Annotated in this window: 45 protein-coding genes (1 of these 45 running past the window's edge); 22 read left to right on the top strand and 23 right to left on the bottom strand. The window is 67.2% G+C overall.

The annotated features are described in order from the left end of the window. Positions 1-206: 206 nt before the first annotated feature. The 3 genes from AC13GF_RS15055 to AC13GF_RS15045 form a co-directional block, all read right to left on the bottom strand. Positions 207-989, bottom strand: coding sequence for a helix-turn-helix transcriptional regulator (locus tag AC13GF_RS15055; RefSeq protein WP_024958346.1), 783 nt, complete (start codon positions 987-989; stop codon positions 207-209). 153 nt (positions 990-1,142) lie between these two features. After that, positions 1,143-2,268, bottom strand: a protein-coding gene (gene prfB, locus AC13GF_RS15050; protein ID WP_097048047.1) for a peptide chain release factor 2 whose coding sequence is annotated in 2 segments (ribosomal slippage) — positions 1,143-2,192 and positions 2,194-2,268 — 1,125 coding nt in all. Because the reading frame shifts where the segments join, the coding sequence is not laid out codon by codon here. Positions 2,269-2,338: 70 nt separating this feature from the next. After that, positions 2,339-3,199: a LytTR family DNA-binding domain-containing protein gene (locus tag AC13GF_RS15045; RefSeq protein WP_483005146.1), complete on the bottom strand. Its 861-nt coding sequence runs from the start codon at positions 3,197-3,199 to the stop codon at positions 2,339-2,341. 176 nt (positions 3,200-3,375) lie between these two features. Between AC13GF_RS15045 and AC13GF_RS15040 the strand changes: the two genes are divergently transcribed. Further along, the gene (locus AC13GF_RS15040) at positions 3,376-4,581 is read left to right on the top strand and encodes an acyltransferase family protein (protein ID WP_483005145.1); all 1,206 of its coding nucleotides are present in this window, start codon (positions 3,376-3,378) and stop codon (positions 4,579-4,581) included. A gap of 70 nt (positions 4,582-4,651) precedes the next feature. Here AC13GF_RS15040 and AC13GF_RS15035 read toward each other — a convergent pair whose 3' ends face one another. After that, positions 4,652-7,561, bottom strand: a complete 2,910-nt coding sequence (locus AC13GF_RS15035) for a VIT domain-containing protein (RefSeq protein ID WP_483005144.1) — start codon at positions 7,559-7,561, stop codon at positions 4,652-4,654. A 129-nt stretch (positions 7,562-7,690) separates the two neighbouring features. Between AC13GF_RS15035 and AC13GF_RS15030 the strand changes: the two genes are divergently transcribed. Further along, positions 7,691-8,740, top strand: a complete 1,050-nt coding sequence (locus tag AC13GF_RS15030) for a DUF1176 domain-containing protein (RefSeq protein WP_483005143.1) — start codon at positions 7,691-7,693, stop codon at positions 8,738-8,740. 85 nt (positions 8,741-8,825) lie between these two features. Here AC13GF_RS15030 and recJ read toward each other — a convergent pair whose 3' ends face one another. Further along, complete coding sequence (gene recJ, locus AC13GF_RS15025) at positions 8,826-10,583, bottom strand: single-stranded-DNA-specific exonuclease RecJ (protein ID WP_483005142.1); 1,758 nt, start codon at positions 10,581-10,583, stop codon at positions 8,826-8,828. 122 nt (positions 10,584-10,705) lie between these two features. Between recJ and AC13GF_RS15020 the strand changes: the two genes are divergently transcribed. Both AC13GF_RS15020 and AC13GF_RS15015 read left to right on the top strand, forming a co-directional pair. Continuing rightward, a complete protein-coding gene (locus tag AC13GF_RS15020) occupies positions 10,706-11,749 on the top strand; it encodes a DUF1176 domain-containing protein (RefSeq protein ID WP_483005141.1) in 1,044 nt (347 codons plus the stop codon). Positions 11,750-11,800: 51 nt separating this feature from the next. Continuing rightward, positions 11,801-12,808, top strand: coding sequence for a DUF1176 domain-containing protein (locus tag AC13GF_RS15015; protein WP_483005140.1), 1,008 nt, complete (start codon positions 11,801-11,803; stop codon positions 12,806-12,808). Positions 12,809-12,845: 37 nt separating this feature from the next. Here the strand turns inward: AC13GF_RS15015 and AC13GF_RS15010 are convergent, their stop codons facing one another. The 5 genes from AC13GF_RS15010 to dapB form a co-directional block, all read right to left on the bottom strand. Further along, positions 12,846-13,763, bottom strand: coding sequence for a phosphoglycerate mutase (locus tag AC13GF_RS15010; RefSeq protein WP_483005139.1), 918 nt, complete (start codon positions 13,761-13,763; stop codon positions 12,846-12,848). Positions 13,764-13,767: 4 nt separating this feature from the next. Next, positions 13,768-14,232 carry a transcription elongation factor GreA gene (greA, locus tag AC13GF_RS15005; protein ID WP_026347191.1) on the bottom strand — a complete coding sequence of 155 codons (465 nt, stop codon included), beginning with the start codon at positions 14,230-14,232 and terminating at the stop codon, positions 13,768-13,770. An 8-nt stretch (positions 14,233-14,240) separates the two neighbouring features. Then, positions 14,241-17,483 (bottom strand): carbamoyl-phosphate synthase large subunit, encoded by a 3,243-nt coding sequence (gene carB, locus AC13GF_RS15000; RefSeq protein WP_483005138.1) that lies wholly within the window; start codon positions 17,481-17,483, stop codon positions 14,241-14,243. Positions 17,484-17,632: 149 nt separating this feature from the next. Beyond that, positions 17,633-18,760 (bottom strand): glutamine-hydrolyzing carbamoyl-phosphate synthase small subunit, encoded by a 1,128-nt coding sequence (gene carA, locus AC13GF_RS14995; protein WP_005413213.1) that lies wholly within the window; start codon positions 18,758-18,760, stop codon positions 17,633-17,635. Between the two features lie 309 nt (positions 18,761-19,069). After that, positions 19,070-19,789, bottom strand: a complete 720-nt coding sequence (gene dapB / locus AC13GF_RS14990) for a 4-hydroxy-tetrahydrodipicolinate reductase (RefSeq protein WP_483005137.1) — start codon at positions 19,787-19,789, stop codon at positions 19,070-19,072. Positions 19,790-19,879: 90 nt separating this feature from the next. Here dapB and AC13GF_RS14985 point away from each other — a divergent pair, with 90 nt between their 5' ends. The 4 genes from AC13GF_RS14985 to AC13GF_RS14970 all read left to right on the top strand — a co-directional run bounded on the left by AC13GF_RS14985 (position 19,880) and on the right by AC13GF_RS14970 (position 22,321). After that, entirely contained in the window at positions 19,880-20,641 is a 762-nt protein-coding gene (locus tag AC13GF_RS14985; RefSeq protein WP_483005136.1) for a 3-oxoacyl-ACP reductase, read from the top strand. 4 nt (positions 20,642-20,645) lie between these two features. Then, a complete protein-coding gene (locus AC13GF_RS14980; protein WP_483005135.1) occupies positions 20,646-21,041 on the top strand; it encodes a MerR family transcriptional regulator in 396 nt (131 codons plus the stop codon). Positions 21,042-21,096: 55 nt separating this feature from the next. After that, positions 21,097-21,678: an NAD(P)H-dependent oxidoreductase gene (locus tag AC13GF_RS14975; protein WP_483005134.1), complete on the top strand. Its 582-nt coding sequence runs from the start codon at positions 21,097-21,099 to the stop codon at positions 21,676-21,678. Between the two features lie 181 nt (positions 21,679-21,859). Then, positions 21,860-22,321: a DUF4304 domain-containing protein gene (locus AC13GF_RS14970; protein ID WP_483005133.1), complete on the top strand. Its 462-nt coding sequence runs from the start codon at positions 21,860-21,862 to the stop codon at positions 22,319-22,321. A gap of 107 nt (positions 22,322-22,428) precedes the next feature. On the opposite strand, the gene AC13GF_RS14965 is transcribed toward AC13GF_RS14970, so the two are convergent. The 3 genes from AC13GF_RS14965 to AC13GF_RS14955 are packed head-to-tail and all read right to left on the bottom strand — an operon-like array spanning position 22,429 to position 24,790. After that, complete coding sequence (locus tag AC13GF_RS14965) at positions 22,429-22,674, bottom strand: DUF6587 family protein (RefSeq protein WP_483005132.1); 246 nt, start codon at positions 22,672-22,674, stop codon at positions 22,429-22,431. Next, on the bottom strand, positions 22,674-24,539 hold the full coding sequence (gene feoB / locus AC13GF_RS14960) for a ferrous iron transport protein B (RefSeq protein ID WP_483005131.1): 1,866 nt from the start codon (positions 24,537-24,539) through the stop codon (positions 22,674-22,676). Before feoB ends, AC13GF_RS14965 begins: the two co-directional genes overlap by 1 nt. Continuing rightward, positions 24,536-24,790, bottom strand: a complete 255-nt coding sequence (locus tag AC13GF_RS14955) for a FeoA family protein (RefSeq protein WP_005409473.1) — start codon at positions 24,788-24,790, stop codon at positions 24,536-24,538. Before AC13GF_RS14955 ends, feoB begins: the two co-directional genes overlap by 4 nt. Before the next feature lie 119 nt (positions 24,791-24,909). On the opposite strand from AC13GF_RS14955, the gene AC13GF_RS14950 reads away from it, so the two are divergent. From AC13GF_RS14950 to AC13GF_RS14925, 6 genes are all read left to right on the top strand, one after another. Continuing rightward, positions 24,910-25,698: an enoyl-CoA hydratase/isomerase family protein gene (locus AC13GF_RS14950; protein ID WP_483005130.1), complete on the top strand. Its 789-nt coding sequence runs from the start codon at positions 24,910-24,912 to the stop codon at positions 25,696-25,698. A gap of 2 nt (positions 25,699-25,700) precedes the next feature. Further along, on the top strand, positions 25,701-26,102 hold the full coding sequence (locus AC13GF_RS14945) for a VOC family protein (RefSeq protein ID WP_483005129.1): 402 nt from the start codon (positions 25,701-25,703) through the stop codon (positions 26,100-26,102). Beyond that, on the top strand, positions 26,099-26,995 hold the full coding sequence (locus tag AC13GF_RS14940; RefSeq protein ID WP_483005128.1) for a hydroxymethylglutaryl-CoA lyase: 897 nt from the start codon (positions 26,099-26,101) through the stop codon (positions 26,993-26,995). The genes AC13GF_RS14945 and AC13GF_RS14940 overlap by 4 nt, the downstream gene beginning before the upstream one ends. Positions 26,996-27,095: 100 nt before the next feature. After that, positions 27,096-27,866 (top strand): SDR family oxidoreductase, encoded by a 771-nt coding sequence (locus AC13GF_RS14935; RefSeq protein WP_043399005.1) that lies wholly within the window; start codon positions 27,096-27,098, stop codon positions 27,864-27,866. 50 nt (positions 27,867-27,916) lie between these two features. Then, the gene (yeiP, locus tag AC13GF_RS14930; RefSeq protein WP_006363947.1) at positions 27,917-28,483 is read left to right on the top strand and encodes an elongation factor P-like protein YeiP; all 567 of its coding nucleotides are present in this window, start codon (positions 27,917-27,919) and stop codon (positions 28,481-28,483) included. Further along, a complete protein-coding gene (locus tag AC13GF_RS14925) occupies positions 28,473-29,018 on the top strand; it encodes a hypothetical protein (protein ID WP_483005127.1) in 546 nt (181 codons plus the stop codon). Before yeiP ends, AC13GF_RS14925 begins: the two co-directional genes overlap by 11 nt. Positions 29,019-29,065: 47 nt before the next feature. Here the strand turns inward: AC13GF_RS14925 and AC13GF_RS14920 are convergent, their stop codons facing one another. From AC13GF_RS14920 to AC13GF_RS14905, 4 genes are all read right to left on the bottom strand, one after another. Further along, positions 29,066-29,758 carry a COG3650 family protein gene (locus tag AC13GF_RS14920; protein ID WP_483005126.1) on the bottom strand — a complete coding sequence of 231 codons (693 nt, stop codon included), beginning with the start codon at positions 29,756-29,758 and terminating at the stop codon, positions 29,066-29,068. Between the two features lie 83 nt (positions 29,759-29,841). Beyond that, positions 29,842-30,234, bottom strand: coding sequence for a nuclear transport factor 2 family protein (locus AC13GF_RS14915; protein ID WP_483005125.1), 393 nt, complete (start codon positions 30,232-30,234; stop codon positions 29,842-29,844). Further along, on the bottom strand, positions 30,215-33,364 hold the full coding sequence (locus AC13GF_RS14910; protein ID WP_483005124.1) for a multidrug efflux RND transporter permease subunit: 3,150 nt from the start codon (positions 33,362-33,364) through the stop codon (positions 30,215-30,217). Before AC13GF_RS14910 ends, AC13GF_RS14915 begins: the two co-directional genes overlap by 20 nt. 36 nt (positions 33,365-33,400) lie before the next feature. Further along, on the bottom strand, positions 33,401-34,549 hold the full coding sequence (locus AC13GF_RS14905) for an efflux RND transporter periplasmic adaptor subunit (RefSeq protein ID WP_126929132.1): 1,149 nt from the start codon (positions 34,547-34,549) through the stop codon (positions 33,401-33,403). Positions 34,550-34,678: 129 nt separating this feature from the next. On the opposite strand from AC13GF_RS14905, the gene AC13GF_RS14900 reads away from it, so the two are divergent. Then, positions 34,679-35,395, top strand: a complete 717-nt coding sequence (locus tag AC13GF_RS14900; RefSeq protein ID WP_180836344.1) for a response regulator — start codon at positions 34,679-34,681, stop codon at positions 35,393-35,395. Next, on the top strand, positions 35,395-36,471 hold the full coding sequence (locus AC13GF_RS14895) for an ATP-binding protein (protein WP_126929131.1): 1,077 nt from the start codon (positions 35,395-35,397) through the stop codon (positions 36,469-36,471). The genes AC13GF_RS14900 and AC13GF_RS14895 overlap by 1 nt, the downstream gene beginning before the upstream one ends. Here AC13GF_RS14895 and AC13GF_RS14890 read toward each other — a convergent pair. The 3 genes from AC13GF_RS14890 to AC13GF_RS14880 all read right to left on the bottom strand — a co-directional run bounded on the left by AC13GF_RS14890 (position 36,449) and on the right by AC13GF_RS14880 (position 40,036). Then, entirely contained in the window at positions 36,449-38,245 is a 1,797-nt protein-coding gene (locus AC13GF_RS14890; protein ID WP_483005123.1) for an Lnb N-terminal periplasmic domain-containing protein, read from the bottom strand. The genes AC13GF_RS14895 and AC13GF_RS14890 overlap by 23 nt on opposite strands. 40 nt (positions 38,246-38,285) lie before the next feature. Continuing rightward, entirely contained in the window at positions 38,286-38,585 is a 300-nt protein-coding gene (locus tag AC13GF_RS14885) for a DUF2388 domain-containing protein (protein ID WP_049447145.1), read from the bottom strand. A gap of 62 nt (positions 38,586-38,647) precedes the next feature. Then, positions 38,648-40,036: an FAD-binding oxidoreductase gene (locus tag AC13GF_RS14880; RefSeq protein WP_483005122.1), complete on the bottom strand. Its 1,389-nt coding sequence runs from the start codon at positions 40,034-40,036 to the stop codon at positions 38,648-38,650. A 169-nt stretch (positions 40,037-40,205) separates the two neighbouring features. On the opposite strand from AC13GF_RS14880, the gene serA reads away from it, so the two are divergent. Next, positions 40,206-41,447, top strand: coding sequence for a phosphoglycerate dehydrogenase (serA, locus tag AC13GF_RS14875; RefSeq protein ID WP_217015730.1), 1,242 nt, complete (start codon positions 40,206-40,208; stop codon positions 41,445-41,447). Positions 41,448-41,518: 71 nt separating this feature from the next. Here serA and AC13GF_RS14870 read toward each other — a convergent pair whose 3' ends face one another. Further along, on the bottom strand, positions 41,519-42,133 hold the full coding sequence (locus AC13GF_RS14870) for an NUDIX hydrolase (RefSeq protein ID WP_483005121.1): 615 nt from the start codon (positions 42,131-42,133) through the stop codon (positions 41,519-41,521). Positions 42,134-42,266: 133 nt separating this feature from the next. On the opposite strand from AC13GF_RS14870, the gene AC13GF_RS14865 reads away from it, so the two are divergent. Both AC13GF_RS14865 and AC13GF_RS14860 read left to right on the top strand, forming a co-directional pair. Continuing rightward, positions 42,267-43,742, top strand: coding sequence for an amino acid permease (locus AC13GF_RS14865; RefSeq protein WP_126929125.1), 1,476 nt, complete (start codon positions 42,267-42,269; stop codon positions 43,740-43,742). 82 nt (positions 43,743-43,824) lie between these two features. Next, the gene (locus tag AC13GF_RS14860) at positions 43,825-45,252 is read left to right on the top strand and encodes an amino acid permease (protein ID WP_032128776.1); all 1,428 of its coding nucleotides are present in this window, start codon (positions 43,825-43,827) and stop codon (positions 45,250-45,252) included. Positions 45,253-45,312: 60 nt separating this feature from the next. Here AC13GF_RS14860 and AC13GF_RS14855 read toward each other — a convergent pair whose 3' ends face one another. Beyond that, positions 45,313-45,687 carry a hypothetical protein gene (locus tag AC13GF_RS14855; protein ID WP_483005120.1) on the bottom strand — a complete coding sequence of 125 codons (375 nt, stop codon included), beginning with the start codon at positions 45,685-45,687 and terminating at the stop codon, positions 45,313-45,315. Positions 45,688-45,939: 252 nt separating this feature from the next. On the opposite strand from AC13GF_RS14855, the gene AC13GF_RS14850 reads away from it, so the two are divergent. From AC13GF_RS14850 to mtnC, 3 genes are all read left to right on the top strand, one after another. Continuing rightward, positions 45,940-46,581: a methylthioribulose 1-phosphate dehydratase gene (locus AC13GF_RS14850; RefSeq protein ID WP_483005119.1), complete on the top strand. Its 642-nt coding sequence runs from the start codon at positions 45,940-45,942 to the stop codon at positions 46,579-46,581. A gap of 92 nt (positions 46,582-46,673) precedes the next feature. Further along, positions 46,674-47,231, top strand: a complete 558-nt coding sequence (locus AC13GF_RS14845; protein WP_483005118.1) for a 1,2-dihydroxy-3-keto-5-methylthiopentene dioxygenase — start codon at positions 46,674-46,676, stop codon at positions 47,229-47,231. Between the two features lie 3 nt (positions 47,232-47,234). Beyond that, on the top strand, positions 47,235-47,930 hold the full coding sequence (gene mtnC / locus AC13GF_RS14840; protein ID WP_483005117.1) for an acireductone synthase: 696 nt from the start codon (positions 47,235-47,237) through the stop codon (positions 47,928-47,930). Positions 47,931-48,016: 86 nt separating this feature from the next. Here the strand turns inward: mtnC and AC13GF_RS14835 are convergent, their stop codons facing one another. Further along, positions 48,017-50,498, bottom strand: the 3' portion of a protein-coding gene (locus AC13GF_RS14835; RefSeq protein ID WP_483005116.1) for a beta-mannosidase. It continues 137 nt past the right edge of the window; 2,482 of the gene's 2,619 nt are visible here — the last part of the coding sequence; its start codon lies beyond the right edge, outside the window; its stop codon occupies positions 48,017-48,019.

The following is a 50,498-nucleotide window of genomic DNA, read 5'->3' as shown; positions in this document are numbered from 1 at the left end:
CAACGGCCTTGTGCCACCTGCGCTCCGTGAAGTGCAGGTGGCCTGAACTCCCTTTGGGAGTGTCCAAAAATACTTGACCACCACAGGTTTACGGCGTGTCCTGCCAACCCACACCACCCCGCCATCCCACAGAATGCCCGCTGTTGCTGTTGCAGTTGCAGTTGCTTCGGCCTCTGCGGGTGCAGGGCGCAGCCCTGCCGACCAACCTACCTACGCGGCAGGTAGGTCACCAGGGAAAGGTCATGCCGGCTCTCCGGCACCAGCGCCACGTACTGCAGGTCCAACAACCCGCGCGTGGGGTGGTTCAGCTTCTTCGCCCCTTCATCGAACCGGCGCACATCGTGCTCAGGCCACCACTGGCGGAACTCCTCGCTGTGCGCGGCAATGTCCTCTACCAGCGCCAGGAACGGTGCCTTGTCCGGCGCCTGCGCCATTGCCGCACGGAAGCCTGCCAGCAGGCCGCGGGTCATTTCCTCCCAGTTGAGGATAAGCGTGCGGTACGGCGGGTACAGGAACATCAGCCGCAGCGTATTGCGCTCATGCGGCGCCAACTGGCTGTAGTCCACGAACAGCTCGGCGATGGCCGGGTTCCAGGCCAGGATGTCGAAGCGGGTGTTGCGTACGTAGGCCGGGATCGGCTGCATCGCTTCCACCAGCTGGCGCAGGCCGTCGGTCACGCTCTCGTCCGGCGACTCCAACGGCACGCCATAACCAGACAGCGCGAATGCATAGGCGCGTTCGTCGTCGCTCATGCGCAGCACCTGCGCCAGGCGCTCCAGCACTTCGGGCGAGGCACGCACTTCACGGCCCTGCTCGATCCAGGTGTACCAGCTGACGCTCACCCCGATCGCCAGCGCCACTTCCTCGCGCTTCAGGCCCGGGGTTCGCCGGCGCCCGGCCGGCAGGCCGAGCGTGGCGGGGTCGACACGGGCGCGGCAGGCCTTGAGGAAGCCGCCGAGTTCCTTGCGTTCACTTTCGCTGCGCATCATCGGCCCGTCCTACCCTTTGTAGCGTCGAGCCATGCTCGACGCATCTGCTACTGCGCCAACAGCAGCCGAGCATGGGCTCGGCTCTACCGGAAGCGTGATCAGCCCCCCTCGGCGTTGCGCACGAGGGTGACGATATCCGCGCAGGCGCGTCGATCAGGCATCAACGCGCTTGGAGCCCACGGCCAGGCCGGCCTTCAGGCTGGCTTCGACAAATTCGTCGAGGTCGCCGTCCAGCACCTTCTGCGTATCCGAACGCTCGATGCCGGTGCGCAGGTCCTTGATACGGCTCTGGTCGAGCACGTAATTGCGGATCTGGCTGCCCCAGCCGATGTCGGACTTGGTGGCCTCCACGGCGTCCTTCTCGGCGTTGCGCTTCTGGATCTCCAGCTCGTACAGCTTGGCGGCCAGCATCTTCATCGCGTTATCGCGGTTCTGGTGCTGGCTGCGGCCGGTCTGGCAGGCCACGACGATGTTGGTCGGGATGTGGGTGATTCGCACCGCCGACTCGGTCTTGTTGACGTGCTGGCCACCGGCACCGGACGAACGGTACACGTCGGTACGCAGGTCGGCCGGGTTGATGGTGATGTCGATGTTGTCATCGATTTCCGGCGACACGAACACCGAGGTGAAGCTGGTGTGGCGGCGGTTGTCCGAGTCGAACGGCGACTTGCGCACCAGGCGGTGCACGCCCGTCTCGGTCTTCAGCCAGCCGTAGGCATAGTCGCCTTCCACGCGCAGCGTAGCCGACTTGATGCCGGCGACGTCGCCACCGGAGACTTCCATCAGCTCGGTCTTCCAGCCACGCGATTCACACCAGCGCAGGTACATGCGCAGCAGGATCTCGGCCCAGTCCTGGGCTTCGGTGCCACCGGCACCGGCCTGGATGTCGACGAATGCGGCCGCATTGTCCATCTCGCCGGAGAACATGCGCTGGAATTCCAGCTTCTCGACGTGCGACTGGTGCTTGTCCAGGTCGGCGACCACGGCCAGCGCGGTGTCCTCGTCCTGCTCGGACTCGGCCAGCTCAAGCAGTTCGGTGGCATCAGCCAGGCCGTCCAGCACCGAGGCGATACCGCCCACGGTCTTTTCCAGGCTGGAGCGCTCACGACCCAGGTTCTGGGCGTATTCGGCGTTGTTCCAGACGTCGGGGCTTTCCAGCTCCCGCGTTACTTCTTCAAGACGCTCTTTCTTGGCGTCGTAGTCAAAGATACCCCCGAAGCGACAGCACGCGATCGGTCAGATCGGTGATGCGCTGGCGGACAGGATTCAGTTCGATCATGTCGGCGGTTATGCATTCAAAAGATGACTGGTAATGATACCGCAGGCCGGGGATGCCCGGAATGAGGGGCTCACCCTGCCCCCAGCGCCTGCCGCAGCACTGGCAGCTGGCGCCGGCTGCAGGGCACCTTCGCCCCGTCGGCCATGTGCAGCAGGGCCTCGCCGCCGTCCAGCGGCTCGATCGAGCGCAACTGGCCACGGTGGATCAGCCAGCTGCGGTGCGGGCGCAGGAACATCGCCGGATCCAGCCGCTGCTCCAGCACCGCCATGGTGATCCGCAGCGGGTAGTCGTGGCCGCGCACCCGCAGGTTCACGTAGTTCCCCGCCGCCTGGGCGTACTCCACGTCGGCGGTGGCGACCAGGAACTCCTTGCCCAGCTTGCGCACCAGGAAGTGCTGGGGGCGCTCGACCGGCTCCACCGGCGGGCCGACATCGGGCTCGGCCAGCAGGTGCGCCTCACCCTGCCTGCGCCTGCCGAACCAGCTGGCAAAGTGCTCAAGCGCCACGAACATCGCGAACGTGCGCACATCCTTCAGGTATTCGTAGGCAAAACGCTCCAGCCAGCCGGCATCGTCCTGGTACCGGCAACCCAGCGCTCCATAGGCCAGATGCCGCAGCAGCATCATCCCGACCACGTGCAGCAGCGACCAACCGACGCTGGCCAGCAGATACAGCGGCAACCGCCGCTTCCAGGTATCGGCATGCAGCGGCCAGCGCTCGCAGCCCCACCACAGCAACGGCAGGGTCAACAGGATCAGACTGAGGCTGCTGAACTCCCAGATCATCGGCTCCCACAAGCCGAGATCGGCGCCGCGGCGACTGGCATCCATCACTTCGACCAACGCGTTGGTCACTGCCGAGGCCGACAGGATTGCCGCCCATACCAGCAGGCGGGTTGACGTACGCCAGCGCGGTGGTCGGCCCTGAGTCATTGCTGCATCCATGTCGTTACGGTGCTCCAGCCTGCCTCAAGGAGCCGAGCGTAGCGGCTCCATTGGTCCCATCACCCCCGCCATTGGTCACCTCACGGGTTCCGGCGGCCCCTCCGCGATCGCATCCCCCTCCCGCCGACGCCACCTTGGAATGACTTTTCCGGCCCGCCGTGACCATGACCCGACGCCACGACATCGACGCCCTGCGCGTGTTCGCCTTCGCTCTGCTGATCCTCTATCACACCGGCATGGCCTATGTGGACGACTGGGGCTTCCACCTCAAGAGCGTGCACACCGCCGAATGGCTGCAGTGGCCCATGGTGTTCGTCAACCGCTGGCGGATGTCGCTGCTGTTCCTGATCTCGGGTATTGCCATCGCTTTGATGCGGCCGGAAGGCAGGCTGCTGCGCTTTGCCGGCCTGCGCACGTGGCGGCTGTTGCTGCCACTGCTGTTCGGCATGTTCGTGATCGTACCGATCCAGCCCTACTGCGAGGGCGTGGCCAACGGCCACGTGGCACCCGGATTCGGCCACTTCCTGCTGCGCTACTGGCAGGTGCGGCCGTGGCCGGAAGACAGCTTCGCCGGCTGGCAGTACGGCATCACCTGGAACCACCTGTGGTACCTGGCCTATCTGTGGAACTACACGCTGGCACTGGCCCTGTTGATGCCGTTGCTGGGAACGGCAGTGGTCCGCCGGGCAATGGCAGGCGTTGCAGCATCGCCAACGCTGTTGATCGGCATTCCTTTCGCCTTCTTGCTGGCCTGGGTCATCTGGCTGGAGCCGATCTATCCGTCCACCAATGCCCTGCTTGGCGACTGGTACCAGCATGCGAAGTACGCGACGGTGTTCCTGGCAGGCTATCTGCTTGGTCGCGAGCCGGTGTTCTGGCAACGCGTAGTCGCCCTGCGCCGCACCACGCTGTGGCTGGCGCTGGCCACGGTCGGCTGGTATCTGGGGTTGCGCATCCTCGGCCAGGTCCTGCCGGCTGACTCCTCGTTGCGGCAATGGCCCGAACCGTTCTGGGACCTGCAGGTACGGACCAGCCAATCGCTGTACGTCTGGACCGCGCTGCTGACCATCCTGGGCTGGGGCAAGGTCTTCCTCGACCGCCCGTTCGGCTGGCTGCCGTACTGCACCGAGGCGATCTATCCCTGGTACATGCTGCACCAGAGCCTGATCATCGTACTGTTGTTCTGGCTCAAGCCGCTGCAGCTGGGGCCGTGGGCCGAACCGGCCCTGCTGCTCGGCGGCACCGTCGCTGGCTGCCTGCTGATCCACGAGCTGCTGATCCGTCGCGTGCGCTGGCTGCGGCCCCTGTTCGGCCTGCGTGCCAATCCAACCGCGGCGCCGATCGCACGCGCCGCGACAGCGCAGTTGTAGAGCCGAGCATGGGCTCGGCTCTACATCAAAGCAGTCGAGCAAGCTCGACTCTACACAGGCGTCCGAACAGTCATTTCACCTCGAACTCCCCCACCAGCACAGTCTCGGCGCGGTCCTTCAACCGCATCGTCACCATCTGGTCCTTCTGCTTGGCCGTACCCCAATGGGCGGTCAGGCGCAGCATCAGGGTCGTCGCACCCGTCACCAGCTGCTGGCGGCTGCCGAAGTAATTCGCTTCCACCTTGTACTTGCCGGGCTTGGCGTTGCGCAGCGAGAACTGCTCGGGGCCATAGCCGCCGGTGAAATCCTGCGACATCTGCCCGCCCTGGTAGGTCAGGCGGTTGCCGTAGTACGCGCGCTCGCCGTTCGGGTCGGTCACCCACAGATCCATGTCGCTGTTGTCGGCATCCCACGACAGCACCACGCGCAGGTCCAGCGGCATCGCCTGCAGCAGGCGCGGGTCGATACTGGTGGTATCCAGCCGGGGCGTGCTGCGGGCCACCAGGCTGGTCAGTTCATCCAATGCGATCAGGGCGATGCCATCGAAGCGGCTGTCCCACGGCCGCACCACCACCTGGTACAGCGGCGCCAGCGCCTGCTGCGGCTTGCCGGCCGCTGCCAGTGCCAGGCCCAGGTCGCGGAAGCTCTGCGGCTCTTCCTGGCCCATCGCCAGGACCTGCTCGAACACCGGCACCGCCAGTGCGGGGGCATCAGCCTGCATCAGCCGGTAACCGAGCACGCGCAGCAGGTGGCGGTTGTCCAGATCCATCTCGGCCAGGTTCGACAGCACACGCAGTGCCAGGTCGCGCTGACCCTGCTCCAGCAGCAGGTCGGCCACGTCGAGGAAGAAAGCACTGCTGTCGGCATGCGCATCGCGCTCGGCCAGGTAGCGGTCATACAGTTGCGACGCCGGGCCCTGGCGCAGGCGCCTGGCGATGGCCGAGTCCGGCTGCCAGGCCGCCAGCTGGATACCGAGCTCGCCCTCGTTGGCGGCAGCAGGCGCAGCGACACGACCACCAGTGACCGTGATTGAATCCAGGGCCTTGTTCGATGCAGACGCTGAGCGACGTGCACGCGCGCTGCTGGCTTCCATGCGCTGCTCGGCGGCGGGCATCGGTGCCGGGGCGGGCGGTGTCGCAGGGGCCGGCGCGGCGAGCATCGCCACCGGCGCCGATTCCATCGCGTAGTCCGCGGAGGCCACTTCCAGTGCCCCGCCCTTCGCCTGCGGCGGCACACCCTTCGGCCAGCTGCGGTTCCACCACTGCTGGCGCTCCTTCCAGCGTGCCGCCACTTCATCCAGGCGCTGGCGATCAGCAGCGGCGCGATCTCTTACCTGCACTGCAAACCTGGCGTCGTACCCGGCGCGCAGCGTGCCCGAAGGGCGGATCGCATAGCGCAGGTAGTCCTCCAACGTCTCCAGCACGATCAGCGAGGTGTCCGGACCGACCAGGCCAAACTGCTGCGACAGGCGCTGCATCGCCTCGCGGTTGCCACGGCGGTCGGCGGCCAGCTGCTGCAGGCGCGCCTGCGCCCACAAGCCCGCCAGCAGTTCTCCGTCGTCGCTCTTCTGCGTGGCGGGCAGCGCCTGCCATTCGCCGCCACCCACGCGCACCCGCATCGGCACACCGTCGGCCGCCAGTCGTGCGTGCAGCCACAGCCAGCCCTGGGCTTCACTGCGACGATCGATCACAACGTCCTGCACACCGCGCCCCGCATCGACCTGCACATCCAACGGCGACGACAGCAGCTCGCGCGCCGCCGCATCGACATCCTTGCCCAGCGCAACGAAGCGGCCGCCAAGCGCTTCGCTCCAACCACGCAGCCGCAAGGCATCGGTGCGCGCACCGGCGCTGCTGACCGCAAACAGGCGTTGATCCGGCGCCATCGCCGGCAGCTGTTCCGGCCCATAGGTCAACAGTCCATCGCTGACCAGCAGGTATTCTTTCACGCCCGGCTGCGGCTGCCACTGCGCCAGCGCGCTGGCACCGTCCGGGCGCACCGCCTGCAGTGCTGCGCGCAGCTCACTCCAGTTACCGGCGCGGATGCGGAAGCGACGCACCGGCTCGGCGCGATCGCGCAGCACGGTCAACGCCACGGTGCCGTCGCCCATCGCAGCGAAGTAGCGATCCAGCAATGCGAACTCGCGCGTGCGATCGCGCTGCCCGGCCGAACCGGAGCCATCCCACAGCAGGCCGATCTCGCTGGGCAACGTGCGGGGCGTGCTGCTGGCCGCCACCGGCAGCTGCGCCAGCAGGTAATGGCCATCCTCCCAGGGCGCCACCTGCACCTGTGCCTGGCGGGCTGCCGGCAGGCTCCACTGCAGCTGCTTCGGCAACTGCGCGCCCCTGCCCTGCCACTGCAGTTGGCCCGCGCTGATGCGGAACGGTGCCGTACCTGTAGTGGTCGCGCCGGGGGCCTGCAGTTTCAGTTCAACCGAGGCTGCACCCGCGGCGAACTGCAGCGGCAGCGTCCACTGCCAGCCTTGGCCGGCGAAGGCCAACGGCTCACGAATCACCAGCTGCACGCGCCGACTGCCACCAGCCGGCAGCGGGTAGATGCGCAGCCGGAACTGGTTGCCGGCGGTCTGTTCCAGCAGGCCCGGGTCGACGCCGCGGCGGGCGATTTCCTCGAACACCTGGCGGCCGCGGTCCTTGGGCACCGGCACCGCATCACGCAACTCGCCGTTGATATCCAGCGCGAAGCCGCTGATCTGCTGGCCATCGCTCAGCGGGAACTGCAGCTCACCTTCCAGCACGCGGCGGTTCGGGTTGTGGAATTCCAGCGTGATCCGGGTCTGGGCGATGCCCGCCTGGACCTCGCCTTCGATGCGCGCACGCTGCAGTTGCACCGGTTGCTCGGCAGCGGGCGCGATCAGCAGAGGCGTCGCGGCCTGCGGCCGGGAGATCGGCGGCGACTGCGCGCCAGCGGGCCAGGCCGCAAGGGCCAGCAACAACACAGTGCAGCAACGGGCGAAGACCATGACCGGACTCCAGTGGGATCGTGGAAGGTTGAACGCACGAACAGCCGGAACGGGGTTTGACGCGGTCGAGCTTTTCAATACCGCCACCCACAGGCACGATGCCCCACACCCATATGCGCAAGGATGCCGATGCGATTCTCCCTGCCAACCGCCCTGCTAGCCCTGGCCTGCCCAATCGCCGCCCTTGCGGCAGCCCCGGCCAGAAGCCTGTATTTCCAGCACCACGACTGGGTCGTGGCCTGTGACAATACCCGCACCTGCCGCGCCGCTGGCTATGCCCCCGATGATGGCAGCACCCTGAGTGTACTGCTCACCCGCAAGGGCGGCCCGGGCCAGGCCATCCAGGGCCGCCTGACGCTGCAGCCGGAAGAAGGCCAGCCCCAGCCCAAGGGTGCACTGCACCTGCACATCCAGCAGCAGGATCTGGGCGCTCTGGCCTCGGCAAAGGGCAAAGGCACGCACAGCTTGAATGCCGCGCAGACCAGCGCACTGTTGTCGGCACTGGTGCGCGACGGTGGGGTCAGCGTGACCGATGACGCCGGCCACCGCTGGCCGCTGTCAGACAAGGGGGCGGCAGCGGTACTGCTGAAGATCGACGAGTACCAGGGGCGCCTCGGCACACCCGGCGCCGTGATGCGCAAGGGCAGCACGCCCGAATCCAGCGTCCCCGCCGCGCTGCCGGTGCCGGTGGTGCGCAAGGCCGCTACCGTGGACTCGACCCCGGATGATCCGGCGTTTGCGCAACTGGCCGCCTCACCCGCCCTGCGTGCAGCGCTGCGTGCCACGCTGAAGGACGACAGCTGCGAAGGGCTGCTGGAGAGCGATGCCGACGTTCCGCTCAGCAACTCCCCGCTGCAGATCCAACTCCTGGACGCACAGCATGTGCTGGTCAACGTGCAGTGCTGGCGCGCGGCCTACAACACCGGCGATGGCTACTGGGTCGCCCGCCCGCAGGCGCCGTTCCAGCCGCAGTGGGTGACCAGCGATGCCATCGACTACGCCGACGGCCAGATCATTGCCGCACAGAAGGGCCGCGGCCTGGGTGACTGCATCTCGCAGGCAACCTGGACATGGGACGGGACGAAGTTCGTCGCGACGTCGGAGGCAGCGGCCGGTCTGTGCCGGGGCGTGCCCGGTGGCACCTGGGAATTGCCGGCACTGGTGACCGAGGTCCGCTGACCCGACAGAAAAAGGGGACGGAGGGGATTAAGTCGCTTTTGCCTTGTTTGCCATTTGCGACTTAATCCCCTCCGTCCCCTTTTCTTCAGGCGGGGAGGCTGTGCTCGACGATCAACTGGATGGCGCTGCCACCACGATAGTCGTCGCAGGCGAGCCGGTAGGCGAGATGCACGTGGCGACCCGGCGCGTTGCCGTGCCAGCCGCCGAAGTGGATCGCGTTGATCGTGCCGGGCACGCCCGGCAGGCGCAGTTCCAGCTTGAGGTGGCGTTCCTTCAGTACGCGCCAGTTGGCCACTTCGAAGTGGCCGTCGAACAGCGGCTCGGGGAAGCCCTGGCCCCACGGCCCGGCCATGCGCAGCGCATCGGCATGGCGATGATCAAGTTCGTTGGCGGCCAGCTCGCCGTCGCTGAGGACCTGCTGCTGCAGTGCCGCCGGGTCGAGCATTTCCAGCACCACCGAAACAAAGGCGGTCTTGAAGTCATCGACGTGATCCAGCCGCATGCTCAGTCCAGCTGCCATGGCGTGGCCACCGAAGCGTTCGATCAGGCCCGGATGGCGTGCATCGACCAGCGCGAGGGCGTCACGGATGTGCAGGCCGGGAATCGAGCGGGCTGAGCCACGCAGGGTGTCGGCGCCGGGCTCGGACGGGGCGAAGGCGATCACCGGGCGATGCAGGCGATCCTTCATCTTCGACGCGACCAGGCCGACCACGCCCGGGTGCCAGTCGGCGTCGAACAGGCAGGCCGCCACCGGGCGCTGACCGGCCATCTCCAGCACCACGCGGGTCAAGGCCTGCTCGGCGTCATCGGTCATCAATTGCTGCACCGCGCGCCGTTCCGAATTGATCTGCTCCAGCGTCTGCGCGATCTCGCGCGCCTGGCGCGGGTCTTCGGTCAGCAGCAGGGCAATGCCCAGCGCCATGTCTTCCAGCCGGCCCGCCGCGTTCAGGCGTGGACCGAGTGCGAAGCCGATGTCGGTGGCGGTCAGTCGCGCGGCGTCGCGGCCGCTGGCTTCGATCAGCGCGCGCAGGCCAACACAGCCCTGCCCCGCGCGCAGACGGCGCAGGCCCGCGCTGACCAGTGCCCGGTTGTTCGCATCCAGCGCCACCAGATCGGCAACGGTGCCGACCGCCACCAGATCCAGCAGCGTGGTCAGGTCCGGTCCCTTGCCATCGGCAAAGACACCGGCCTCGCGCATCTGCCGGCGCAGCGCCATCAGTACATAGAAGATCACGCCGACACCGGCCAGTGACTTGCTGGGGAAAGCGTCGCCGTCGAGATTTGGATCGACGATGACATCTGCGGGCGGCAGCTGCGGACCGGGAAGGTGATGGTCGGTGACCAGCACCTGCCAGCCACGCGCCTTGGCCGCGATGACACCGGCGTGGCAGGCAATGCCGTGGTCGACCGTGACCAGCAGGTCCGGCTGCAGCGCGGCCAGCTCCTCAACCAATGACGGCGACAGGCCGTAGCCGTGCACCATTCGGTTCGGCACCGCGTGGAAGACATGCTGCGCGCCCAGCATGCGCAGGCCGCGCACGCCGACCGCACAGGCAGTGGCGCCATCGCAATCGAAATCGCCAACCACCAGGATGCGCTTGTCGTTGGCGATGGCCTCGACCAGCAGGCCCACCGCATCGTCGATGCCGGTCAGCAGCTCAGGCGCGTGCAGATTGCCCAGCTTCGGCTGCGCCAACTCCGGTGTACCTGCGCCACGGCTGGCATAGAGACGCGCCAGCAGCGGCAGCGTGCCCTCCGGCCAATTGCAGGGTATTACCGCATCGCGGCGGCGGATCGTCGGCGTATCAGAGGCGGGTTGCACAGCATCGGCGGCAAGGGACATCGGCATCGCCGGGTTACGGAGGACCCGGGCATGATACCCCGCCCGGCTTGTCCGGCTCTTCCCGGGCTTGGCGCAGACGTGGCGATCGCCCATGCTTGTTCGCTTCTGAAACGGAATTCGCCATGCATCGCCCGCTGTCCGCACTGATTGTCGGCCTGTTGCTGCCACTCGCCTCCCACGCTGGAAACACACGGGTCACACCCGGTATCGAGTTCGTGCACCACGACTGGTTCCTGGCCTGCGACAACACGGGCACCTGCCGTGCCGCGGGTTATGGCCCGGAAAACGCAGACAGCCTGCTGGGCCTGATGCTGGAACGTGCCGGCGGTCCCGGTACGGCAGTGAAGGCGCGGCTGCGGGTGGGCGAGGATGGCGAAAGCGCAATGCCTGACGGAGCGCTGCGCCTGCAGGTGAACGGCCATGATCTGGGCCCGGTGCAGGACACCGGCGCCGACGAGGCCGTGACGCTGCGGCCTGCGCAGGTTGAAGCACTGCTCGCCGCCCTGCCCGGCCAGGCCCGCATCGAGGTGATCGACAGCAACGGCACGCGCTGGCCGATTTCCGACCGTGGGGCTGCCGCCGTACTGCTGAAGATGGACGAGGCACAAGGGCGGATCGGAACACCCGGCGCCCTGGTGCGGCGTGGCACGCGTGCCGAAACGAGCGTGCCGGCTGCGCACGCCAAGCCGGTGATCGTGAGCGCGGCGCTGGCGGCGCCACGTTCCGGAGACAGCGAACTGGGAAGCAGCGAAGCGCTGCGCGACGCGCTGATCGCCACGCTCGGCGACAGTGACGACTGTCCGCGCCTGATCGAGTACACGGGCACCCCGGAAATGGTGATCGAGCGGCTGGACGAACACCACGTACTGCTGCAGGCGCTGTGCCAGATGGGCGCGTACAACTACAGCAATGGCTTCTGGATCGCGCGCGACCAGCCCCCGTTCGCCCCGCAGACGGTCACGATGGAAGCAGAGGGCTTCTCGCGCGTCGAACGCACGCTCTACGCGCGCTACAAGGGCCGCGGCATCGGCGACTGCGTTTCCGGTTCGGACTGGGTATGGGATGGCCGCAGATTCCAGCCCAGCAGTGCGTTCAGTACCGGCCTGTGCCGTGGCATGCCAGGCGGGCACTGGATGCTGCCAACCCTGCTCAGCGAGGTGCGTTGAATGCATGCATCTTCACTGTCATGCACGCCACTGCTGCTGGCGTCGCTGACGATGGCCTCGGTTGCCCCGGCTGCCGAACCGGCCGGCACGTCGTTGGTGGAGGGCGACGGCGTGATGGCCTGCGACAACACCCGCACCTGCCGGCTGGCAGCCTACGGTCCACTGGCGCCGCTGATGCTGAGCGCGCTGATCGAACGCAGCGGCGGGCCGCGCACGGCGGTCACCGCCCGGCTGTCCATGGCCGAGGGCGGAGAGGACGCGCCTGCGACCCCTGCGGCGGTGGCCCCTGAAGGAACGTTGCGACTACACGTGGACGGAAAGGACCTCGGTGCCATCGGCCACAGCGAAACGCTCAACTCTGGCCTGGAGCTGCCCACCCGCTACGTGACCGCCATGATTGAAGCACTGCTGGCGGGCAAGCGCGTCGAGATGAGCGACGCCTCAGGCCACGCGTGGCCGCTGTCTGACCGCGGCATCCGCACGCTGCTGCTGAAGATGGACGAAGCACAAGGTCGGCTGGATACTCCGGGCGCGCTGGTGCGCAAGGGCTCACAGCCGGAGTCGAAGGTCCCGGCTGCGGTTGCCGCGCCGCCCCTGAAGGCACCGCCGCTTCTGGTCGAAGCACAGGAAAGCGATGCGCAGCTGGCCGAGCGGGCGGATCTGCTGCAGCAGCTGCAACCAGTGGCCGCTGCGGGAAACGCGTGCAACCGGATGTCGCCACGCCAACTCCGCATCGAACGGGTGGATGCCAGCCATGTCCTGGCCCTGCTGAACTGCGCAACCGACCGCAACATCGTGCCGGCGGGCACCTGGTTGATCCGCGACCGTCCACCGTTTTCGCCCACGCTGATCGCCCCGAGCACGCTGTTTCCGCTCTACCCGCATGCCGTATTTCTTGAAGAAGGCGTTGTGACCGCTACCAATGCGTGCGGCACGAACCGGCATTGGGCGTGGGACGGCTCGCGCCTGGTCCTGAGCGCGACGTATCTGGGTGATTCCTGCTCAACCCGGAGCCGCAGGCACTGGGCGTTGCCGACCTACGTTACGGACGTCCAGTAGTGATGAAGCCGAGCGTGGGCTCGGCTCTACAGGGAAATCAATCGTGAAGCTGGCGCGGCTTCTTCCAGAACTGCCAGCGCTGTCCGCGATCCAGCTGGAACTGCAGGCCGTCCTCGAAATCCAGCACCAGCCTCTGCAGCTCGCCACGCTTCAGCGCGGCCAGCAGCGGACGGATCGCATCATTGCCCAGCTGCTGCAAAGAGCGCAGCTGGCGCAGATCAACCAGTGCATCCACCGCCTGCTCGCCATCCACGGCTACGCCAGCCGCCAGGGCCAGGCCCTGCAGCAGGGCATCACGACTGCGCACCTGCGCATGCGCCGTGCTGACCGACACCGGCATCACGCCACCGCCCCAGAACCAAAGCGAATTGATCGGCTGTTGTCCCTGCGCGGCGCGCTGCTGATTCCAGGAATGGTTGTGCAGCAGTACCTGCGCTTCGGTCATCAGCGCCCGCCAACGGCGGCCGCCCTCGCCTGCTGGCAGGTGCGAGAACAGGTCATCGCCCAGCACCTCGTCCGGACTGTCGAAGTCCGGCAGGGCCAGGTCGATCGGCAGCCGCAGGTACCAGCGCGAAGGGTCCGGTGCGTCGAGCACGAACCCGGCATCGGCGAACAGCGGTTGCAGCACCGGCAGCAGGGCGAGGCAATCGGCCAGGGTCGGCCGCAGCGTTTCGCCATAGGCCATCATCCGCGCGCCGTGCATGTCCGGCACCATGCAGGCCGGATCGGCACGCAGCCAGCACGCGCCGGCAGCATCGCCGACGTCACGCTGGCGGCTCAGTGCAGCCACCGGCCAGTGCGGCGCGGCGACCGTGAAATGGCGTTGCAGCTGTGCCCGCTCGCCGGCTTCGAACTGCGAGGCGTTGGCGCGGCCCAGGGCACGCGCCACGTCATCAGGCAGCGCAGCCGCGGCAAAGCGGCTGCGTGCCGGCAACAGCAGGGTCGCCGTTGCCACCGGGTCAGTCCACGTAGCTGACGCTGACGATCTCGTACTCGCGCTGGCCGGCCGGGGCGTCGATCACGATCGAATCGCCTTCCAGCTTGCCGATCATCGCGCGCGCCACCGGCGAGGAAATCGCGATCAGGCCCAGCTTGATGTCCGCTTCCAGGTCACCGACGATCTGGTACTTCTTCTCTTCGTCGGTTTCCACGTCGGCCAGGGTCACGCTGGCGCCGAACACCACCTTGGAGCCGGCATTGAGCTTGCTCACATCGATGATCTCGGCGTGCGACAGCTCGCCTTCCAGCTGCTTGATGCGGCCTTCGATGAAGCCCTGTTCCTCGCGCGCGGCGTGGTACTCGGCGTTCTCCTTCAGGTCGCCATGCTCACGCGCCTCGGCGATCGCGGCGATCACCTTCGGGCGCTTGACCGACTTCAGGTGATCCAGTTCGTCGCGCAGCTTCTGCGCGCCCTTCATCGTGATGGGGGCTCTCATGCATTCAACTCCTTGTGCAGCTCCTGCAGCGACCAGACGGGGCCGGTGCCGCGGAATTCCAGTGAATCCACCAGCGCCTTGGCGCCGGCAATGGTGGTCGAGTAGGTGACGCGATGCTGCAGCGCCTCGCGACGGATCGAGAACGAGTCGTTGATCGCCGAACGGCCTTCGGTCGTGTTGACGATGTAGACGATCTCGCCGTTCTTGATCGAGTCGACGATGTGCGGGCGGCCTTCGACCACCTTGTTGATGATCTCGCAGTCCATGCCATGCTGCTGCAGCCACGCGGCGGTGCCACGGGTGGCGACCAGGCTGTAGCCACGCGCCAGCAGCGCCTTGGCCACCGGCAGCACGCGCTTCTTGTCCGGATCACGCACCGAAACGAAGGCCTTGCCGACCGGCGGTGCCTTGATGCCACCGGCTTCCTGCGCACGCGCGAAGGCGGCGTTGAAGGTGCGGCCGACGCCCATCACCTCACCGGTGGAGCGCATCTCCGGCCCGAGGATCGGATCAACACCCTGGAACTTGGCGAACGGGAAGATCGCTTCCTTCACCGAGTAGTAGTCCGGCACGATTTCCTTGGTCGCGCCCTGCTCGGCCAGGCTCTTGCCAGCCATGCAACGGGCGGCGATCTTGGCCAGCGGCATGCCGGTCGCCTTGGACACGAACGGCACGGTGCGCGAGGCACGCGGGTTCACTTCCAGCAGGTAGATGGTGTCGGCACCGTCGTCGCTGGTCTGGATCGCGAACTGGGTGTTCATCAGGCCGACCACGTTCAGGGCCTTGGCCAGCTCCACCACCTGGCGGCGCAGTTCGGCCTGGGTTTCAGCCGACAGCGAGTACGGCGGCAGCGAGCACGAGGAATCGCCCGAGTGCACGCCGGCTTCTTCGATGTGCTCCATCACGCCACCGATCAGGACGTTGCCATCCTTGTCGGCGATGATGTCGACGTCGCACTCGACGGCGTTGTCGAGGAAGCGGTCCAGCAGCACCGGCGAATCGTTGGATACCTTCACCGCGTCGCGCACGTAGCGGGCAAGGTCGGCTTCGCCGTAGACGATTTCCATCGCACGACCGCCCAGCACGTAGCTCGGGCGCACCACCAGCGGGTAGCCGATCTCGCGGGCCAGCAGCAGGGCTTCCTGGTCGTTGCGGGCGATGCGGTTCGGCGGCTGCTTCAGGCCCAGCTTGTCGACCAGCTGCTGGAAGCGCTCGCGGTCTTCGGCCAGGTCGATCGAATCCGGGCTGGTGCCGATCACCGGCACGCCATTGGCTTCCAGCGCGCGCGCCAGCTTCAGCGGGGTCTGGCCGCCGTACTGCACGATCACGCCCTTCGGCTGTTCCAGTTCGACGATTTCCAGCACGTCTTCCAGGGTCAGCGGTTCGAAGTACAGGCGGTCGGAGGTGTCGTAGTCGGTCGACACGGTTTCCGGGTTGCAGTTGACCATGATGGTTTCATAGCCATCCTCGCGCAGCGCCAGTGCCGCGTGCACGCAGCAGTAGTCGAACTCGATGCCCTGGCCGATGCGGTTCGGGCCACCGCCCAGGATCATGATCTTGTCGCGGTTGCTCGGCGCAGCCTCGCACTCGTCCTCGTAGGTCGAGTACAGGTAGGCGGTACCGGTGGAGAATTCACCGGCACAGGAGTCCACGCGCTTGTAGACCGGGCGCACCTTGTGCGCACGACGCAGCGCGCGGATGGCGGCTTCGTTGGTGCCGGTCAGCTGCGCCAGGCGCGCGTCGGAGAAGCCAGCGCGCTTCAGCTTGCGCAGGCGCGCAGCGTCCAGCGCGTCGATGCCACCGGCAGCGACTTCAGCTTCGGCAGCAATGATTTCCTCGATCTGGTCCAGGAACCAATGATCGATGAACGACAGCGCGTAGATCTCTTCCACGCTCATGCCGGCGCGGAATGCATCGGCGACGAAGAACAGGCGCTCCGGGCCCGGTGCCTTCAGCTCGCGACGCAGGGTCTGCAGGTCTTCCTCGTTGGCCAGGTCCAGGCCGGTCGGGTCGAAGCCGACCTTGCCGGTTTCCAGGCCACGCAGGGCCTTCTGCACCGACTCCTGGAAGGTACGGCCCATCGCCATCACCTCGCCCACCGACTTCATCTGGGTGGTCAGGCGGGCGTCGGCGGCCGGGAACTTCTCGAAGGCAAAGCGCGGGATCTTGGTGACGACGTAATCGATGGACGGCTCGAACGAGGCCGGGGTCAGGCCGCCGGTGATCTCGTTCTTCAGTTCGTCCAGGGTGTAACCCACGGCCAGCTTGGCGGCGACCTTGGCGATCGGGAAGCCGGTGGCCTTGGACGCCAGCGCCGAGGAACGCGACACGCGCGGATTCATCTCGATGACGACCACGCGGCCGGTCTTCGGGTTGATGCCGAACTGCACGTTCGAACCACCGGTATCGACGCCGATCTTGCGCAGCACGGCGATGGAGGCATCGCGCAGGCGCTGGTATTCCTTGTCAGTCAGAGTCTGCGCCGGGGCCACGGTGATCGAGTCACCGGTGTGCACGCCCATCGGGTCCAGGTTCTCGATCGAGCAGACGATGATGCAGTTGTCCGCGGTATCGCGGACCACTTCCATCTCGAATTCCTTCCAGCCCAGCACCGACTCTTCCACCAGCACTTCGGTGGTCGGCGACAGTTCCAGGCCGCGGCTGACGATCTCGACCAGCTCTTCGCGGTTGTAGGCGATGCCGCCACCGCTGCCGCCCAGGGTGAAGCTGGGGCGGATGATGGTCGGGTACCCGACGCGGGTCTGGATCTCCAGCGCTTCGTCCAGGGTGTGGGCGACGGCGGCGGTCGGGCATTCCAGGCCGATCTCACCCATGGCCACGCGGAACAGCTCGCGGTCTTCGGCCATGCGGATCGCTTCGCGCTTGGCGCCGATCAGCTCGACGTTGTACTTCTCCAGCACGCCGTGGTCGGCCAGGTCCAGCGCGCAGTTCAGCGCGGTCTGGCCACCCATGGTCGGCAGCAGTGCATCGGGCTTTTCCTTGGCGATGATCTTCTCGACCGTCTGCCAGTTGATCGGCTCGATGTAGACGGCATCGGCCATCTCCGGGTCGGTCATGATGGTGGCCGGGTTGCTGTTGACCAGCACCACGCGGTAACCCTCGTCGCGCAGGGCCTTGCAGGCCTGGGCGCCGGAATAGTCGAACTCGCAGGCCTGGCCGATGACGATCGGGCCAGCACCGATGATGAGGATGGTCTTGAGGTCAGTGCGCTTGGGCATTTTCTTCTCTAAGTCAGTACAGCGTGACAAGGGGGAGTGATCGCACGCTGTCGATCAGGAATCTTGATCCGCAGCGCCGCGCCAGGGGCAGCAGCGATGCGGGGTTTACGGTCCATCGCGACGCCACCGGGGGGCCGGCGGCGTACTGATCACGCCTTGGCCTGCTCCATCAGCACCACGAAGCGGTCGAACAGCGGACCGACATCGGTCGGGCCCGGCGACGCTTCCGGATGGCCCTGGAACGAGAACGCCGGCACGTCGGTGCGGGCGACACCCTGGTTGGTGCCATCGAACAGCGAACGGTGGGTCACGCGCAGGGTCGGCGGCAGGGTCGCTTCATCGATCGCGAAGCCATGGTTCTGCGAGGTGATCATCACCCGGCCACTGTCCAGATCCTGCACCGGGTGGTTGGCACCGTGGTGGCCGTGGCCCATCTTCATGGTCTGCGCGCCCGAGGCCAGGCCCAGCAGCTGATGGCCCAGGCAGATGCCGAAGGTCGGGATCTTCACGTCGATGAAGGTCTTGATCGCTTCGATGGCGTAGTCGCACGGTTCCGGGTCACCCGGGCCGTTGGACAGGAACACGCCATCCGGCTTCAGCGCCAGCACTTCGGCGGCCGGGGTCTGCGCCGGCACCACGGTCACTTCGCAGCCGCGCTCGGCCAGCATGCGCAGGATGTTGGTCTTCACGCCGAAATCGTAGGCCACGACCTTGTACTTGGCCGGCACGCTGACGAAGGCGTTGGCATCCAGGTCCAGCTGGCCCTCGGTCCAGGTGTAGGTCTTCTCGGTAGTGACGACCTTGGCCAGATCCATGCCCTTCAGGCCCGGGAACTTGCGGGCGGCTTCCAGTGCCTTTTCCACGTCGATGTCGCCGGCCATCAGCGCACCGTTCTGCGCGCCCTTCTCGCGCAGGATGCGGGTCAGCTTGCGGGTGTCGATGCCGGCGATGGCCACCACGCCACGCTGGATCAGCCAGTCCTGCAGCGACACCTGGCTGCGCCAGTTGCTGGGGCGGCGGGGAACATCGCGCACGATCAGGCCGGCCGACCACACCTTGGACGCTTCATTGTCCTGGTCGGTCATGCCGGTGTTACCGATATGCGGATAGGTCAGCGTGACCATCTGCCGGGCGTAGGACGGGTCGGTCAGCACTTCCTGGTAGCCGGTCATGGCGGTGTTGAACACCACCTCACCGACGGACAGGCCGGGCGCGCCTACGGATTCGCCCTCGAATACGGTGCCGTCTTCGAGGACGAGGATTGCGGCTTGGGTCACGGGAATCTCACTTTGGCTACCGAGGGGGCTGCCGAAGTCACGCCTGCGCTTCACGGAAATCCGGTTGCAAAAAAGCGCGGACGTGCGGTCTGGGACCGGTCCGGCTTTCGTGATTCGGCGAGTGCGAATTGTAGCGCTGCCGGGGCGCTCGCGCCAGCGGTTATCGCACTTGATGAACAGGCGATTGCGCATTCATTTCAATCCGGCGGCGTATGCGGGGTCCGCCGCCCGGTAGTGCCGGCCGCTGGCCGGCAATCCACACGCCTTCGGGCGCCCGCAAGCTGCCGGCCAGCGGCCGGCACTACCGACTTACTGCAGCAGGTCCCTTACCCGATAGCTGCCCGGGGCCCGGCCCTGCAGCTGGCGGGCGGCGAACAGGGCGCCGCGGGCGAAGATGTCGCGGTTGGTGGCCCGGTGCACCAGCTCGATACGCTCGCCCAGCCCGGTGAACTGCACCAGATGCTCGCCGACGATGTCACCGGCACGCAGGCTGGCGTACTGCGGCTCCGCCCCGCCCCGCTGCGCGGCCGCACCCAGGGTCAGCGCGGTGCCCGACGGTGCGTCCTTCTTCTGGGTGTGGTGCGATTCGACGATGTCGCAGTCCCAGCCGGCCAGCGCCTGCGCCGCGCGCTCGACCAGCTCGTCCAGCACCGCCACGCCCAGGCTGAAGTTCGAGGCCCAGACCAGCGGGATCTTCGCCGCCGCGGCCTCCAGCGCCTGACGCTGCGTGCTGGAGATGCCGGTGGTGCCCGAGACCAGCCCCGCACCACGTTCCACGCACAGTGCCAGCAGCGGGTCGAAGCCTTCCGGCAGGCTGAAGTCGATCGCCACGTCGAACACCGGCGCACCAGGCAGTTCGCTGGCGCCGAAGAACGGCACGCCGTCGACCACGCGCTGTGCCGGCGCGCGGCCGGTCACTGCGGCCACGATCTGCAGGGTTTCGGGTTGTTCGGCGGCCAGCCGCAGCAGGGCCTGGCCCATGCGCCCGGAGGCACCGTGAATGAGCAATCGCAGGGGAGTCTGGTTCATGCCTGCAGGCTAGCGGCAGCACGCCCGCTCCGGCAAGCGCCATCGCTGCTACGCTGCATGCCCTTTCATGCAATGGATGGCAGCTCCCTCATGCAGATCAGCGAACAGCTGGTGCTGGTCACCGGCGCCGGCCGCGGCCTTGGCAAGCACATCGCCCGCGCCTTCGCCGCCCAGGGCGCCCGCGTCATCATCAACTACCACCGCAGCGAAGCCGCCGCACGTACGCTGGCCACCGAGCTGGGCGGACAGGCGATCGCGCTGCCGGCCGACGTCACCGAACGCGCCCAGGTCGATGCGATGCTGCAGCACGCGCTGGCCCACTTCGGCCAAGGTGTCACCACCGTGGTCAACAACGCGCTGGCCACTTTCTCGTTCAATGGTGATGCCCGAGACGGCGCCGCGGATATCGGCTGGCCGGCCTTCCAGGCACAGTTCGAGGGCAGCGTGCGCGGTGCGCTGAACACCGTGCAGGCTGCCCTGCCCGGCATGCAGGCCCGTCGCTTTGGCCGCGTGATCAACATCGGCACCAACCTGTTCCAGAATCCGGTGGTGCCCTACCACGACTACACTGCCGCCAAGGCCGCCCTGCTGTCACTCACCCGCACCCTGTCCGGCGATCTCGGCCCGCATGGCATCACGGTAAACATGCTGTCCGGCGGCCTGCTGCGCACCACCGATGCCAGTGCCGCCACGCCGGAAGCGGTGTTCGACTACATCGCTGCCAACACCCCGCTGCGCAGCGTCACCACCCCCGCCGAGTTCGCCGATGCCGCGCTGTTCTTCGCCAGTCCCTGGTCACGCGCGGTGACCGGCCAGAACCTGGTGGTCGATGGCGGGCTGGTGCGGGACTGAGCCGATGCGCATCTCCGAGGTCAGCCGCCTGACCGGTGCCAGCGCCAAGGCCATCCGCCTGTACGAGGCGCGCGGCCTGTTACCGCCAGTGCCGCGCCTGAACCGCTACCGCGACTACAGCGAACAGGACGTGGCCTGGGTGCAGCTGATCCGCCACGCACTGGGGCTGGGCATCACCCTGGCCGCGATCTCCCGCCTGCAGGGTCGCGATGGACGGCTCAACTGGCCAGCGGTACTGGCCTTGCTTGAGCAGCAGCGCGGCCGCATTGCCGACGAGCGGGCGCGACTGGCGCAGGTCGAGCTTGCCCTGCAGCAGGTCAGCGACGAACTGCAGCAGTGGCTGCACTCCGGCAGCGGCGACTGCATCCTGGATCCCAGCGGCTGCACCACCCCGGTTTGACTCTGCCCCTGGGGCAGACCCCAACCTCGCGCACTTTCCATTGCCCGAGGTTGCCGTGTCCCGCTCCATCCTGATCCTGCTCGGCCATCCTGACCGTAACAGCCTGTGCGGCGCCCTCGCCCAGCGCTATGCCACCGCCGCCGAAAACGCCGGCCACCGGGTGCGCCTGATCGCATTGGGCGACCTTGAATTCGACCCGGTGCTGCGCCACGGCTACCGCCGGATCCAGACACTGGAAGCCGATCTGCTGGATGCCGCCGATGCGATCGAGGCCTGCGATCACCTGGTCCTGGTCTACCCCACCTGGTGGGGCGCGATGCCGGCCCTGCTGAAGGGCTTCTTCGACCGCGTGCTGTTGCCGGGCTACGCCTTCCGCTACCGGCGCGATTCGGTGTGGTGGGACCGGCTGCTGGCCGGGCGCAGCGCGCGGGTGATCACCACGCTGGATACACCTCCCTGGTACTACCGCTGGATCTACCGCGACCCGGGCATCAGCCAGATCCGCGCCACCATCCTGGAGTTCTGCGGCATCCGCCCGGTGCGGGTCAGCCGCGTGGGCGCGGTGCGCAGCAGTACTCCGGCACAACCCAGCAAGTGGCTGGCGCTGGCAGCGGAGCTGGGAGCACGGGCTCGGTAGATTCAGGCCATGGGCAAGGCGTGCGAACCAAGGTTCGCACCCACCTGGGGCGAGGGTTCCCACCCACCTGGAAGATTCGCCCCCACCTGGGGCGCTCGTTTGCGCGTGTCGCGTTTGCCAATTGACCGCCAGGCACTGCACCTCAAGGCTGTGGGCCCGTCTTCCGGCCCAGGCAACGCCCATGAAATCCTCGACTGTCTTCAGCAAGTGCGCCAGGAAGACCGGCTTTGCCGGCACGTCGACGACCCGCTACCGCTTGCTGGATGACGCACTGCTTGTCGTGAATCACCAACGCGCGAGCGAAAGCCGGGGCTTCTATGTGAATGCTGGACTCTACTTTCCAGAGCTGCTCGAGCACCCCCTCGCGCCTGACGATCTTGAAACGGCTTTCAGGTACCGCTCCAGCATTCCCACGCCCCATGTCGACTGGCGGATCGAAGAGACGCCAGGCCTGCGCCGGGCCTTCATCCAGCAGGATCTTGAAGATCTGCTGCAGGCCGGCAACCGCGACGCGCTGAAAGGCCTGCTGCTCTTTGCCCTTGCCGACGTGGCCGGTTTTGCGGCAACCCATGGAAACCGGGAATCGGTGCGGCGATTGAATCAGGATGGAAGCTTCCGGGCGATCATCCGCAGAGAGGTCTGAACCCGGGGAGCGTGCGAACCAAGGTTCGCACCCACAGGGCGAAGGTTCGCCCCCACCGGGCGAGGGTTCGCACCCACCAGGCGGCCGCGGTCGAGCATGGCTCGACGCTACTTCTTCGTCGGCCCGCAGCTGTCGCAACCGCCACAGGCGCCACCACTCCCGCTCGCCGGCGGCGCGACCTTCCGCCCCAGCGCCTGCAGCCAGGCAGCACGGCCCGGCTTCAGCAGGGCCAGCGCCAACGCACCGCGCAGCTTGCGCACGGTGCCGGGGAACTGCTTCTTCAGCACCACCCAGGCACTGACCAGCACGGCCACCGCGATGATCAGGTACTGCAGCAGCAGGCCGGTATCCATCAGCCGCCTCCCAGCGCCTTGGTCACCTGGTAGGTGATCAGCGCCGCCACGTAGGCCGCAGCAAACAGGTAGAACGCCGAGAAGGCCATCGTCTTCCACGAATTGGTCTCGCGCTTGATGGTGGCCAGCGTCGAGATGCACATCGGGGCGTAGATGTACCAGACCAGCAGCGACAGCGCGGTGGCCAGCGACCAGCCGTCGCTGATCAGCGGGGTCAGCGCCTGGCTGGCGGCATCGTCATCGGCCGCCGACAGCGCATACACGGTGGCCAGCGAGGACACCGCCACTTCGCGCGCGGCCAGGCCCGGGATCAGCGCGATGCAGATCTGCCAGTTGAAACCCAGCGGCGCGAAGAACACCGCCATCGCGTGGCCAATCTGGCCCGCGTAGCTGTAGTCGATGGCCGGCATCGTGGCGCCGGCCGGGGCCGCCGGGAATGACAGCAGCACCCACAACAGGATGGTCAGCGCCAGGATGATGCCGCCGACGCGCTTGAGGAAGATCATGCCACGCTCGTACAGGCCCACCGCCAGGTCGCGCACGTGCGGCAGCCGGTACGAGGGCAGCTCCAGCATCAGCGGATGCTCGCTCTTGTCGCGGCGCCACTTCTTCATGATCCACGACATCGCCAGCGCGCTGAGGATGCCCGCCGCGTACAGGCCGAACAGCACCAGGCCCTGCTGGTTGAACACGCCCCACACCGTCTTCTGCGGGATGAACGCACCGATCAGCAGCGCGTACACCGGCAGGCGCGCGGAACAGGTCATCAGCGGCGCCACCAGGATCGTGGCCAGGCGGTCACGCGGGTCCTGGATGCTGCGGGTGGACATGATGCCCGGCACCGCGCAGGCGAAGCTGGACAGCAGCGGGATGAACGAGCGGCCGGACAGGCCGGCGGCGGCCATCATGCGGTCGAGCAGGAACGCCGCACGCGGCAGGTAGCCGGATTCCTCCAGCACCAGGATGAAGAAGAACAGGATCAGGATCTGCGGCAGGAACACCACCACGCCACCGACACCGGCGATGATGCCGTCGGTCAGCAGGCTGGCCAGCGGCCCTTCCGGCAGCACGCTGCCGACGAAGGCGCCGAGCCAGGCGAAACCGGCCTCGATGGCGTCCATCAGCGGCGTGGCCCAGGCGTACACCGCCTGGAAGATCAGGAACATCACCACCGCCAGGCTGATCAGGCCGAACACCGGGTGCAGCAGCCAGCGGTCCAGCGCATCGTCGACCTTCGCGGTCCGTGCCGGCATGCGCACGGCCACCGACAGGATCTCGCGCACCTTGGCGTGGTAGTCGATGCCACCTTCCGGGCCCGGCACCGGCGCATCCAGGTGCGGCACCATCGCATCGAGGCGCTCGACCAGGGCCTTGGCACCCTGCTTGCGCACCGCCACGGTCTCCACCACCGGCACACCCAGCTCGCGCTCCAGCGCGGCCACGTCCACCTGGATGCCACGGCGCTGGGCCGCGTCGACCATGTTCAGCGCCACCACCATCGGCTTGCCCAGCTCGCGCAGCTCCAGCGCGAAACGCAGGTGCAGGCGCAGGTTGGTGGCGTCGATCACGCACAGCAGCACGTCCGGCGCGGCTTCGCCCGGGTAGAAACCCCGGCACAGGTCGCGGGTGATCGCCTCGTCCAGGCTGGCCGGATGCAGGCTGTAGGCGCCCGGCAGGTCGAGCACCGCGAATTCACGGCCGGACGGCGCACGCAGGCGGCCCTCCTTGCGTTCGACAGTGACGCCGGTGTAGTTGGCGACCTTCTGGCGGCTGCCGGTCAGCTGGTTGAACAGTGCGGTCTTGCCGCTGTTGGGGTTACCGACCAGCGCGATGCGCAGGGGGGCGGCAGTGGCAGTGGCGGTCATGCGCGTCGTTCCTGGCTGGCGGCGTCGACCACGACCCGCTTGGCTTCACTGATCCGCAGCGCGAAACGGGTGAACCCGACCTGCACCAGCAGCGGTTCGCCCCCCACCGGACCCTTGGCCACCAGGCGTACTTCCTCGCCCTTCACGAAACCCAGCTCGCGCAGGCGACGGGCGATGGCATCGTTGGCATGCAGGTCCTGCACGGACTCGACCACGGCCGAGGTGTGCAGCGGCAGTTCGGACAGCGTCATCTAGCGTGTTCTCTGCTGGATGTAAATGGTTCTCGATTCTAACATTCCCGCGTCGCGTCATGGCCCATGACCAATGGCCCGCTATGATCCATACAGGTATGGAGTGACCCTGGAATCCCATGAACGATGCTTCGCAGATCGAGCGCAGCGGCGCCACCCTCACGCTCTGGCTGAACCGGCCGGAGCTGCACAACGCCTTTGACGCCGGGCTGATCGCCCGGCTGACCGCCGCACTGGAAGCCGCCGGCCACGATGATTCGGTGCGCGCGGTGGTACTGGCCGGCCACGGCGCCTCCTTCTCGGCCGGTGCTGACATGCAGTGGATGCGCGGCATGGCTGCGGCCAGCGAGGCCGACAACCGCGAGGACTCGCTGGCCCTGGCGCGGCTGATGCGCACCCTGGACGAGCTGCCCAAGCCGACCCTGGCCCGGGTCCACGGCGCGGCCTTCGGCGGCGGCGTCGGACTGGTTGCCTGCTGCGACATTGCCATCGCCAGCACCTCGGCCCGTTTCGGCCTGACCGAAAGCCGCCTCGGCCTGCTGCCGGCGGTGATCTCGCCCTATGTGATCGAGGCCATCGGCCCGCGCCAGGCCCGTCGCTGGTTCGCCACCGGCGAGCACTTCGACGGCGAGACCGCGCTGCGCATCGGCCTGGTCCACCAGCTGGTCGAGCCCGAGCGCCTGGACGAGGCGGTGCAGCGCCAGCTGGCATTGCTCGACAAGGCCGGTCCGATCGCGTCCTCCAGCGCCAAACAGTTAGTGCGACAGGTCCGCGACAGCCATGACCGCGATGCCCTGGATCGCGATAATGCCGCCCTGATTGCGCGCCTGCGGGTGTCCGCCGAGGGCCAGGAAGGCCTCGGCGCCTTCCTCGACAAGCGCGCGCCCCACTGGGTCACGGAAGCCTGAACATGCTCGATCATCTTGGTTTGACCAGTGCCGACCTGGCGCGCAGCAAGACGTTTTTCCTGCAGGCGCTGGCGCCGCTGCAGATCGGCGTGGTGATGGAAGTCACCGCCGAACAGACCGGCGCGCACGACCACATCGGCTTCGGCAGCGACGGCAAGCCGTTCTTCTGGCTCGGCAATGGCGGCACCGCCAGCCACGGCGTGCACGTGGCCTTCGCCTGCGCCAGCCGCGCCCAGGTGGACGCCTTCCATGCCGCCGCCCTCGCCGCCGGCGGCCGCGACAACGGCGCCCCGGGCCTGCGCCCGTGGTACCACCCCGACTACTACGGCGCCTTCGTGCTCGACCCGGATGGCAACAACATCGAGGCGGTCTGCCACCGCCCCACCGCCGGGGAGGCCGCATGAGCGACTACGTCCGCATTGTCGAGGTCGGCCCGCGTGACGGCCTGCAGAACGAAAAACAGTCCGTCTCCACCGCCGACAAGATCGAACTGATCAACCGCCTGTCGGCCACCGGCCTGCGCAGCATCGAGGCGACCAGCTTCGTCAGCCCGAAGTGGATTCCGCAGCTGGCCGACGCCGCCGAGGTCTATGCCGGCATCCAGCGCCGGCCGGGCATCCACTACCCGGTACTGGTGCCGAATGAACAGGGCTACGACCGCGCCCGTGCGGTGGGCGTGGAGGAAGTGGCGGTATTCACCGCCGCGTCCGAGGCGTTCAACCGCACCAATACCAATGCCGGCATCGACGAGTCGCTGGCCCGCTTTGAGCCGATCCTGCGCCGTGCCGCCGCCGATGGCATGCGCGTACGCGGCTATGTCTCCACCGTGCTCGGCTGCCCCTACCAGGGCGACGTACCGCTGGCCGACGTGGTGCGGGTGGCGCGCACCCTGCACCAGATGGGCTGTTACGAAATCTCGCTGGGCGACACCATCGGCGTCGGCACCCCGCGCAAGGCACGGGTGATGCTGCAGGCGGTGGCCGCCGAGATCCCGATGGAAGCGCTGGCCGTGCACTTCCACGACACCTACGGCCAGGCCATCGCCAACATCGCCACCTGCCTGGAGGAAGGCGTGCGCGTGGTCGACAGTGCCGTCTCCGGCGCCGGTGGCTGCCCGTACGCGAAGGGCGCCAGCGGCAACGTCGCCAGCGAAGACGTGGTCTACCTGCTGCAGGGCCTGGGCCTGGACAGCGGCGTGGATCTGCCGGCACTGGCCGAGACCGGCCGCTGGCTGGCCGGCCTGCTCGGCCGCGCCACCGCCAGTCGCACCGGACAGGCGCTGGCCGCCGCCGGTTGACCGCCGCGCTGCGCCGCCCCGCAAGGGCGGCGCAGTGCACAACAGCGGCGGTCGCGGCTTCCGTTAGAATCGGCGGTTCTCGAACCTGCAGGACCGTTCAATGCAGCTGTCTTCCGTACGTGCCGTGATCACTGGCGGCGTCTCCGGCCTCGGCCTGGCCGTGGCCCAGCACCTCGTCGCCCAGGGCGGCAAGGTGGCCCTGTTCGACCTCAACGACGACAAGGGCGCTGCCGCCGTTGCCGGGCTGGGTGCCGACAAGGCCCGCTATTTCAACGTCAACGTCAGCGATGAGGCAGCCGTGGCTGCGGCCATCGACCAGGCCCACGACTTCCTCGGCGGCCTGAACGTGGCGATGAACTGCGCCGGCATCCTCGGCGCCGGCCGCGTGCTCGGCAAGGAAGGCCCGATGCCGCTGGCCGGCTTCCAGGGCACGGTGATGGTCAACCTGGTCGGCAGCTTCAACGTCGCCAAGGCCGCCGCCAACCGCATGCAGCACAATGAAGCCGGCACCGACGGCGAGCGCGGCGTGATCATCAACACTGCCAGCATCGCCGCCTATGAAGGCCAGATCGGCCAGGCCGCGTATGCCGCCAGCAAGGGTGGCGTGGTGTCGATGACGCTGCCGATGGCACGCGAACTGTCGCGCTTCGGCATCCGCGTCAATACCATCGCTCCGGGCGTGTTCTGGACGCCGATGGTCGACGGCATGCCTGAAGCCGTACAGCAGTCGCTGGCGGCCTCGATTCCGTTCCCGTCGCGCCTGGGCAAGCCGGAAGACTTCGCCAGCCTCGTCGGCTTCATCCTCGGCAACACCTACCTCAACGGCGAGACCATCCGCCTGGACGGCGCTACCCGCCTCGCTCCGAAGTGATCCCCCCCCGGGCGCCGGGACGGCGCCCTCCCCCAACGACCTAGATCACCATGAAAGCCAACGACATCAAGAAGGGCAACGTCGTCGAGTTCAACAACGGCGTGTACCAGATCCGCGACATCGAGCGCAGCTCGCCGCAGGGTCGCGGCGGCAACGTCCGCTTCCGCTTCATCATGTACAGCGTGCCGGGCGGCAACAAGCTCGACGCCAGCTTCGATGCCGACGACAACCTGGTCGAAGTCGAACTGCTGCGCCGCCAGTCCACCTATTCGTACAAGGACGGCGATGCGTTCGTGTTCCTCGATGACGAGGACTACACCCCCTACACCCTGGACGCGGACGTGATCGGCGACGACGCCGGCTACATCACCGACGGCCTGACCGGCATCTACGTGCAGGTGATCGACGAGCAGCCGGTGGCGATCCAGCTGCCGGCCTCGGTGGTGCTGGAAGTGATCGAGACGCCGCCGGAACTGAAGGGTGGTACCGCCACCAAGCGCCCGAAGCCGGCCAAGCTCAACACCGGCATCGAGATCATGGTGCCGGAGTACATCGTCAACGGCGAGCGCGTGCTGGTGAATACCGCCACCGGCGAATTCGCTGGCCGTGCCGACTAAGCGCCTTGCGCTGATCGGTTGCCTGTCCCTGCTTGCGGCGTGTTCGCCGCAGGCAGCGGACAGCACGGCCGATGCTGCGCCGAAGGCAGCGCCTGTCGAACCGGCGGTGACGGCCGCATCGGCGGTGGAGACACCGGCCGCCGTGGAGGCCACCGCCGAAGCGGAGCCCTCTGCCGACCTGTCCTCGGGCGATGAGGCGCTGGACAAAGCACGTGCCGCCGCAGGCTGTCCGGTCCCGGAAGATGTGTATGACGTCGACGACGTGCGCATCTACTGCTCGATGCCGGCTGACGTCCAGGCCTTCCTCGCACGTGAGAACACCTGCCAGCATTTTGCAGGCGAGGAGCCGTACGACGACGAGCGTCGCCGCGAACTGGAAGAGGCCGGCGCGAAGTACTGCGAGGGCCGCGAGAAGATCTTCACCGATCTGATCGCGCGTCATCGCGGTGACTGTGCGATCCGCGAAGCGCTGATCGGAATCAACGGTCGCTATGACCTGGACTTCGAGCTGGACCTGAAGCCCTGCGAGGGCTGATCCCTCGATGATGTAGAGCCGGGCATGAGCTCGGCTCTACGGATGGCTTACGGCTGCTTCGCGCCGAAATTGCCGCAGCCGTGGTACTGGCGGGTGCCGATGGTCAGATTCACCTTGGCCTCGAACGCCTCGCCACTCATGTCGTCCTGGCAGGTAGTGCGCTGGAAGCTGAGCTTGACGTCGGTGCCATCGGACGCCTTGCCACTCCATCCGTCAGCACCTTCGGTGGGCTTGGCGACATCGAAACGACGCTCACCGTAATCCACTTCCACCTGCAGGCCCGGCGTGTCGCCGTCGACAACCGCCAGCCAGCCGGGCTCATTGCCGGTGGCACGGAACGCGGCATTGCCGGCGCTGCCATCGCCCTCGGTGGCTTCCACCGCATGGCACTCGCGGTCCGCCTCGCCCTTGAGGCTCAGCAGGCCGTCATCGCTGCCTTTGGTCCAGAAGCTGTTGCCCTGGCCATCGCCGTACTTGGCGCCGGATGCCGCGCGCTCGGAGGTCATGGCGAAGGTGCGATCACCGATCACCACCGTGGCCGCATCCTCACCATTGAAGGTCGCGCGCACGCTCAGATCACCACACTGGTAGGTGGTCTCGCTGCCACCTTCGGTGCTGGCGCCCGGCGGCGGCGTGGCAGGCGCAGCATCATTGCCGCCTGCAGCAGGCGGCGGGGCCGGCTGGCACGCGGCCAGCACCAACCCGAGGGAGGCTGCCAACAGACTGGGAACTACACGCATGGCTCGACTCCTTGTCGACACTACAGAGAGGCTCGACCCTACCACCTGTCGGTGAGCGGGGCCTGAAAGCGGCCTGACCGCACTCATGCGGCCAGTACCGCCATCGACAACAGCTGCGCGCCGCTTTCGCCGGAACTGCAGGTCCACACCCGCAGCAGGCGCAGTTTCAGCTCGCGCTCCTGGCCCCGCCCGCACACCGACAAGCGCACGTCGCTGGACAACAATGCCAGGCGCCCGCACAGCAGCGTTTCCACCGCGTACGACTGCAGGCTGCGCACCTGCAGGTTTCCGGCCAGCCAGTCGCCCAGCCAGGGCAGATCGAGCATGCGCCCGCCCTGCCCGTCCATCATGAACAATGCCGGCGATACCAGCGCGGTCAGCGCATCGTGGTCGTCATCCAGCAATGCCTGCCGCAGGCGCTGTTCCAGCGCTGCCAGCTGCCGCTCATGCAGGTCTTCAACGATGTCCCGTTCCATCCACGGATCCTTCCGGCATCGGCCGGCGCCTGCGCAGGCGTTGCGCGATCCATTGCCGCGCGCCCTGCACTACTACATAGAAGACCGGCACGAAGAACACCGCCAGCACCGTCGCACTGACCATGCCGCCGAACACACCGGTTCCAATCGCCTGCTGGGTTTCCTTCGACGCGCCCTGCGCCAGCATCAGCGGCACCACGCCCAGCGCGAACGCGAGCGAGGTCATCACGATCGGCCGCAGGCGCAGCCGCGCCGCCTCCAGCGCTGCTTCAACCAGGCCGCGACCCTGCTGCTGCAGCTGGCGCGCGAACTCGACGATGAGGATCGCGTTCTTCGCCGACAGCCCGATCACGGTGATCATGCCGACCTTGAAGAACACGTCGTTGGGCATGCCCCGCAACAGCACCGCAGCAACCGCACCGAGCAGGCCCAGCGGCACCACCAGCATCACCGCCAGCGGGATCGACCAGCTCTCGTACAGTGCCGCCAGCACCAGGAACACCACCAGCATCGACAGCAGCAACAGCCACGGCGCCTGCGCCCCCGATTCCCGCTCCTGCAGCGACTGGCTGGTCCACTGCAGGGCAAAACCGGACGGCAGCTTCTCCGCCAACCGCTCCATCTCCGCCATGGCCTGGCCGGTCGACACGCCGGAGGCCGGTGCGCCGGACAGGTTCAACGCTGGGAAGCCGAGATAGCGCTGCAGCTGCAGCGGCGCCTCGGTCCAGTGCGGCGTCACCAGTTCCGACAACGCCACCATGCCGCCGTCGCTGTTGCGCACGTACAGCTTCAGCACGTCCTCCAGCTCCATCCGGTGGGGTGCATCTGCCTGCAGGATCACCTGCTGCAGCCGCCCCTTGTTGGGGAAGTCGTTGACGTACTGCGAGCCCATCGCCGCCGACAGCGTGCTGCTGATCTGCTCGAACCCCACGCCCATCGCCTCAGCCTTGGCACGGTCGATGTCCAGCCGCACGCTGGTACCTGCTGGCAGGCCATCGGCATGCACCTCCGACAGCAGCGGGCTGGCCTCGGCCAGCTTCAGCAGCTGCTGCAGCCCAGCGCGCAGCTCTGCCTGGCTCTGCCCGGTGCGCGCCTGCAGGGCGAGCGAGAAGCCGGACGAACGCCCCAGGCTGTCGATGGCCGGCGGCATCACGCTCATCACCTCGCCCTCGGCAATCGTGGCCATTGCCTTCTGCGCGGCCTCCACTTCGCCGGCTGCGGTAGCGCCTGCACGCTCGCCCCAGTCCTTCAGCATGGTGTACGTCAGCGCCGCGCTCGGACCGGAACCGGAGAAGCTGTAGCCGAGGATCGACTGGTTTGAGCCGATGCCCGGGCGTGACGCTACATGCCGTTCGTAGGCTTCCACCACGGCCAGCGTGCGTTCGGCGGTGGCTTCGGCCGGCAGCTGGATCGAGGTCATGAAATAGCCCTGGTCCTCTTCCGGCAGGAAGGCGCCCGGCAACCAGTGCAGGCCCAGCAGTAGCGCCACTACCAGCGCGGCGAACACGCCCATGACCCGCCCGCTCCGCCGCAGCACCGACGCCACTCCACGCTGGTAACGCCCGGTCATCCGCTCGAAGCCACGATTGAAGGCGCCGAACAGCCCGCCACGACCATGATGGCCATGGGTGTTCGGGCGCAGCAGCGTCGCGCACAGCGCCGGGGTGAGGCTCAATGCCAGCAGCGCCGAGAACAGGATCGACACCGCCATCGCCACGGTGAACTGGCGGTAGATCGCGCCCACCGAGCCGCTGGCCAACGCCATCGGGATGAACACCGCGGTCAGCACCAGGGTGATGCCGATCACTGCGCCGGTCAGCTCACGCATCGCCTTGATGGTCGCCTCGCGCGGCGGCAAGCCCTCCTCGGCCATGATCCGTTCCACGCCTTCGACCACCACGATGGCGTCGTCGACAATGATGCCGATTGCCAGCACCATTCCGAACATGGTCAGCACGTTGATCGAGAAGCCCAGCGCCAGCATCACCGCGAAGGTGCCCAGCAGCGCGATCGGTGCGACCAGTGCCGGAATCAGCGTGTAGCGCCAGTTCTGCAGGAACAGGTACATCACCGCGAACACCAGCAGCATCGCCTCCAGCAGCGTCTGCACCACCTTCTGGATCGAGATTTTGACGAACGGTGCGGTGTCGAACGGAATGCTCGACTCCACGCCGCGCGGCAGCAGCGGCACCAGCTCTGCCATGCGCTCGCGCACTGCCGAAGCAGTACGCACCGCATTCGCGCCCGGGCGCAGCTGCACGCCGGCGGCAGTGGCCGGATGGCCATCTTCGCGGGTGCCCCAGGCATAGCTCTGCGCGCCCAGCTCGACGCGGGCGACATCGCCCAGCACCACCCGCGAGCCGTCGGCCCCGGCGCGCAGCACGATGGCAGCGAACTGCTCCGGCGTGGACAGCTGGCCATCGGCGCTCAACGGCACGGTGATGCGCTGGCCCGGCACACCCGGCGAATCGCCGATGCGCCCCGGCGAGATCTCCAGGTTCTGCTGCTCGATGGCAGCGGCCACGTCACCCATGGTCAGCCCGTAGCCGGTCAACCGGGTCGGGTCCAGCCACACGCGCATCGCCTGTTCGGCACCGAACAGCTGCACGCGGCCGACGCCATCGATGCGGCGCAGCTCTTCAATGATGTTGCGCGCCATGAAGTCGCCCAGTGCGGCCTCGCTGACGCTGGCATCCGGCGAACGCAGGCCGACCAGCATCAGGAAGCCGGAATCGGCGGCCTCCACGAACAGGCCGTTCTGGCGCACGCTGCGCGGCAGGCGCGGCTCGATCGCCTTGATCCGGTTCTGCACGTCCACCTGCGCCAGCTCCGGGTTGGTACCCGGCTTGAAGGTGGCGGTGATCGAGGCTTCGCCGGAGGTGTCCACCGACGACTCGAAGTACAGCAGGTGCTTGACGCTGGACAGCTCGCGCTCGATCAGCCCGACCACCGCGTCATTCAGCGTCTGCGGGCTGGCACCCGGGTAGCTGGCATAGATGCTGACGCTGGGCGGGGCGACCGCCGGGTAGCGCTCCACCGCCAGCCGCGGGATCGCCAGCACGCCGGCCAGGATGATGAAGATCGCCAGCACCCAGGCGAACACCGGGCGATCGATGAAGAAACGTGCCATGTTGGATTTCCCTGGAGGGACCAGCCCGGTAGAGGCTCAGCCCTTGCTACCGGCCTGCACCGCGCCGGCGCTGGCGACCGGCATCTGCCAGTCGCGCGCATCGACCACCACGCCTTCCTGCAGGCGTTCCTGGCCCTCGACCACCACCTTCTCGCCGGCCTTCAGGCCCGTGCGCACCAGCCACTGGCGATCAACGCTGCCGTCGACCTCCAGCGTGCGGATCACCGCCTTGCCATCGCCGCCGATCACCCAGGCATAGGCCTGGCCACCGGCGCTGCGCAGCACGGCCTGCTGCGGCACGGTCAGTGCACTGGCCGGCGCCCCCCGCGGCACCTTCGCGCGCACGTACATGCCGGGCAGCAGCTGGCGCTGCGGGTTGTCGACCAGGATACGGAGGATCACATCACCGGTACGCGCATCGACGTTGATGCCGGAGAACAGCATCTGCCCACGCTCGGACAGCGGCTTGCCGGCCGCACCGATGATCGTCACCGGCAGCTCGCCGCCGCCGGCAGCGCTGCGCTGCAGCGACTCCAGCTGCGCAGCCGGCTGGCGCACATCGACGTAGACCTGGTCGATCTGCTGCACCACCGCCATCGGCTCGGCATCGGCTACGCCGACCAGTGCGCCTTCGGTCACCAGCGCCTGGTCGATGCGGCCGGCAATCGGTGCACTGACCGTGGCGTAGCGCAGGTCGAGCTGGCGACGCGCCAGGATCGCGCGCGCTTCGTTCACCGCGGCACGGGCCTGTTCGTACTCGGCACTGGCATCGTCGCGGTGCTGCTGGCTGACGGCCTGTGCGGCGGCCAGTGCATGCAGGCGCTGCGACTGCACGCGACTGCGGCCCAGGGCTGCCTCACTGCGCTGCAGCGCGGCCAGTGCCGAGTCGACATCGGCCCGGAAGGCCGCCGGATCGATCTGGAACAGGGCCTGGCCGGCGCTCACTTCCGCACCCTGGTCAAACAGGCGGCGCTGCACGATGCCGCCCACCTGGGCACGGATCTGTGCAGTGCGTACGGCGGCCACGCGGCCGGGGAGTTCGTCATCGCGCTGCACCACCTGCGGGCCGACGGTGACCACGCTGACGCGTGGCGTTGCTTCGGGCGTGGCTTCGGGGGCGGAACAGGCCGTCATGGCCAGGGCGAGGGCCGCGATCAACGCGACCGGAGTCCTGAAGGTTCTCATTGCTGTGCACAATGCCGCGCGGGCGGCTGATAGGTTCTGAAGCGCAGAGTGTGCGTGGCGATGATGGGGTTTCGATGGAGGAACTGTGGAGATACGATGGAGGCAAGCACCTTAAGGCCCCGCCCCTGCATGCATGCCGCCCCTGCCCTCGCCGCCCTCGTCCTGATCGTCGAGGATGAGGCCGAGATCGCCGACATTCTCACCGCCTATCTGGAACGCGAAGGACTGCGTACGCTGCGCGCCGCCGACGGCCACAGCGCACTGGACCTGCACCGCAGCGCCCGCCCCGACCTGGTCCTGCTCGATGTACAGCTGCCGCGCCTGGATGGTTGGAGCGTGCTGACCCAGCTGCGCCAGCGCGGCGAAACGCCGGTGATCATGCTGACCGCGCTGGACCAGGACCTGGACAAGCTGACCGCACTGCGCATGGGCGCCGACGACTACGTGGTCAAGCCGTTCAATCCAGCCGAGGTGGCAGCGCGCGTGCGCGCCGTGCTGCGCCGTACGTTGCGCGCCTCGCGCGTGGACGCACCGACCGCGCTGCGGGCGGGCCCGCTGCTGATCGACTCGGCTACCCATGCCGTGCATGTGGAAGGCGACGGCTACAGCCACGAAGTGCTGCTCACGCTCACCGAGTTCAAGCTGCTGCACTGCATGGCGCTGGCGCCGACCCGCATCTTCAGCCGCAGCGAACTGATGCACGAATGCCTGCCGGAAAGCGAGGCGCTGGAGCGCACGGTCGACAGCCATGTCAGCAAGCTGCGCCGCAAGCTGGATGAAGTGGGCATGGTCAATGTTCCGGCCAGCGTGCGCGGTGTCGGCTACCGGTTGATGGCCGACCGCTGATGGCCCGCCTGCGCCGCTCCGGGCTCAGCCGCCACATCATCGTCTCGATGTCGCTGATGGTGATCGGCGTCATCGTGATGATGATCCTGTCGTCGTGGCTGCTGTACGCGGTGCTGGTCGAGTTCTTCCCCGGCAGTGCCGAAGAGCCGGAAAGCTGGCTGCCGACCGGGCCGGAGCTGGCATGGATGGTCGGGGTGATCCTGACCGGCCTGGCACTGGCCATCGCCGCCTCGTTCCGCCTTGCCCACCGCATCCTGTCGCCCTTGAATTCGCTGGTCGACAGCGTGCGCGCGCTCGCCGGCGGCGACCTCGGTGCGCGCGCCAGCGTCGAGGAAAACTCACCGGGCGAAGTGGCCACCCTGGTCGAGGATTTCAATGCGATGGCGCGCCGCCTGCAGCACATGGAGAGCGAGCGTGCGATGTGGCATGCGGCCATCGCCCATGAACTGCGGACCCCGGTGACGATCCTGCGCGGGCGTCTGCAGGGGCTGGCCGAGGGCGTGTTCCAGCCGGACGAATCCCAGTTCCGCAGCCTGCTGGCGCAGGTCGAGGGCCTCTCGCGCCTGATCGAGGATCTGCGCGTGCTGAGCCTGTCCGACAACGCGCGGCTGGACGTACGCCGCGCGCGCACCGATGTGGTGGCCGAAGTGCATTCGGTGATGACCCTGGTCGATCCGCAGTTCCGCGCCGCCGGCTTCGTGCTGGAGCTGGAAACCAGCCGCGAGGAACACAACGCGCACTGCGACCCCACGCGCCTGCGCCAGGCGCTGCTGGCGCTGCTGGAAAACGCGCGCCGCTACGCCAGCCCGGGCAAGGTACGGATTGCCGTGCATGACACACCGGGCCATGTGCAGGTGGCGATCGAGGATGAGGGCCCGGGCATCGATCCGGAGCTGCACGCCGACATCTTCAGCCCGTTCATGCGTGCCGACGGCTCGCGTTCACGCCAGGGCGGTGGCAGCGGCCTCGGCCTGGCGGTGGTCAAGGCCATTGCCGATGCGCACGGCGGTCGCGTCTACTGCACGACGGGCAACGCCGGTGGCAGCCGTTTCGTCATCGAGCTGCCGCGCCAGTAGCGGGCGTGGCTGCCTGTTCCCGCAGGCGCGCGCCGAGTGCGGCGAGGTTGGCATCGATCGCATCCATCTCGTTGCGCTGGCCCACCGGCAACTGCTGGCGCAGCTGCACGCGCAGCGCCTGCCAGGCCGGCACCGCCTCTGCACTGGCAGTGGCAACCGCTTCGGCCAGCACCGCCTGCTCATCGGCCAGCGGCAACCCGTAGCCATCGTCGACCAGCAGCGTACCCGGGCGCAGCCATTGCCCACCCTGCTCCAGCAGCTGGCGCAGGCCGCGAGTCTCGGCACTGTCCGGTGCCGCCAGCAAGCGCCGTTTCAGCACATCGCGCGCGCGCAGTTCGGCGCGGCGTTGCGCAGCCTGTTCCAGCAGCAGCAGCCCGGCGCTGGCACGCAGGTCACCCTGCAGCAGCCACGGCGCACGCTGTCGTGCGGGCAACTTCAGCCAGCCGCGCACATCGTGCACCGGCAGCCCCAGCTGTGAGCTCGCCACCGCGAACAACTGCTGATAGTGATCGCGCGCCGAGGCAAAATAGTAGCCCTGCGCCTGCGCTGCATTGCGGTCCGTCAGCACCTGTTCGTCCAGCACCTGCAGCCGGGACAGCCTGCGCTTCAACCCGCGCGGACTCAGTTGCGCCAGCCCGGCCTCGCCCAGGCGCGGCACACCCGCCTGCAGCAGCTTTGCGGTTTCCACCGCGCAGTTGTTGCTGACGAAGTAATAGCGCCCGTCATAGCTCCAGTGCACCTGTGCAGTGCGCTCGAGCAGGCTGGCGATCTCGCCGGGCGACAACTGCAACGGCAGCGACTGCAACCCACGCAGTTCCACCTTGGTGTACTCGTCCACCACCTGCTGCAGCGGCAGCACGAACAGGCGCGACGGATAGCCACCGGTCAGGCCACGCCAGTTGGAAATCTGCACATCGCCCACGAATGCGCGGAACGACAGCACGCGGTGATATTCCAGGTCCAGGCGACAGTCCGGCCCCGGCGCACGGCCCGGCCGGCAGATCACCAGCCGCAGCATGCTGTGGCCCCAGCGGCTCATCGGCTGCGCACTACCTTCGGCGAACAGGTAATCCACGGCGTAGACACGCGAGGGATCGAGCTGCAGCAGCGATGCCGCACCCTCTTCCGATTCGGCCTGCAGCAATGGCAACGTGGCCGCGCAGTGCGACTGCGGCAGCGATGGCGGGGTTCCGAAATGGGCCTGGTACCACTGCGCCAGCGCCGGGCGCCGGCAGGCAAACTCGCCATCGAGCACGAAATGCTCGGCGTTCACTGCCAGGTACTCGGCCGGGTCCTTCAGCTCATAGGCATCCGGACTACGGTCACGGAAGTCGTTGCCACCACGGCCGAGATGCCAGGGCTTGCGCTGCCATCCGGCCAGATCACGCCAGCGCACACTGCGCGACCAGTTCGCCCCCGTACGGTCGGCAACATGGGTCAGTTCGTGCACCAGCGCGCTGCGGCGTGCGCGGCGCGCGCCGGGCACGGCATCATCCAGCAACTCACGACGCAGGGCGATGCGCCCGGCAAAAGCGCGGCCGTGCACATCGGCCGGCAGGTCATCACTCCAGCGCACCTGGACCTGGGCCGGCAATGCGCGCAGCAGGCCATCAGGCAGCAGTGCCTGCACGTCGGCCAAGGTCTGGCTGGCGAGCTGCTCCTGTGCCGGATCGAGACCGGACGGATCAAGCTGCAGGCGATCAGCGGCGTGCGCGACGTGAGCGATCAGCAGTAGAGCCACGCCATGCGTGGCTGCGTTCCGTGCAGATGTCATGGCGTTGCCGGCCAGCGGCCGGCACTACCCGAAGGCGGGATCAACGCGCCAGCAGCGCGCGAGCCAGTTCCAGATCGCTCTGCTGCTGTGCGGCAGCGCTCTGCTCACGCAGGTGGACCAGCGCGGCCTGCAGGCGGGCGCCACGGATCTGGCCATCGCTGGCGACAAACGCAGCGGCATCGTCGCGTGCAGCCAGCACCACCTTGTCGTCACCCGAGCTGCTGCCCGAGGAACCGGAGGAGGCACCGGTCGCCGAACCGGCCGACGTGCCGGCGAAGCTGGAAGCGAAGCCGGCCAGCGGCAGGGACAGCAGGGCGAGCAGCAGAAGCGGACGGGTCATCGGTTCGAAGCCGGTTGTGAGGAAGCGTGGAGCGTAACGGGTGCGTGAAGGATTTGCCCGGCTCAAACGTCGAACAGCTTGCCGGGATTCAGCCGCGCTTGGGGATCGAACGCATGTTTGACCGCCTTCATCAGCGCGATCTCGGCCGGGCCGCGGGTGCTGTCCAGGTAGCCCTTCTTGACCAGGCCGATGCCATGCTCGGCCGAGATGCTGCCGTCAAAGCGCGCCAGCACCTGGGCCAGCAGCTTGGTCACCTGCTCGCACTGCGCCACGAAATCGGCGTCGCTGGTGTCATCGGGCTTGAGCACGTTGATGTGCAGGTTGCCGTCGCCGATGTGGCCAAACCAGACCACGTCGAAATGCGGGTAGGCCTGCCCGATCAATGCCTGGGTCTCGGCCAGGAACGCCGGCATCGCCGAGATCCGCACCGAAACGTCGTTCTTGTAGGGCTTGTAGCGCGCCAGCGATTCGGTGATGCCTTCGCGCAGGCGCCACAACTGGGCGGCCTGGGCGTCGCTGGCACTGATCACGCCATCGCTGACCCAGCCGTTGCCCATGCAGTCCTCGAAGGCCGCCATCGCCGCCGCTTCCTGCGCTTCATCATTGGCGGCGAATTCGGTGACTACGTAGTACGGATGCACCTCATCGAACGGCGCCTGGGCACCGTGCGCCAGCACGTGCTCCAGTGCGCGGTCGGTGAAGAATTCGAAGGCCTGCAGCTGCAGGCGCGCGCGGAACGCAGCAAACACCTGCATCAGCACTTCGAAGCTGGGCAGTGCGAGCAGCATCACGTTGCTGGCCGGCGGCGGGTCGGTCAGCTTCACTGTCGCCTCGACGATCACGCCCAGCGTACCCTCCGAGCCGATCAGCAGCTGGCGGAAGTCATAGCCGCTGGAGTTCTTGATCAGGCCCTTGTTGAGCTCGAGCAACTCGCCACTGGCGGTGACCACCTTCAGCCCGGCGATCCACTCGCGGGTATTGCCGTAGCGGATCACGCGGATGCCGCCGGCATTGGTGGCGATGTTGCCGCCGATCGTGCACGACCCGCGCGCAGCGAAATCCACCGGGTAGATCAGGCCGTGGTCCAGCGCGGCGTTGTGCACGGCCTCCAGCGGCATGCCGGCCTGCACCACCAGGGTGCGATCGACCGCGTCGTAGGCCAGCGCCTTGTTCATCCGTTCCAGGCTGAGCACCAGTTCGCCGTTGGCGGCCACCGCGCCACCGGAGAGGCCGGTGCGGCCGCCGGATGGCACTACGGCCACGCCCTCGCCTGCGCTCCAACGCATCACCGCCTGCACCTCCTCGACCGTGGCCGGCAGTGCGATCGCCAGCGGCGCCGGCGTCCAGCGCCGGGTCCAGTCGCGCCCGTAATGCTCCAGGTCGGCCGGGTCGGTCTTCAGCTTCAGGCCGGGACAGGCCTGCTGCAGCGAGGCAATGCGGGAATCGGTCATGACAGTCCAGCGCGGTGCGTGAAGAACGGGCAAGCGTGCCAGCGGCACGCGCCAGCGTCCAGCCCCGCCGCGCTGCGGATAGCTACGGATGCAACCAATTGCGCACTGCACCATGGGCGCTTCGATCTGGCATAGTGGTCAGCCCCTGTCCCACTGGCCGTGTTGCCCCATGTCGCCGAAGAAGACCTCGTTCCCGAAGCAGGATATCCGCGTACTGTTGCTGGAGGGGGTCAGCCAGACCGCCGTGGAGGTGTTCAGCGCCGCCGGCTACAGCCAGATCGAGGCGCACACCAAGGCGCTGCCCGAAGACGAACTGAAGGCGCGCATCGCCGAGGCGCACATCGTCGGCATCCGCTCGCGCACCCAGCTCAGTGCCGAGGTGCTGGCCGAGGCCAAGCGCCTGATCGCGGTGGGCTGCTTCTGCATCGGCACCAACCAGGTCGACCTGGACGCGGCCGAGCTGGCCGGCATCCCGGTGTTCAACGCGCCGTACTCCAACACCCGCAGCGTGGCCGAGCTGGTCATTGCCGAAGCGATCATGCTGACCCGTGGCATTCCGCAGAAGAACGCCGAATGCCACCGTGGCGGCTGGTCGAAGTCGGCCAGCGGCAGCCATGAAGTGCGCGGCAAGACGCTGGGCATCATCGGCTATGGCCACATCGGCACCCAGGTCGGCGTGCTGGCCGAATCGCTGGGCATGCAGGTGATCTTCCACGACGTGGAAACCAAGCTGGCGCTGGGCAATGCCCGCGCCGCGGCCAGTCTGGACGACCTGCTGGCGCGTGCCGACATCGTCACCCTGCACGTGCCGGAGACCCCGTCCACGCAGTGGATGATCGGCAGCACCGAGCTGGCGAAGATGCGGAAGGGCGCGCACCTGATCAACGCCGCGCGCGGCACCGTGGTCGACATCGATGCACTGGATGCAGCCCTGGCCAGCGGCCACGTCGGCGGCGCCGCGCTGGACGTGTTCCCGGTCGAGCCGAAGGGCAACGGCGATATCTTCGAATCGCCGCTGACCCGCCACGACAACGTCATCCTGACTCCGCACGTGGGTGGCAGCACGCTGGAAGCGCAGGACAACATCGGCGTGGAAGTGGCGGCCAAGCTGGTGCGCTACAGCGACAACGGCAGCACCCTGTCGGCGGTCAACTTCCCCGAAGTGACCCTGCCCGAGCACGCCGACAGCCTGCGCCTGCTGCACATCCACCAGAACGTGCCGGGCGTGCTGTCCAAGGTCAACGAGATCTTCTCGCGACACAACGTCAACATCGACGGCCAGTTCCTGCGCACCGACCCGAAGGTGGGCTACGTGGTGATCGACATCACCGCCAGCGAGGAACAGGCCGCTGCCGTGCGCGACGAGCTGGCCGCGATTGCGGGCACGCTGCGCACGCGAATTCTGTACTGAGCAAAAAAGGGGACGGAGGGGATTAAGTCGTTTATGCATTAACGACTTAATCCCCTCCGTCCCCTTTTTCTTCAACGCGCCAACCAGCGGTGTGCCATGCGTTGCATCGATTCGTCCGATTCCGGGTCGGCCGCGACTTCGGTCACCGGCCGCCAGGCCAGGTCCAGCGATTCCTCGCTGAGCACGAAGGCTTCGCCGCCCAGCGCGCGGATCACGAAACGCACGTCGTAATGCCAGTGCCCCGGTACGTCCTTGCGGTCCGGAATCCAATGTTTGTCCAGATCGAAGATGGCCGGGTCTTCCAGCACCAGGCCGCTCAGGCCGGACTCCTCCTCGGCTTCCTTCAGCGCCACCTGGGCCAGGTCGCGGTCGCCGTCGGCGTGGCCGCCCAGCTGCAGCCAACGCTGCAGCTTGCGGTGATGGGTCAACAGCAGGCGCTGGCCATCGGCGCTGACCAGCCAGCAGCTGGCGGTGAAGTGCCCGGCCAGCCGTTCACGCCGGAACGGATCTTCCGGATCGTCCAGCAATGTGCCGAATTCGGCAGCCAGTGCGTCGTGGGCAGGCTCACGACGGGCATAGTCCCGCAGCAGGCCACGCAAGCGATCGTCAAGCACGGCAAGGGTTTCGGCAGTCTGGCTCATGAATGGGCGGCGTTTGGAAAAATACTGCTCATTATCGCCGTTCATTGTTGCGATTGCGCTTGTGCGTTGGCTTCAGCTTTGGCTAAGGTACAGCGGGCCGTTCGCGCGGCCTTCACCATTCCAGGGTTGCCGGCAACGTATCGGCGGCCCACCCAATCCGATCACTAGGAAGTACTGCATGCTGAAAGCTCTGTTGAGGGTCAAGCCGGTCCAGCCGGCCGGGCACGTCGATGCCGGCGAACCCATCGAAGGCAGCCTGGACGGCGAAGCCACGTTGAAACGGACCCTCACGGCTAAACACCTCATCCTGCTTGGCGTGGGTGCGGTGATCGGCGCTGGTATCTTCGTGCTGACCGGCCAGGCCGCAGCCAACCACGCTGGCCCGGCAGTGATGCTGTCGTTCGTCATCGCCGGTTTCGCCTGCGCCCTGGCGGGCCTGTGCTACGCCGAGTTCGCGGCGATGATGCCGGTCTCCGGCAGCGCCTACTCCTATTCCTACGCCACCCTCGGCGAAGGCATGGCCTGGTTCATCGGCTGGTGCCTGGTGCTGGAGTACCTGTTCGCCTCGGCCTCGGTCGCGGTGGGCTGGTCGGCATACCTGATCAGCTTCATCACCACCACGCTGCACATGCCGTTCCCGGATGCACTCAGCGCAGCCCCCATTGCCTGGACCGGCAGCGAGTTCATCGCCTCCGGCAAGCTGTTCAACCTGCCGGCGGTGCTGATCGTGGCGGCGGTGTCCGGCCTGCTGTACGTGGGCGTGACCCAGTCGGCTTTCGTCAACGCGATCATCGTGGCGATCAAGGTCACCGTCATCTGCCTGTTCATCGGCATCGGCGCGGCCCACATCGACCCGGCCAACTGGCAGCCGTTCATCCCGGAAAACACCGGCGTGCCGGGTGAATTCGGCTGGAGCGGCGTGTTCCGCGCGGCCACCATCGTGTTCTTCGCCTACATCGGCTTCGATGCGGTCTCCACCGCCGCCGGCGAAACCAAGGATCCGCAGCGGAACATGCCGATCGGCCTGCTCGGTTCGCTGGCCGTGTGCACCATCGTCTACATCATCGTCTGTGCGGTGCTGACCGGCATGATGCCGTACCACCTGCTGGGCACTGACAAGCCGGTGGCCACCGCGCTGGAGCCCTACCCGACCCTGTCCTGGCTGAAGACCCTGGTCGAGATCGGCGCCATCGCCGGCCTGTCCTCGGTGGTGCTGGTGATGATGATGGGCCAGACCCGCATCGCCTACACCATCTCCCGCGATGGCCTGCTGCCGAAGTTCTTCGGCAAGGTCCACGCCCGCTTCCGCACCCCGTACGTCGCCACCATCGTGGTCGGCGTGATCGCCGCCGCGCTGGCCGGCCTGGTGCCACTGAACGTGCTGGGCGAACTGGTCTCGATGGGCACCCTGCTGGCGTTCGCCACGGTCTGCATCGGCGTGCTGGTGCTGCGCTATTCCAAGCCGGACCTGCACCGCCCGTTCCGCGTGCCGATGGTGTGGATCATCTGCCCGCTGGGTGCAGCCACCTGCTTGTTCCTGTTCTGGCAGGCGTTCGTGGTGCACTGGCACCTGTTCGTCGGCTGGACGCTGCTCGGCCTGCTGATCTACCTGGGCTACGGCATCCGCAACAGCAAGCTGGCCAAGTCGCCCTGATCCGCCTACGGGCCGGCCTCGTGCCGGCCCGTCCGTTTTCCCTGCGCGCCCCTGACGGCGCGCTTCGACAAGACCACCACACATGTTCAAGCAACTGTGGGCCACCAAGCACCCGCATGCCGCCCATGAAGACGCCAACGGCCTTAGCCTGCGCCGCCACCTCGGCCCCTGGGGCCTGACCGCCCTGGGTATCGGCGCGGTGATCGGCGGCGGCATCTTCGTCATCACCGGCCAGGCCGCCGCCAACCACGCCGGCCCGGCGATCATGCTGTCCTTCGTGCTGGCCGCCATCTGCTGCGCCTTCTGCGCGCTGGCCTATGCCGAGTTCGCCTCGATGGTGCCGGTCTCCGGCAGCGCCTACACCTACACCTACGCCACCTTCGGCGAGCTCTCGGCCTGGTTCATCGGCTGGATGCTGGTGCTCGAATACGGCGTCTCCGCCTCGGCGGTCGCGGTCAGCTGGACCGGCTATTTCCTCAGCCTGCTCAGCCAGTTCGACATCCATCTACCGGCGGCGCTGGTCAGTGCCCCGCTCGACGCACAGCTGCGCCCCACCGGCGCGATCGCCAACCTGCCGGCCGCCGCACTGGTGCTGCTGCTGACCTGGCTGTGCTACGTCGGCATCAGCAAGTCCTCGGCGATGAACATGGCGATGGTCGTGCTCAAGACCGGCCTGATCGTGCTGGTCATCGTGGTCGGCTGGAAGTACGTGGACACCAGCAACTGGACCCCGTTCATCCCGGCCAACGAAGGCCCCGGCAAGTACGGCATGGAAGGCGTGCTGCGTGGCGCGGCGATGGTGTTCTTCGCCTACATCGGCTTCGAGGCGGTGTCGGTGGCGGCGCAGGAGTCGAAGAACCCGCAGCGCGACATGCCGTTCGGCATGATGCTGTCGCTGGTGATCTGCACCGTGCTGTACATCGCGATGGCCGCGGTGATGACCGGCCTGGTGCCGTTCCAGCTGCTGGGCACCGATGAGCCGGTGGTGACTGCCGTGGCCGCGCATCCGCAGCTGGGCTGGCTGCGCTGGGTGGTCGAGGTCGGCGCGCTGGTCGGCCTGTCCTCGGTGGTGCTGGTGATGATCATCGGCCAGCCGCGCATCTTCATGATCATGGGGCGCGACGGCCTGCTGCCGCCGGTATTCACCAAGATCCACCCGAAGTACCGCACCCCGCACATCAACACCGTGATCACCGGCATCGGCATCGCGCTGTTGGCGGCGCTGTTCCCGCTGGACATCCTCGGCGAGCTGACCTCGATGGGCACGCTGATCGCGTTCGCGGCCGTGTGCGCCGGCGTGCTGATCCTGCGCCGTACCCAACCGGACCTGCCGCGGCCGTTCCGCATGCCGATGGCGTGGCTGATCTGCAGCCTGGGCGTGCTGAGCTGCCTGGCACTGTTGTCGGCGATGACGATGCACAACTGGATGCTGATGGGTGTGTGGACCTTCGTCGGTTTCGTGATCTATTTCTGCTACGGGTTCAGGCACAGCCGTCTGCGGGGCAAGTAAGAGCGGCAGGGCCACAGCGGCCCTGCCCTCCCACGTCCTGGTGCGAGGCACCCGCCTCGCCTAGCGACGATTGAACCAGATGAGCTGCTGTTGCCAGCCTGCGCCGGCCATGCAGCCCCGGAACTCGCTGCCGCGGTCGGACGCATTGACGTCCACGATGTAGCTCTCCTCTTTCGGCATCGGCACCATGTTGTACTTGCCGTCGATCGTGCAGACTTCATCGAGCCTGCAGGGCACCTTGCGGTCCTCGTAGACGGTGCGCGTGGCCACTTCATTCCTCACCGGCCAGTGATCGTCGGCCCGCGCCGCGCAACTCGAGTGGGCGGGGCCGAATGGCCGTGCTCCCGCATCCATCTTCACCCATTCCATCGTGCAGCCACTGCAGGCCAGCACGACACCGATCACCCCCACCACTCCCATCGCGCGCGCGATCATCGAAATACTCCTGTCCTTGGCGCTCGCCGGAATCTCTGCGGCCACTCGATGGTGTTTCGAAGCGTGAAGGCTGTCCACGACCGGAATCGCTTCCAACGCGCTGCCGGCTTCCCCCATTCAGCCAGCGCTGTGCCTGCCTCGATCCAAATCCTGCAGGCCCTGTGACAATGCGCTGCCGCGCCTTGCACGCTCAGCGGGTCCGCCGCTGCTGCGCAGGTCCAGCGACGAGCCGAATCCAGTAAAATCACCGGCATGAACGCCCCCACCTTCCCGTACGACACCGCGCGCCTGAGCGAACTGGCCCAGCTGCTGATCGACAACGTCCGCGAACTGGCCCACGCCGGCTGGACCCCGGCCACCAGCAGCAACTTCTCCCACCGCCTGGACGACCGCCACGCTGCGATCACCGTCTCGGGCAAGGACAAGGGCCGCCTGATCGAGGACGACATCATGGTGGTGGACTTCGACGGCCAGGCCGTCGGTCGCCCGCTGCGCCCGTCCGCCGAAACCCTGCTGCATACCCAGCTGTACCGCCGCTTCCCCGAAGTGGGTTGCGTGCTGCACACCCATTCGCCGGTACAGACCATCGCCTCGCGCCTGTATGCGCCGCAGGGCCATATCCGGCTGGAAGGCTACGAGCTGCTGAAGGCCTTCGCCGGCAACAGCACCCACGAGATGGCCATCGATGTGCCGGTGTTCGCCAACACCCAGGACATGAACGTGCTGTCGGCGCAGGTTGATGCACTGCTCGACACCCAGCCCCTGTGGGGCTACCTGATCGACGGCCACGGCCTGTACGCCTGGGGCCGCGACATGGCCGAGGCCCGCCGCCACATGGAAGCGTTCGAGTTCCTGTTCCACTGCGAGCTCGAGCTGCGCAAGCTGCGCGGCTGAGCCTGCGTGCAGGTGCAGATGCCGATCCGGAATCTGCACCCCGTCCCCACCCTGCTACCCTGTCTTCCCCCCGAGACGTTCAAGCTGCCGCCATGAGCCGACTGCGCATCTACGACGACACCCGCCCCGAATCACCGCTGCTGGACACCCAGGACGGCGCGATCATCGCTGCCGAACTGCAGAAGATCGGCGTCACCTTCGAGCGCTGGCAGGCCACCGCACCGGTCGCGCCGGGCGCCAGCCAGGATGAAGTGTTTGCAGCCTACCGCGCCGACATCGATCGCCTGGTCGCCGAGCGCGGCTTCAAAAGCGTGGACGTAGCCTCGATTGCGCCGGACAACCCGAACCGCGCCGAGCTGCGCAAGAAATTCCTCGACGAGCACTTCCACAAAGAAGACGAGGTGCGCTTCTTCGTCGCCGGCTCCGGCCTGTTCACCCTGCATGTGGCCGACAAGGTCTATGAGATCGAGTGCGTGAAGGACGACCTGATCGCCGTGCCCGATGGCACCACCCACTGGTTCGACATGGGCGATGAGCCGAGCTTCGTGGCAATCCGCTTCTTCACCGAGCCGGACGGCTGGGTCGGCCATTTCACCGGCACCGACATCGCGCAGAAATTCCCCCGTTACGTACCTACCCAGGCGTCCTGATCCATGCAGCCCCGCGTCATCCTGACCGACATCGAAGGCACCACCAGCAGCATCTCGTTCGTCAAGAACGTGCTGTTCCCCTATGCCCGCAAGGCCCTGCCGGCGTACGTCGCCGAACATGGCCAGCAACCGGAGGTCCGCCGCTGGCTGGACGCGGTGGCTACCGAGATCGGCGGCGCCTGCCAGGACAGCCTGGTGGCCGAGACGCTGCAGGGCTGGATCGACCAGGACCGCAAGCACACTGCACTGAAGGCACTGCAGGGCCTGATCTGGGACGAGGGCTACCGTCGCGGCGATTACACTGCACACTTCTACCCGGAAGTGGCGCCGGTGCTGAAGGGCTGGCACGCCTCCGGCCTGCCGCTGTACGTGTACTCCTCCGGCTCGGTGCCGGCGCAGAAGCTGTTCTTCGGCTTCAGCGATGCGGGTGACCTCAGCCCGCTGGTGTCCGGCTGGTTCGATACCGAAGTGGGTGGCAAGCGCGAGGCCGACAGCTACCGCCGCATCGTGCAGGCCATTGGCGTGCCGGCCGGCGAGATCCTGTTCCTGTCCGATGTGGTGGAAGAACTGGATGCCGCTCGTGAAGCCGGCCTGCAGACCCGCCTGGTTGATCGCCTGGATGATTACCCTCTGCCGCGCACCGGCCAGCCCGCCAACGGCCACGAGCGGGTCGAGAACTTCCAGCAGATCCAGCTGTAAAGAAGAAAAAGGGGACGGAGGGGATTAAGTCGTTTGTGGCACACATGGGCCACAAACGACTTAATCCCCTCCGTCCCCTTTTTTGCTCAACGGTCGTTGAGAGTTTTTAGCTTCAACGCTTCGCGCAGCGTCGTCAGATCCACCGGACCACGCACTGCAATGTCCCGGGTTTCGCCGGGCAACAGGTCCAGCAGGTTGTCTTCGACCTGCACATCCAACGCACCGAAATCGATCCACGTCGCGCGCACGTAAGCCGCGCTTTCCAGCCGCAGACGGTAGTGGTCGCCTTCGATGGACAAGGTGGCCTTGAGCTTCTGCCGCGGCAACACCTGATCCTTGGCTTCGACGAATCCGACCACCTGGCGAGCACTCACCGCCCCGTTCTGCAGCAGCTCGAACACGGCCACCGTGCGCCTCGGATCGGCACCGGCCAGCAGCTCGGCATCGCGGAAATCACCGATCGCGGTGACACCCGCCGCCGTCAACGTCACCGTGTCCTCGCGACGACGCAGCACCTTGCCGTCCACATCCATCACCCGCAACCGCCAACGTGCATCTGCAGCAGCGCCATCATTGATCAGGCGCACCCGCGTACTGCCCTCATCACGCAATGCCGCCAGCGTGACCGGCGCGAAGAAGCGCCGCGCGGCGAAGTGCAGCGCCTTCCACCGACCGAAGTAGTCCACACTGGACCATGAAGCACCCGGCCAGACGTCGTTGAGCTGCCAGTACAACGAACCCATCGTGTACGGTCGCGAGGCGCGATGATGCAGCGCCGCCAGCGCGATGCCATCGGCCTGCATCACCTGGCTGAGGTAGACGAAGTCCTCGAAGTCCTTCGGCGTGCCGTACCCCAGCTCGATGTAGTGCAGCAGGCGGCTGTTGCCCTCGCCGGCCATGAACTTCTGGTGCGCGCGAACCACCGGGCTGTCGATGCGCTGCTCGGCGCGGGTCGCGATCTGGTCCACCGTCGCCACGGATGGCCACGCCTGCAGTCCGTATTCGGACATGAAGCGCGGGGTCTCGCGCAGGTAAGCCTGCACCGGCAGCGCCGGATTGCCCCAGACCTGCCAGTAGTGCTTGTCGCCGCGGGTGGAATCGTTCGCCTTTTCATCCAGGTCGTTGCTGGGCGAACTGGACCAGTACGGCACGCCCAACCCCTCCTCGCCGACCACCTGGCGCAGGTCGTTGCCGAACAGGTCGACATAGCCCTGCCACACCTTCGCCGCAAACGCCGGATCAGCCGCCTTCAGGTCGCGACCATGGCCCCAGTCCTTCCAGGCGGTCTCTTCTTCGTTGTTGCCACACCACAGCACGATGCTGGGGTGATGGCGCAGGCGGCGCACGTTATCGCGCGCTTCGGCTACCACGCTGGCGCGGAAGGCCGGATCGTAGCCCGGCTGCATGCCACCACCGAACATGAAGTCCTGCCAGACCAGCAGGCCCAGCTCGTCGGCGATGTCGAAGAACGCATCGTCCTCGTAATAGCCGCCGCCCCAGTTGCGCAGCATGTTCATGTTCGCGTCGCGCGCGGCGGTCAGCACCTGGCGCAGGCGCGCTGCATCGACGCGTGCGGGGAAGGCATCGAACGGAATGACGTTGGCGCCCTTGGCAAAGATCTCCACGCCGTTGATGACGAAGGCAAAGCCCTGCCCGCCCTTGCCGTCTTCCTCGCGGCGCAGTTCGACCGTGCGCAGGCCGATGCGCTGCTCGCGCACCCGCGTTGCATCGGCGCCACCGTCCAGGCGGGCCTGCACCGTGTAGCGGTCCTGTGCACCGTGGCCGACCGGCCACCAGCGCTGCGGCTTGGCCAGTTCGACCGGTAGTTCGACACTGTTCTGGCCGGGCTTCAGCAGCACCGTGCGCTGCACCTGGGCCACGCTGCGACCCTGCGGATCGCGCACATCGACATTGATCACCGCAGAACCGGCAGCGTTGCCCTGCTCCACCTGCAGCAACACCGCCAGCTTCGCCTGTTCCGCGCTCAACGCATCGGTGCGCACGGCAAGATCGGTCAGGCGGTGCGTATCCCAGGCCTGCAGGTCGACCCCACGCCACACGCCGGCGGTGACATAGCGCGGGCCCCAGTCCCAGCCGAAGTGGTAGGCCGGCTTGCGTGCGAAGTTGCCGACCATCGCGTCTTTGGGCTCGTCCCCATAGGGCGAAGGATAGTTTCCGGCGATCTTGTGCGGCATCGCCTGTACGCCCGGCAGCAGCGTGCGGATCGGTGAGCGGAACACGATCTGCAGTTCATTGTCCTTCGCACGCAGACGTCCTTCCACGCGCGCGCGCCAGGTGCGGTGCGCGTTGTCCGCGCGCAGCAGCCGCTTGCCGTTGAGGCTGACTTCGGCATAGGTATCCAGCCCATCGAAGCGCAGCTCTGCATTAGGCTTGGCCAGTGTCGCCGCATCCACGTCGAAGCGGGCGCGGTACTCCCAAGCAGCCAGGCCGATCCATTGCAGTTCGGCCTCAGGCGCACCAACGTACGGATCACGGATCAACCCATGCGCCAGCAGGTCGGTGTGCACGCTGCCCGGCACCTTCGCCGCCCGCCATTGCTGCAGGCCC

The sequence above is a fragment of the Stenotrophomonas sp. 22LJNL06-5-1 genome (genome assembly GCF_056861455.1).
This window is presented reverse-complemented; position numbering and strand designations above follow the sequence as displayed.

Bases quoted from the DNA above. Each gene is read 5' to 3' on its own strand.
- AC13GF_RS15035 (WP_483005144.1), bottom strand. From the start codon at position 7,561: ATGGTCTTCGCCCGTTGCTGCACTGTGTTGTTGCTGGCCCTTGCGGCC.
- dapB (WP_483005137.1), bottom strand. From the start codon at position 19,789: ATGAACCAGACTCCCCTGCGATTGCTCATTCACGGTGCCTCCGGGCGC.
- AC13GF_RS14885 (WP_049447145.1), bottom strand. From the start codon at position 38,585: ATGACCCGTCCGCTTCTGCTGCTCGCCCTGCTGTCCCTGCCGCTGGCC.
- feoB (WP_483005131.1), bottom strand. From the start codon at position 24,539: ATGACCGCCACTGCCACTGCCGCCCCCCTGCGCATCGCGCTGGTCGGT.
- AC13GF_RS14865 (WP_126929125.1), top strand. From the start codon at position 42,267: ATGCTGAAAGCTCTGTTGAGGGTCAAGCCGGTCCAGCCGGCCGGGCAC.
- AC13GF_RS14910 (WP_483005124.1), bottom strand. From the start codon at position 33,364: ATGGCACGTTTCTTCATCGATCGCCCGGTGTTCGCCTGGGTGCTGGCG.
- AC13GF_RS14970 (WP_483005133.1), top strand. From the start codon at position 21,860: ATGAAATCCTCGACTGTCTTCAGCAAGTGCGCCAGGAAGACCGGCTTT.
- AC13GF_RS14900 (WP_180836344.1), top strand. From the start codon at position 34,679: ATGCATGCCGCCCCTGCCCTCGCCGCCCTCGTCCTGATCGTCGAGGAT.
- AC13GF_RS14955 (WP_005409473.1), bottom strand. From the start codon at position 24,790: ATGACGCTGTCCGAACTGCCGCTGCACACCTCGGCCGTGGTCGAGTCC.
- AC13GF_RS15055 (WP_024958346.1), bottom strand. From the start codon at position 989: ATGATGCGCAGCGAAAGTGAACGCAAGGAACTCGGCGGCTTCCTCAAG.
- AC13GF_RS14850 (WP_483005119.1), top strand. From the start codon at position 45,940: ATGAACGCCCCCACCTTCCCGTACGACACCGCGCGCCTGAGCGAACTG.
- AC13GF_RS15020 (WP_483005141.1), top strand. From the start codon at position 10,706: ATGCATCGCCCGCTGTCCGCACTGATTGTCGGCCTGTTGCTGCCACTC.
- AC13GF_RS15040 (WP_483005145.1), top strand. From the start codon at position 3,376: ATGACCCGACGCCACGACATCGACGCCCTGCGCGTGTTCGCCTTCGCT.
- AC13GF_RS14880 (WP_483005122.1), bottom strand. From the start codon at position 40,036: ATGACCGATTCCCGCATTGCCTCGCTGCAGCAGGCCTGTCCCGGCCTG.
- AC13GF_RS14940 (WP_483005128.1), top strand. From the start codon at position 26,099: ATGAGCGACTACGTCCGCATTGTCGAGGTCGGCCCGCGTGACGGCCTG.
- yeiP (WP_006363947.1), top strand. From the start codon at position 27,917: ATGAAAGCCAACGACATCAAGAAGGGCAACGTCGTCGAGTTCAACAAC.
- AC13GF_RS14905 (WP_126929132.1), bottom strand. From the start codon at position 34,549: ATGAGAACCTTCAGGACTCCGGTCGCGTTGATCGCGGCCCTCGCCCTG.
- mtnC (WP_483005117.1), top strand. From the start codon at position 47,235: ATGCAGCCCCGCGTCATCCTGACCGACATCGAAGGCACCACCAGCAGC.
- AC13GF_RS14980 (WP_483005135.1), top strand. From the start codon at position 20,646: ATGCGCATCTCCGAGGTCAGCCGCCTGACCGGTGCCAGCGCCAAGGCC.
- recJ (WP_483005142.1), bottom strand. From the start codon at position 10,583: ATGTCCCTTGCCGCCGATGCTGTGCAACCCGCCTCTGATACGCCGACG.
- AC13GF_RS14920 (WP_483005126.1), bottom strand. From the start codon at position 29,758: ATGCGTGTAGTTCCCAGTCTGTTGGCAGCCTCCCTCGGGTTGGTGCTG.
- AC13GF_RS14870 (WP_483005121.1), bottom strand. From the start codon at position 42,133: ATGAACGGCGATAATGAGCAGTATTTTTCCAAACGCCGCCCATTCATG.
- AC13GF_RS14860 (WP_032128776.1), top strand. From the start codon at position 43,825: ATGTTCAAGCAACTGTGGGCCACCAAGCACCCGCATGCCGCCCATGAA.
- AC13GF_RS14965 (WP_483005132.1), bottom strand. From the start codon at position 22,674: ATGGATACCGGCCTGCTGCTGCAGTACCTGATCATCGCGGTGGCCGTG.
- AC13GF_RS14945 (WP_483005129.1), top strand. From the start codon at position 25,701: ATGCTCGATCATCTTGGTTTGACCAGTGCCGACCTGGCGCGCAGCAAG.
- AC13GF_RS14950 (WP_483005130.1), top strand. From the start codon at position 24,910: ATGAACGATGCTTCGCAGATCGAGCGCAGCGGCGCCACCCTCACGCTC.
- AC13GF_RS15015 (WP_483005140.1), top strand. From the start codon at position 11,801: ATGGCCTCGGTTGCCCCGGCTGCCGAACCGGCCGGCACGTCGTTGGTG.
- carB (WP_483005138.1), bottom strand. From the start codon at position 17,483: ATGCCCAAGCGCACTGACCTCAAGACCATCCTCATCATCGGTGCTGGC.
- AC13GF_RS14890 (WP_483005123.1), bottom strand. From the start codon at position 38,245: ATGACATCTGCACGGAACGCAGCCACGCATGGCGTGGCTCTACTGCTG.
- AC13GF_RS15030 (WP_483005143.1), top strand. From the start codon at position 7,691: ATGCGATTCTCCCTGCCAACCGCCCTGCTAGCCCTGGCCTGCCCAATC.
- AC13GF_RS14935 (WP_043399005.1), top strand. From the start codon at position 27,096: ATGCAGCTGTCTTCCGTACGTGCCGTGATCACTGGCGGCGTCTCCGGC.
- AC13GF_RS14845 (WP_483005118.1), top strand. From the start codon at position 46,674: ATGAGCCGACTGCGCATCTACGACGACACCCGCCCCGAATCACCGCTG.
- AC13GF_RS14915 (WP_483005125.1), bottom strand. From the start codon at position 30,234: ATGGAACGGGACATCGTTGAAGACCTGCATGAGCGGCAGCTGGCAGCG.
- AC13GF_RS15045 (WP_483005146.1), bottom strand. From the start codon at position 3,199: ATGACTCAGGGCCGACCACCGCGCTGGCGTACGTCAACCCGCCTGCTG.
- AC13GF_RS14985 (WP_483005136.1), top strand. From the start codon at position 19,880: ATGCAGATCAGCGAACAGCTGGTGCTGGTCACCGGCGCCGGCCGCGGC.
- AC13GF_RS14895 (WP_126929131.1), top strand. From the start codon at position 35,395: ATGGCCCGCCTGCGCCGCTCCGGGCTCAGCCGCCACATCATCGTCTCG.
- AC13GF_RS14855 (WP_483005120.1), bottom strand. From the start codon at position 45,687: ATGATCGCGCGCGCGATGGGAGTGGTGGGGGTGATCGGTGTCGTGCTG.
- serA (WP_217015730.1), top strand. From the start codon at position 40,206: ATGTCGCCGAAGAAGACCTCGTTCCCGAAGCAGGATATCCGCGTACTG.